Genomic DNA, 46,251 nt, shown 5'->3' with positions numbered 1-46,251 from the left:
GCGCGTACCCCTTGTTCGCCAGCACCATCGTGATCGCCGCCGTCAGCGTCGTCTTGCCGTGGTCCACGTGCCCGATCGTGCCCACGTTCACGTGCGGCTTCGTCCGTTCGAATTTCGCCTTGGCCATCTCGGCAGACTCCTGTGTTCTGTACGGTGGTTGCGATCACCGCCCGCGTCCCGCGGGCAATTGGATTCTCGTTGCTTCGGGAGCGACGCCCCGCGGGGCGCTACCCGACGTACCTGCCTGCCCAACCCGCCCGAAACACCGCCGGCCTACCCGACCCAGCGCCGGTGCTTCGGGTGGAGCCCACGATCGGAATCGAACCGATGACCTTCTCCTTACCATGGAGATGCTCTACCGACTGAGCTACGTGGGCGCGTGACAACCGCGTCCCTCCACACGGACGGCACGGCGAGGTGTTGAATCGCGGCAGGCAGAAGTACCGACCAGTAGGGAGGGTGTGCTCGCGCGGGGTGTCCTCGGCGAGAAGACACACCACCCCGATACGACCTCCGGCTCGCGGAAGTCGTCGGGGCGTTGCACGAACTGCGTAATCTAGTGAGCCTCGCGCCGGGGTGTCAACGCCAAACTTCGAAAAAAGCGGGGGTTGCGCCGTCGGGTCCGGTCGCAGGGGCGCCGCCGGGCTCCCGCCTGGGCGCCGATCCGGCCTTCCCGCGGCTGACGCAAGGAATGCGTCAGATTTTCAGTCCTGAAAGACCGGACGACTCAGGAACCATGCGCGCGCGGGCCGGCGCGAACCCTGCTCGGGGCGGGGAAAGTTGGAGCGGGAAACGGGATTCGAACCCGCGACCCTCGGCTTGGAAGGCCGATGCTCTAGCCGCTGAGCTATTCCCGCTCAACTCATTCGCGGGCTTCGATATGGTGGAGGGGGAAGGATTCGAACCTTCGAAGGCATAAGCCGGCAGATTTACAGTCTGCTCCCTTTGGCCGCTCGGGCACCCCTCCGCATCACCACATGCGTCCGCCCGGGCGGATCCAGCCCGCGGCGGGCCCAACTGCTCTCGGCCTGCCGGCGGCCGCGCGACCCCGGATCAGGGCCGACAGGCAAGACAGAGCTGGCGAAGGGACTCGAACCCCCAACCACCTCATTACAAATGAGATGCTCTACCGATTGAGCTACGCCAGCACGCGCCCGGAAGCGAGGAAAAGCGCACGGGAAGATAGTCAGCGCTTCGGGGCAGTGTCAAGGACCGCAAGACCCACGCGGCGTCCCCCCTCGCTCACAAGCCGGGCACAACCCAGGGGTGAAGGCGAGGTCCGGAATTCGAAGAGGCAGCCGGTGGGCGAGACTCGCTCGCCTCCGACTGCCTCTTCCCGATGGAACAGGGAGCGACCGGGAATAACTCCTCCGTTCCAACGGCTTCGTTGACCGGGCGTATTCGTTTTTTTTGTTGCCGCTACGAACTTCTACTCACCACTGTGCTTCGCCAACCATTTCCTGGGCGACCATCCCCCTTCTTGGACGTTCCGGCCATTCGCCGCGCGTTCGCGCGGGCTTCCGGTCCGGATGACCGATTTGGGTACGAGCCCGGGCGCTCCGGCGCCCTCGCGACTACAGCTGAAACCGGTGGGGCCTGGTTGACCGCGCGGGCTGGAGGTGCTGACCCCACGCGGTCCGCCAAGCCTGGAACCCCACTCCCCCAGCGAGGTCCCTGCAACTGCCGAAGCAACTCTGCAAGCGAAGGGATGCTGCTTGAATCCCCGTATCCGCGTATCTCCTTCAGCACCTCGCGTGCCACTCAGGGAGTACGCGGACAGGAAGGGGGCCGTGTCCGCCGAAGTCCTTGCGTCGCATCGGCCTTTGGACACGCCACTGGCCAGACCTGTCGAACGCGAATGGCGCCGCGTCCATGGGCTGTCACCTGCTCCGAGGTGACAGCGCCGCACGATCGCGCGCACCGGGGCCGCGATTGACGCTACCAGAACAGGTGTTACCGCCTGGGTAACACTTCATGGCCCGGGTAACACGTCGTGCGGCTCCGGCATCGCCGCAAACTCAACAGGACCCGCCCGAGGAGGGCGGGTCCTGCGTGCGTGCGGGCCCAGGGGGGCGTCGGCGCTAGAGCTCGATTCGAAGTCGCTTGATCCGCGCGTACAGGGTCTTGCGGCTGACTCCCAGAAGGCCGGCGAGACGGCTCTTGTTGCCGTGAGCCTGCTTCCAGGCCGCGAGGATCGCTTCTCGTTCGGCGCTCGCGCGCTCGACGGTGCGCTCGCTTCTTGCGATGACCTGCGCATCGTCGGCGAGGAACGGAAGCACGTCTGAGGCGGTCACTCGTGCATCGGTCGCGCACAGGGCCGCGATACGCTTCATCACGTTCTCGAGCTCGCGCACGTTGCCCGGCCAGCCGAACGAAGCGAGCACCCCCTCGGCATCCGGCGCGAGGTGAGGCGCGCCGATTCCGCCGTAGAAGGACAGGAAGTGGCGGGCGAGCGGCAGGACATCCTCGGCACGCTCGCGCAGCGCCGGGAGTCGGATCTCGATCTCGTTCAGGCGGAACAACAGGTCCCGCCGGAAGTGCTTCTCGCCATCGTTGCCACGCAGCTCGCGATTCGTCGCGGCAATGATGCGCACTTCCGCACGGCGCGCCTGCGTCTCGCCGAGGCGCAGGTACTCGCCGCTTTCGAGGAAGCGAAGCAGCGTCACCTGGACGTCGTGCGGCAGCTCGCCGACCTCGTCCAGGAACAAGGTGCCGCCGTTGGCCGCCTCGACCAGCCCCACGCCCTCGGCGTGAGCGCCGGTGAACGCGCCCTTGCGGTGCCCGAAGAGCTGCGAGAGTGCGAGGTCGGCGCGCAGGGCGCCGCAGTTGACCGCCAGGAACGGCCTGCCCGCGCGTTGCGAAAGGGAATGGATGGTGCGCGCGACGAGTTCCTTGCCGGTTCCCGTCTCGCCGGTGATGAGCACCGACAGGTCGGTCACGGCGGCGCGCCGCGCCAGAGCCTCGACCTGGCGCATGGCATGGGAGCAGGCGACCAGACCCGGGGCCCTGTGCCGGCGGCCCAGGACCGTGTCCACGCGCGCGGCCGCGGCGGCCGACGGGCCATGCGACGCAGGCTCGATCAGCCTTTGCAGCTCGTCCTCGGCCTGCGCGAGCCAGTACGCGCTTCCGACCTCGGCGAACAGAGCGCAGGCGCGGAACAGGTGGACGCGCCGGGAGCGGGAGTCCGCCGAATGCCGGCCAAGGAGAAGGCAGGTACGGGCCAGTTCGAAGCGCTCGCGGCAGTCCTGGAGCAGGCTCTTCGCCGACTCGAGGTGCGAGCACGCATCCGCGACCCGGCCGCGTGCGAGCGCGATTTCGCCCGCCACGCGATGGGTCGCGGCGTATTCGAAGCGATCGTCGGTCAGGCGCGCCAGCCGGCGCGACCGGCCGCAGGCTTCGTCGGCCTCATCGAGCCGGCCGAGAACACGCAGGGCCTCGGCGCGGCGACGTTCGAGCTCGACCACCAGGTCACCCTCGGGGGCCGTACGCGCCGCGAGCGCGAGCGCCTCCTGGTAACGCGCGAGCGCCCGCTCGGGACGGTCGCGGTCGTAGTCCAGTTCGCCCAGGAACTCGAGGGCCAGCACCTCCTCGCGCCGGGCGCTCAATCGCCGCGCGCGCTCGAGCGCCGCCAGCAGGTGCGACTCGGCGTCCGGAAAGCGGCGCTGCAGCCGCGCGACGTTGCCGAGCCCGATGGCGACCCGCGCGAGCCGCAGGTCCTCGCCGATCCGCAGCAGGACCTGCTCGCACTCACGGTAGGTGTCGGCGGCGCGCTGCCAGTCGCCCATCTTCTGCTGGACGATGCCCAGATTCATGAGCGGATTGGCGGTGTCGGCGAAGTGACCGCTGCGCTCGTAGACCTCGAGCGCCGAGCGGAAGTGCGCGATCGCGCCGTCCCACTCGCAGAGATTCTTGTGGATCAGTCCGAGATTGTTGCGCGCACGCGCGGCGCTCAACTCGTCCCCGAGCCGACGGTAGAGCGCGATGGCCTGCTCCGTGTGGTCGCGGGCGATCGCCAGCTCGCCGGCGCGATACGCCGCGACTCCGAGCCAGGTGAGCGCGTTGGCCGAGAGCGCGAGGTCGGCGATCGAGTCGGCGAGCTTCAATCCGCGTTCCGCGGAAGCCCGCGCATCCTCGATCCGCCCGAGGTCGAGGCACGCCCGGGCACAGAGCAGGTGCAAACGCGAGCAAAGCGCCGGGGAATCGTAGGAAGCCTCGTCGGCCAGCAACTCGCGGCACTGCGCGAGGGCCGCGGGGCTGTCCCCGCGCGCGAGGCGGCAGGCGACGGCCCTGCTTTCGAGGGCCGCTCGGCGCGTGCGCGACAGAGTCCGAGCCGCCGGCAGGGAAAGCAGGCAGTCAATGGTCTCCAGCGCGGGCAGGTAGTGATCCGCCTGGATATAGAGGTCGGCGAGCAACTCGAGATCGGCCAGGCTCGGCTCCGCGCCGGGCGCGGAGCCGACCGCCAGCCGTTCTTCGAGGTGCGCGATATCGTTCCGGTCAACCATCGGCACACCGAACTCCGGACGTACGACGAGTGCCGGGCTGTTCGTGACCCTCGTTCCGCCCGGTTCAGAAGCGGAGGTAGAAGGTCTTGAGCACGCCCAGCGCGATGCGAATCCTCAACTTCCAGGCGGGGGCCAGGCCCGACTCCGCGGCGTCACCCACGCCGGAGGAGCCGATGGTCCCGTAGTACGTGCCGCCTCCCAACTGGAGGTTGGCCTTGCCGGACCCGGACGGAGAATCGGGATCACCCGTTCCCTGCGGGTCTGGAGGGCCGCTGCCATCGCTCGGGTTGTTGCCGATGACGCCGTCGCTGCCCCTGTCGGCAAGTCCGACGGCGGGCACGAGGACAACACCCGCGACGCTCAGCACGATCGCCAGGATGAGGATCCACCACCGATTCGACTTGAATCGACGCATCAAACCAGTCCTCTGTTCCCGATCTGCTTGCTGGAATGCGACCTGCGAAAGAACACCCGAGCCTGCAGAGGGTCGGGACGCGCGGAGTTGGATACGGGGTGAACTCCCACGCGAAACCGACGGCCTGCAATCGCCCGGGTCTGAAAGAAGGCTAGCGCCGGGCAATTGGCGCAGGCAAGCGAAATGTTCGGCGGCCGTCAGGCCTTTCGGGCCGCCGGGTGCTCCGGGGCCCGAAGCTCGGGCCCGGACTACTTCCGCTTCAGCTTCTGGCCCTGGGGCCCGTCCTCGACGAGCGCCCCCAGGCCCGCCAGCCGGTCACGCAGCTCGTCGGACAGCTTCCAGTCCCTGGCTTTCCGGGCCGAGGCCCGGGCCTCGAGCAACTCGAGAATCTCGGCCGACCACTCGGGGCCCGCCGGCTCCTTCCAGAAGAGCCCGAGGATTCCGCCCAGCTCGCGGAGCTTTCGGGCCGCCTGGATCGCGTCCGACCCCACCCCTTCGTCGAGGGCGCGGTTGACGGCCCGGGCGAGGTCGAACAGGTGTCCGAGCGCCTGGGCGGTGTTGAAATCGTCCTCCATGGCGGCATGGAACAGCCGTTCGGCTTCCGCGACCGCCTGCCCGAGTTCCCCGCCGGGAGCCGGACCCTCCGCGACCCGCCAGGCGCCCGCCCGCTCGAGCGGCGTGCGCAGGCGCTGGTAGGCCACGGCCGCCTCGGCGAGTCGCTCGAGGCTGAACTCGATCGGGCTCCGGTAGTGGGTCGAGAGCAGGTAGAAGCGCGTGACCTCGGGATCCGACCGGGAGGCGATGTCCTCGATGAAGAAGAAGTTGCCCTCGCTCTTCGACATCTTGGCGCCCGACAGGTTCACCAGGCCGTTCTCGGTCCAGAAGTTGGCCATGGGCTTGCCCGTGCACGCCTCGCTCTGGGCGATTTCGTTCTCGTGGTGCGGAAAGATCAGGTCCTGCCCGCCGCCGTGCAGGTCAATGGTTTCGCCGAGGTGCTTGCGGACCATCGCCGAGCACTCGATGTGCCACCCGGGCCTGCCGGGCCCCCACGGGCTTTCCCATGCGGGCTCGCCGGGTTTGGCGCCCTTCCAGAGCGCGAAGTCCAGCGGGTCGCGCTTCGCCTCGCCCGGCTCGATGCGATAGCCCTCGCGAAGGTCGTCCACCCGGCGGCCCGAGAGCTTGCCGTAGTCGGACTTGCGGCGGACGTCGAAGTAGACGTCCCCTCCGGCGGCGTAGGCGTAGCCTTTCTCGATCAGCGTCGCGATCATCGCCTGCATCTCGCCGATGTGCTGCGTCGCGCGCGGATAGACGGTCGCCCGCTTGATGTTGTGCAGGTCGGCGTACTTGAGGTAGGCCTCGATGTTGCGCTCGCTCACGACCGCGTACTCGAGGCCTTCGGCGTTCGCCTTCTCGATGATCTTGTCGTCCACGTCGGTGAAGTTGTAGGCGTAGTCCACCTCGTAACCGAGGTGCTCGAAGTACCGGCGCATGATTTCGGCCGAGAGCGAGGCGCGAATGTGCCCGACGTGCGGCTTGTTCTGCACCGTCATGCCGCAGACGTACATGCGCACCCGCCCCGGCGTCACCGGGACGAACTCGCGCTTGTCGCGTTTCAGCGTGTCGTAGACGCGAAGCGGCACCGCGATTCTCCTTGGGCTGGGGGAATCATCCCTGGCCAACGGGCGCGGGCCCGGCGGAGGGAAGTTGCGCGGCCAGTTTGAGCTGGGGGTCGCCCGCCGCGCGCAGGCCCGCTTCGTGCAGCCGGGCGAGGGCGATGCGCCGGCCTTCGCGCGCGACGGTCGCCGCCGCGGCTCCGGGCAGCGCCCGTCCGGCGAGGCGCACGAAGGCGCCGTCCACGCCGAGCCGCTCGATGCCCACGACCTTCACCGGCTCGAGCAGGTGCGGCGCGAGCGTCGGGTCGGCGTTCAACTCGTCGGCGATGGCCGTGGCCACCTCGAGCACCCGCCCCAGGTCCTGGTTGACCGCGAGCGGCAGGTCCACGAGCGCCAGGTGCCAGCCCCGGCTGCTGTTCACGACGATCTTCATCTCGCCGTTCGGCACGAACAGCAACCGGCCCTGCCAGTCCCGCAGCCGCGTCGAGCGCAGCGTCACGGCTTCGACGGTGGCGGCCTGGCCGTTCACCTCGACCGTGTCGCCGACCGAGTACTGGTCGTCCACCAGGATGAACACTCCGGCGATGACATCCCTCACCATGGTCTGCGCGCCGAACGCGAGCGCGGCGCCGAGAACGCTGGCGCCGACGAGCAGCGGCCGCAGGTCCCAGCCCAGCACTTCGAGCAGGTGGAAGAACACGCCCAGCCCGACGATCGTGGTGACGAGGTGGCGTCCCGACTGCGCCAGCGTGTGCGCGCGCTGCACGGCGTGGTCGTTGCCGTGCGTCGAGCGCAGGATCCAGCGCTCGCTCCGGCGCACGATCAGGAAGCCGAGCCGCTGCAGCAGCCAGCCCGCCGCCAGCGTGACCGCGACCGCCACGATGACGCGCACGACGAGGCTCGTCTCGGCCGGCAGCCAGGAAGTGGTCAGATCTCGAAGCATGGGTTCCGAAATGGACGCGCGGGCCGCGCGGGAACGGCGATCCCGAGCGGCCCGCGCCGGCTCAGCAGAGGCCTTCGACCGTCTTTCGGTCGAGGCGCTTCACGATCGCCACCAGCAACCGGACCGTCATGTCGAAGTCGCGGCGGTCAATGATGCTGTTGTGGCTGTGGATGTAGCGTGCGGCGATGCCCATGGCGAGGCTGGGTACGCCCTCGCCCGAAAGGTGGAAACGTCCCGCGTCGGTGCCGCCGCGCTCGACGCTCTCGAACTGCAACGGAATGCGCAGCTTCGCGGCGGTCTCGATGACCAGGTCGCGCAGCTTGCGGTTCGGGATCACCGACGCGTCGTAGATCACGACCAGCGGGCCGCCGCCGAGCTTCTCGTCGCCTTCGGTGCCCGGCGTGTCGTGCGCGATGCCGGAGTCGAGCGCGATGGCCACGTCCGGCTTCACCTTGAACGCGGAGGTCTGCGCCCCGCGCAACCCGACCTCCTCCTGCACCGTGGCGACCGCGAACAGGGTGTTCGGGTGCTTCTGGCCCTTGAGCGCCAGCGCCACTTCGGCGGCGAGCGCGCAGCCGAGCCGGTTGTCCCACGCCTTGGCGAGCAGCAGGTTCGGGTTCGCCATCACCTGGAACGACGAGTCGGGCAGGATCGGGTCCCCGGGCCGGATGTCGAGCTTCTTCTTCACGTCCCAGTCGCCGGTCGCGCCGACGTCAATGAACATGTCCTTCAGCTCCAGCACCTTCTTGCGATCCTCGTCGCGCAGCTCGTGCGGCGGCTTGCAGCCGACGACGCCCAGCACCGGGCCCTTGCGCGTCTGGATCACCAGTCGCTGGCCCAGCACCACGTGGCCCCACCAGCCGCCGAGCCCGAGAAAGCGGACGTAGCCTTCCTTGGTCACCGACTTGACGAGGAAGCCGACTTCGTCGAGGTGGCCGCCCAGCATCACCCGCGGACCCTTCGGGTCGCCGACCTTCTCGCAGATGAAACTGCCGAGCCGGTCCTTCGAGATCGCGCCCACGCCCTTCAGCGCCCGGCTCATGACCTCGAAGACGTCGCCTTCGAATCCCGGCGCGCCGTTCGCTTCGACCAGGTCCTTCAGGAACTGCTGGGTGCGGTCCATTCGATTCCCCGTGGGTGGAACGGTCAGCCTCGCTGTTCGACGTGCCGGGCGCGTGCGTCGGCGAGCGCCAGGTCGAGAACGCGGGCCACCAGTTGATCGTAGGACATGCCCTTCGCCGCCGCGGCCATCGGCACGAGGCTGGTCGGGGTCATGCCCGGGAGCGTGTTCACCTCGAGCACGTAGGGTTCGTCGTCTTCGGTGAGCCGGATGTCCACGCGCGAGACGCCGCTGCAGTCGAGCGACTGCGCCGCTTCGAGCCCGAGCTCGCGGACGTGCCGGGCCAGTTCGATGGACAACTTCGCGGGGCAGGTGTAGACGCTCGCGCCCCGGGTGTACTTGGCCGCGTAGTCGTAGAAGCCGCTGTGCGGCTCGATCTCGACCACCGGGTAGGCCATCTCGCCGATGATCGTCACGGTCAGCTCGCGGCCCTCGATGTACTGCTCGACCAGGACTTGGGTGTCGTACTCGGCGGCCTTCTGGATCGCGGGCTGCAGCTCGGACGGGTGCCGCACGATCGTCAGGCCGTAGGTCGAGCCTTCGCTGTTCGGCTTGACAACCAGCGGGTAGCCGCCGAGCAGCTTGACGTCGAGCGCCCGGCCCGAGACACCGGCTTCGATGAGCATCCAGTGCGGAGTCGGGATCGCCTCGCGCTCGAAGACGCGCTTGGACATCGCCTTGTCCATCGCGATGGCGCTCGCCAGCACGCCCGAGCCCGTGTAGACCTTGTCGGCCAGCTCGAGCGCGGCCTGCACGGTGCCGTCCTCACCGTACCGCCCGTGCAGCGCGAGGTAGACGACGTCGGCATCGCGCACCGGCCCCGTCTGCAGCGCGTCGAGCATCGCCGCCCGTGGCAGCGAGCGGACGGCGTCGAGCGTGCGGGCCGCTTCCTCCTCCTGTCCGGCCGGCAGCACGGCGCCGTCGGCGGCGTCCACCGACGTGACCTCGTGCCCGAGGTTGCGCAGCGCCTGCGCGCAGCCGCGCCCGGTGCGCAGCGAGATCTCCCGCTCGGACGACCTTCCGCCCATCAGGACGGCGATTCTCATGGCTTCCTCCGAAGCGTCACGCGGGACCTTCCGCGCGACGGGCCGCGTCGTGCAGCCTCTCGATGCAGCGATCCTTGCCCAGCAACTCGGCGAGCAGCGGCAGCTCGGGGCCGTGCGTCCGGCCCGAAAGCGCGGCGCGCACCGGCATGAAGAGGTCACGGCCCTTGCGCCCCTGCCGCTTCCCGGACACTTGGACGGCGGATTTAAAGGCTTCCCCGCTCCATTCGGCAAGTCCGGCGGCCTCCCGCGCGAGGTCACCACAGAGTGCCGGCGCGCCCGGCGCGGCCAGGGCGGCTTCGGCCTCGGCCTCGAAGCGCAGGGCTCCCCCCGTCAGGACCTCGAGCTCGCCCGGCAGGTCCGCCAGGGTCGAAACGTTGCCCCGCACCCCCTCGAGCAGCCTTTCCACCGTGACCGCCGGCAGATCCGCCGTCAGCCGGCCGGCCGCCGCGCGCCAGTCGGCGTCCGGCTCCGTTCCCGGTCCGGGCCCCGCGGCGAGCCAGGCCGCGAGCTGCGCGCCGCTCGCGTGATGCAGGAAATGGCGGTTCACCCACGCCAGCTTGGCGGCGTCGAACACCGAGCCACTCTGGCCGAGCCGTTCGAGCGTGAAGGCGGCCAGCAGCTCCTCGCGCGACAGGATCTCGCGGTCGTCGCCCGGGTGAAAGCCGAGCAGGGCGAGATAGCTGAGCAGCGCCTCCGGCACGTAGCCCGCGCGCCGCCAGTCGCCGACGGCGACCGCCGCTTCGCCCGCGCGCTTGCTCATCTTGGTGCGGTCCCGGTTCAGGATGAGGGCGAGGTGCGCGAAGCGCGGCGGCGTCCCGCCGAGCGCCTCGTAGAGCATGAGCTGTCGCGGGGTGTTCGCCAGGTGCTCCTCGGCGCGCAGCACGTGGCTGATGCGCATGGCCGCGTCGTCCACCACGCAGGCGAAGTTGTAGGTCGGAAGCCCGCTCGAGCGGAGCAGCACGAAGTCGCCCACCATGCCGGCCGGGAACGTGACCGTGCCGCGCACCGCGTCCTCGAGCGTCCAGTCGCGATCCGGAACCCGGAAGCGCACGCTGGCCGGCTCGCCGGCCGCGGCGCGGCTCGCCGACTCGCCGGCCGCGAGCGAGCGGCAGCGCCCGTCGTAGTGCGGCGGCCGCCCGGCGGCGAGCGCCTCGTTGCGTCGCCGTTCCAGGTCCTCGTCGGTGCAGAAGCAGCGGTAGGCCCGCCTGGACGCCAGCAGCCGGTCGGCCTGCTCACGGTAAAGCGCCAGCCGCTCGCTCTGGCGGTACGGGCCGTACGGGCCGCCCCCGTCGGGCCCTTCGTCCCACGCCAGTCCCAGCCAGCGCAGGTCGTCGAGCACGCCGCGCTCGCTCTCGCCGCTCGAGCGTTCGGCGTCGGTGTCCTCGACGCGGATCACGAACCGGCCGCCGTGCTGGCGGGCGAACAGCCAGTTGAAGTACGCGGTGCGCGCCCCTCCGACGTGCAGCCAGCCGGTGGGGCTCGGCGCGAAGCGCACGCGAACGGCGGTCGGCATGGGTTCGGCGCTCACGTTGTTCCGTCTCGGTCCCGGGTGTGGAATCGAAGTCAGCGGGGCCGGCGCGCGGCGCGCCGGCGGCCGGGCATCATTGCAGGGGCGAAGCGTCCGGGCAACGCGGCCGGAGCCTCCCCGCGATCAGCGCTCGACGAGCGCCACCGCCATGGCCGCGAGCCCCTCGCCGCGGCCGAGGGCGCCGAGCTGCTCGTGGGTCGTGGCCTTGACCGAGACGAGATCGGCGGCGATGCCCAGCGCCCGCGCCACGTTCGCGCACATCACCGCGCGGTGCGGCGCGATCTTCGGGGCCTCGGCGACCACCATCGCATCCACGTTCACGATCCGCGCGCCGGCGCCGGCGAGCAGCGCGCGGATGCGCTCGAGCAGATCGAGGCTCGAGGCGTCCTTCCATTTCGGGTCGCCGGGCGGAAAGTGCGTTCCCAGGTCGCCGAGCCCGGCGGCGCCGAGCAGCGCGTCGCCGATCGCGTGCAGGAGCACGTCGGCGTCGCTGTGCCCCTCGAGCCCCCACTCGGACTCGAGACGCACCCCGCCCAGCACCAGCGCCCGCCCGCGGGCGACGCGGTGCACGTCGTAGCCGAAACCCACACGCGCCGTCATCGTCCCGCCTCCTCGTGCGCCGTGCCGCGCCCCGCGAGCCAGCGCTCGGCGAGCGCCAGATCCCCGGGGGTCGTGACCTTGAAGTTGAGCGCATCGCCCGCCGCGACGCGCACCGGGTGCCCGAGCGCTTCGACCAGCGCCGCGTCGTCGGTCGCCGCCGACGTCGCCGCGGCGTGCGCCGCCGCCAGCCAGTCGCGGCGAAAGACCTGCGGCGTCTGCGCGCACCACAGCCCCGCGCGGGCGGGCGTCCCGTGAATCACGCCGTCGTCCACGCGTTTGAGCGTGTCGGCGAGCGGCACCGCGGCGATCGCCGCGCCGTGCTGGCGGGCCGCCTCGATCGTGCGGGCGACCACCGCTTCGCTCACGAGCGCGCGCGCCGAGTCGTGAACGGCGACGAGATCGCAGTCCGCGGGCAGCGCGGCGAGACCGCGCGCCACCGAATGCTGGCGCTCCTCGCCGCCTTCGACCCACGCGACCACCTTGGGTGCCGCGAGCCCGGAAGCCGAAAGCAGATCGCGCAGCGTGCGCACCGGGCCCACGACGACGATCGCCTCCACGCCCGCGCAGCGGCCGAGCGTTTCCAGGCTCCAGGTGAACAGCGGCCGGCCGGCGAGCGGCACCGCGGCCTTGGCCACGCCGGCCGCGAGCCGTTCGCCGCGACCCGCGCAGAGCAGGAGGGCGACGACGCTCACGTCACGTCCGCCACGCGCCCGCCGGCCATCCGCCGCAGCTCGTCGGGCGTCAGCGGGAAGAGCGAGTTCGGATGTCCGGCCGCGGCCCACAGCGCCTCGTGCGCCAGCAGGCGCTCGTCCATGACGACTTCGAGCGCCTGCGCGTGACCGAGCGGCGGGATGCCGCCGATCGCGAAGCCGGTGACCGCGCGCACGAACCTCGGGTCGCCCATCTCGACCCCGCCGCCCAGGAGCGTCGCGAGCTTGGCGACGTCCACGCGGCTGGCGCCGCTGGCGAGCACGAGCACGCCTCCGCCTTCGCCCGCGTGGCCCGTCCGCCTGAAGACGAGGCTCTTGACGATCTGACCGACCTCGCAGCCGACGGCGTCCGCCGCGGCCTGCGCGGTTCGGACGGGCTCGCGCAGCTCGATCACGCGGTTGCCGAAGCCGCCGGCCACGAGCGCGTCCTGCACGCGCCGCGCCGCCTCGCTGAGCGCACCGCCCGGAGCCGGCGCGTTCACGAGCGACCTTCCGGCCCGGCGCCCGCGGCGCGCTCCGCTTCGGCGGCGCGCGGTGGCGCGACGCGTTCTCCGAGCATCGCCTCGAAGGCCTCGCGCACCGTGCCGAGCGGCACGAGCTGCAGGCCGCTGCCCTCGGCGTCGGCCGCCTGCGCCTTCGGAAAGCCGGCGCGCACGAAGCCGAGCTGCGCCGCCTCGCGCAGGCGCGCGTCGAGCCGCGCGACGCGCCGCAGCTCGCCCGAGAGGCTCACCTCGCCCAGCGCCAGCGTGCGGTCCAGCAGCGGCCGGCTGCGATAGCTCGACGCGATCGCCAGCGCGACGCCCAGGTCGGTGCCCGGGTCGTCGAGCTTGAGGCCGCCCGTCACCGTCACGAACACGTCGTGCCGCCCGAGCCGCAGGCCGACGCGGCGCTCGAGCACCGCGAGCAGCACCGCGAGCCGGCGCGGGTCGAAGCCGCTCGTCACCCGCTGCGGCGTGCCGTAGAACGACGTCGAGACCAGCGCCTGCACCTCGACGAGCAGCGGCCTCGAACCCTCGAGGCTCGCGACCACGGCCGTGCCCGGCTCGGCGCGCGCGCCGTCGGACAGGAACGCCTGGCTCGGATTCGCGACCTCGCGCAGGCCGGACTCGAGCATTTCGAAGACGCCCAGTTCGTTCGTCGAGCCGAAGCGGTTCTTCGCCGCGCGCAGCACGCGGTAGTGCTGGTAGCGCTCGCCCTCCAGGTAGAGCACCGCGTCCACCATGTGCTCGAGCACGCGCGGCCCCGCGACCGCGCCGTCCTTGGTCACGTGCCCGACCAGGAAGACCGGCGTGCGCGAGCCCTTCGCGAAGTGCAGCATCGCCAGGCCGCATTCCCGCACCTGCGTCACCGTGCCCGGCCCGCCTTCGAGGTCGGCGCGCGAGAGCGTCTGGATGGAATCCACCACCATCGCCTCGGGCAGCACGGAGGCCGCCGCCTCGAGCACCGCTTCGAGGTCGGTCTCGCACAGCAGGAGCAGCGATTCGGGCAGCTCGCCGAGGCGGGCCGCGCGCAGGCGGATCTGCTGCTCGCTCTCCTCGCCCGTCACGTACAGGACGCGCCGGCCCTCGCGCGCGAGCGCCATGGCGAGTTGCAGCATCAGCGTGCTCTTGCCGATCCCGGGATCGCCGCCGACCAGCACGAGCGAGCCCGGCACGAGGCCTCCGCCCAGCACGCGGTCCAGCTCGCGAAGCCCGGTGCGCGCGCGCTCGGCCGACTCGACCTCGACCTGCGCGAGCGGCCGCGCGCCCCGCGAGCGGCCTTCGCCGGCGGGCACCCAGCGCGCCGCCCCGCGCGGGACGGCCGCGCTCCTGGGCGCGCCGGCGACGGGCGCCTCGGCGGCCGTGTTCCACTCACCGCACTGCGGGCAGTGCCCGAACCAGCGCGGCTGCTCGTTGCCGCAGGCCGTGCAGTAGAAGTTCGTCTTCGGAGACTTCGCAGGTTTCACGGCGCGCGTCATGGTCGTCACTCCCGCCGGGGGCGGTCCGAACTCGCACGGCACACCCGGCCGGGCCGGGCTAGAAGATGCTGAGGTTCACGTACTTCCTGGGGTTCTTCTTCATGTCCTCGATGAGCTCGCGCAGCGACTGCACGGTCGCGCGCGTGTCGTCGTAGAGCTTGCGATCGTTGAGCAGCAGCGCCGCCGTGCCGTCGCCGCCGTTCGCCTTGTCCGCCACCTGCTTCGTCACCGCCAGCACCGAATCCAGGCGCGTCGTGAGCCGTTCGAAGTTGCGGGTGCCGCGCTCCAGCGACGCGATCGTCTCGCGCAGATGCGCCTCCTGGTCCGTGGTCAGCGCCTTCGCGGTTCTCGAGACGTCGCGCGCGTTGCGCAGCGTTTCGTTGACGATCGCGCGGTTCTCGCGCGTCGCCTTGAGCAGCTCGTCCGAAGTCTGACGCAGGTTCGCGATCGTCCGGTCCACCTCGCCGTTGCGATCCAGGCGCGTCGCGAGGCGGTCGAGCGCCACGATCACGCGGTTCATCGCGTCGAAGGACGGCCCCGCACTGGCCATGAACTCGCCCAGCCCCGGTTCGAAGACGCCGGGAATGGTGTCGCGGGCCGTGTAGCGCTCGCCGGTCGGATGCAGGTCCACGGCAATCACCTTTTCGCCCATCAGCCCGACGTTGCGAATGGAGACGCGGCTGTCGTGCGTGAGCTCCAGATCCTTGTCGAGCGCCAGGTGCACGACCACGTGGTCGCCGGCCAGATCAATGGACGAAACCGACCCCTTGCGGATGCCGTTCACCTGCACTTCGTCGCTCGGGCCCAGCCCGCCCGTCTGCGGGAAGCTCACGGTCCACAGGCGCACCTGCCGCCCGATCTTGAACTCGCGCAGCCAGGTCACGCCCCAGATGAGCACGACCAGCGCGACGACGACGGTCACGCCGACCTGGATCTCGGTGGTTCTCTTCACGCGCCTCCCCCCGCCGTCACAGCGACTCCTCGAGCCCCTCGCTCGAACCCTCGATGAACCTGTGCACGAATGGATCGTCCGAGGATCGCAGCTCCTCGGGCGTGCCGGCGAACACCACGTGTCCGTCGTTCAGCATCGCCATCCGGTCGCCCACATGGTAGGCGCTCCGCAGGTCGTGCGTCACGACGACGCTGGTGACCCCGATTCGCTTCTGCAGCGAGCGGATGAGCCGGTTGATGACGTCCGACATGATCGGGTCGAGCCCGGTCGTCGGCTCGTCGTACAGAATGTACGCCGGGTCCATGGCCAGCGCGCGCGCCAGCCCCACGCGCTTGCGCATGCCGCCCGAGAGCGAGGCGGGCTTCATCGCTTCGACCCCCTGCAGGCCGACCCATTCGAGCCGCTCGGCGACCCGGCGCCGCACCTCGCCGTCGCCGAGGCGGGTGTGCTCGCGCAGCGGCAGTCCGACGTTCTCGCCGACGGTCAGCGAATCGAACAGCGCCGCGCCCTGGAAGAGCATGCCGAACCGCTTGCGCACCCGGTTGAGCTCGGCCTCGCCCAGCCCGACGATGGACTCGCCGTCCACCTCGATGTCGCCGGCGTCCGGCTGCATCAGCCCGATGATGTGCTTGAGCAGGACGCTCTTTCCGGTGCCGCTGCGGCCCATGATCACGACCGTCTGCCCGTCGGGGATGTCGAGGTCCACGCGGGTCAGCACCTGCCGGGTGCCCAGACGCTTCGCCAGGCCGCGAATACGAATCATGACGCGAAGACGAACCGGAAGAGGACGGTCGCGAGCACGTAGTCGCTGATCAGCACGAGCACGCAGGTGGCCACCACGGCGCGCGTCGTGGCCTGGCCGACGCCCTCGGCGCCGCCCTCGGTGCGAAAGCCGTAGTAGCAGCCCATCCAGCCGATGATCGCGCCGAAGCAGACGGACTTCACCATGCCCGACCACAGGTCCTTCATGTGGAAGAACTGCTTGAGGCCGAGGATGTACGTGTGCGAGCTGACGCCGAGGCTCATGACCGAGACGAGGTAGCCGCCGAAGATCGCGATCGCGTCCGACAGCACGACCAGCACCGGCACCATGACGACCGCCGCCACCACCCGCGGCACGACGAGGTAGCGCATCGGGTTGATCGCCATCGCCTCGAGCGCGTCGATCTGCTCGGTCACGCGCATCGTTCCCAGTTCCGCGGCGATGGAGGCGCCGACGCGGCCGCCGACGATGAGCGCCGTCAGCACGGGGCCGAGTTCGATGATCACCGAGCGCAGGATGACCGAGCCGATGTACTTGAGCGGCACGACGGTCGAGAACTGATAGGCCGCCTGCACCGCCGCCACCGCGCCGGTGAAGAGCGAGACCACGACGACGAGCAGCAGCGACTGCACTCCAATGGCGTGCATTTCGTCCACCAGCAGCCGCGGCGCCCGCAGGCCGCGCGGCAGGGCGCGGAACGTGTCCCCGACGAACAGCGCCAGCCGGCCGACCTGAGCGAACCGGTCACCGATGCGCCGCCAGAGGAAGAAATGCCCGCGGCTCGCCAGGCCCCTCATCGGCTCAGTATCCCGGCTCCGTCTCGCCCGACATCACGGGGCTGTACGGCACGAACTTGGTGCACTGGCGAATGAAGGTCAGGTCCACGTCGTCGGTCGGACCATTGCGCTGCTTGGCGATGATGAGCTGTGCCTTGCCGGGCTCGGCCGTGTCCGGCTTGTACACGACCTCGCGATACACGAACAGCACGACATCGGCGTCCTGCTCCAGCGATCCCGACTCGCGCAGATCCGAAAGCTGCGGGCGTCCGTGGCCGCCGCGCGTCTCGACCGCGCGGGAGAGCTGCGAGAGAGCGATGATCGGAACGTTCAGCTCCTTCGCGAGCGCCTTGAGCCCGCGGCTGATCTGCGCGATCTCCTGGACGCGATTCTCGACCGGGGAACTCGGGCGCATGAGTTGAAGGTAGTCCACGACCACCAGGCCGAGCTTGTTCTCGGCCTTGAGGCGGCGACACTTCGCGCGCACCTCGAGCACCGACAGCGCCGGCGAGTCGTCGATGTTGATCGGCGCCTTCTTCAGGATTCCCGCCCCGGCGGTGAGTCTCGGCCAGTCCTCGGGCTGCAGGGATCCGGTGCGCAACCGCGACAGCGACAGTTCGCCCTGCGAGCACAGCAGCCTCAGCGCCAGCTGTTCCTTGCTCATTTCGAGCGAGAACACCGCCACCGGCACGCCGAAGCGGACCGCGGCGTTCTCGGCCATGTTCATGGCGGCCGCCGTCTTTCCCATCGAAGGTCTGCCGGCGAGGATGATCAGGTCGCCGGGCTGCCAGCCGCTCGTGAGCTTGTCGAGATCGTCCCAGCCGCTCGAAACGCCCGTGACCTGCGACTTGCGCTTGAAGAGAGCCTCGATCTGCGTCATCGAGGGCATCATCAGGTCGCCGATGCTGGTGAAGCCCTGGCGAATGCGCTGGTCCGTGATCTCGAAGATGCGGGCCTCGGCCTGATCGAGCAGCGACGCGGTCTCGTCCTGCCCCGAGTAGCACTGCTGCTGGATCTCACCGGTCGCGCGGATCAGCCTGCGCAGGATCGCCTTCTCGTGCACGATCCGGATGTGGTGTTCGATGTTCGCCGTGGTGGTCGCGTACTCCATGACCTGCGCCAGCGCCGCCGCACCGCCCGCGGCTTCGAAATCGCCGCGCTTGCGCAGTTCCTCCGCGACCGTGATGAGGTCGGCGGCTTCCTGGCGTTCGTAGAGCGCGATCAGGGCGGCGAAGATCTTCGCGTGCGAGGTCCGGTAGAACGCGCTCGAGTCGATGTTCTCGACCGCCCTGCCGATGGCGCCGGGGTCGAGCATCATGGCCGCGAGGATGGAGCGTTCGGCTTCGAGCGCCTGCGGAGGCGTCAGCCCCGGCGGGCCCGCGCCGGCATTGCCCGGCGTGTTGTCGGTCATGGCGATTCCCTTCCCGGACGCCTGCCACGGCGCCCGCATGCCGGGTGCGCCCGGACGATGCGCAACTCGCTCGAGCTGGAGCGATGAGGTTCCTTCAGTCGGTCAGATATTCCTGCGCGAGCCGCTGCAGGTCCTTCCAGGCCTCCGCCTTGGGTCCGTCGGGGCGGGGGTTCCGCAGCAGGTAGGCGGGATGATACGTCACGATGAGCTTGGCGCCGCGCCAGCGGTACGTGCGGCCGCGCATGCTGCCGACCGAGCCCTTGATGCCGCACAGCAGCTCGGCCGCGAACTTGCCGAGGCAGCAGATGATGCGCGGCCGCAGCGCCTCGAGCTGGCGAATCACGTACGGCGAGCAGGCCTCGATCTCACCGGGCAGCGGGTTGCGGTTCTCGGGCGGCCGGCACTTGAGCACGTTGCAGATGTACACCGTCGTGCGGTCGAGTTTCACGCCCGGGATCAGCCGGCGCTCGTCCATCGCCGCGATCATCCGCGTGAGCAGCTGACCGGCCCGGCCGACGAACGGTTCGCCCTGCTCGTCCTCGTCGGCGCCCGGCGCCTCGCCCACGAACACGATGCCGCTGCCCGCCGAGCCCACGCCGGGAACGGCCTGGATGCGCGTGCGGCACAGGCCGCATTTTTCGCATGCGCGCGCCTCGTTCGCGATCGTGCCGAGGACCGGAAGCGATTCCGCGAGGACCGCGGCGCGGCCCTCGCCGAGCGCCGACGGGTTCAGGTCGTCGGCGAAGGATGGCAGGGCGGCAGCGGCGGGTGTGCCTGTCGCGGCGGGACCGGGCTCCGGGCGTGTCACGGGCGCGATCGGCTCCGGCGGATCGAGCGTGAATGCCGGCGTGTCGGCCGCCGCGGTCCTCGCGGGTGGGGGCGATTCGAACGCGGTCGAGCCGGCGACGGCCTGGGCAGGCACCGGCGCGACCTCGGCGGCTCGACCGGTCTCCAACACCGACCGCTCCCCCGCACCCCTCGCACGCGCGCGGACGACGCCGGCCGCGAGAAGCTCCCCGCCGCCGCGTGCGCGCTCGCGCTCGAGCAGCCGGCGCGCCGCGCGGGCGATGCCGGCGGCTTCCTCGTGCGGCCGGCGCCCGCTCATCGCTTCGCCTTTCGGACGGCGCGCCGCGGCGCGGCCGCGGCGGTCGGTGAGGGCTTCGCGGCGGAACGCGTCTTCTTCGTCGAGACCGGGCCCGCCGCGCGCAGCGCCTCGACCCGGTCGAGCAGCGCCTCGGCGAGTTCGCGCTTGGACGACTTCGGCAGCGCCGTCGCCCCACGCGCGTCCACCAGCGTCGCGCGGTTCGTGTCCCCGCCGAGCCCGTCGGCCGGGGAGTTCAGCACGATCAGGTCCACTCCCTTGGCCCTCAGCTTGGCGCGCGCGTTCGCGACGCCGTCGTTGGTCTCGAGCGCGAAGCCGACGAACACCTGTCCCGCGCGTCGCGCGCCCGCGAGCGTCGCCAGGATGTCGGCGTTCGGCGCCAGCTCGATCGTCAGCGGGCCCGGGCCGCGCTTGAGCTTCCTCGCCGACGGCCGGGCGGGCCGATAGTCGGCGACCGCGGCCGCCATCAGCACGACGTCGGCGCCCTCCGAGGCCGCGCGCATCGCGCGCAGCATCTGCTCGGCGGTCGTCACCGGCACCAGCGTCACGCCGTAGGGCGCATCCACGCTCACCGGCCCCGCGACCACCGTCACGTCCGCGCCGCGGTCGCGGGCGGCCTCGGCGAGCGCGAAGCCCATTCGCCCGCTCGAGCGGTTGGTCAGCACGCGCACCGGATCGAGCGGCTCCTCCGTGCGCCCCGCGCCGACCAGCACGCGCACGCCCTTGAGGCTCGCGGAACGCGTCACCGAGGCTTCGACCGCGGCCACGATGTCGGCGTCTTCGGCCAGCCTGCCGGGCCCGGCGAGGCCGGAGGCGAGAGGGCCCGAGGCCGGCCCGACGATGCGGGCCCCGCGCGCGCGCAGGGCGCGGACATTGGCCTGCGTCGCGGCCGCACGCCACATCTGCAGGTCCATCGCGGGCGCGAGCACGAGCGGCGCGGGGCAGGCGAGCGCGACGGTGGTGAGCGCGTCGGGCGCGACGCCGTGCACGAGGCGCGCGAGGAGGTCGGCGGTGGCCGGTGCGATCACGAGGCAGTCCGCCACTTCGGCCACGTCCACGTGCTCGATTCTGCCCCCGACCCTGGCTCGCGACTCCAGCGGCAGATCGAAGCGGGGCTGCTGGTCACCCCACAGCCCGGTCACCACCGGGTTGCCCGACAACGCCTGCAGGGTCAGCGGCGTCACGAACTCGCACGCCCCGGGCGTCATCACCACGATCACGGTCGCGCCGCGCTCGCGCAGCCGGCGCACCAGCTCGCACGCCTTGTAGGCCGCGATGCCTCCGGAGATGCCGACGACGACGACGCGATCCCGGAGCACGGCGCTACTCGGCGGGCAGCTCGAGCGGCTGCTCGGCCGCCATGATGACCGAGAGGTCCTCGTAGTAGAACGGCACCTCGTCGCGGATCACGCGCCCGAGCGCGACGGCGGTGACCTTGCCGGGCAGCGTCTCGCCGCTGCGGCGGATCCAGTCGTTCAGGCGGCGCGCCTCCCGGGCGGCGACGATGGCCAGCTCGTACTTGCTCTTGCCCGGCGGCGGAACGAGTGACGAAAGCTTCATGGGTTTCTCCCTGCTGCCAGCGGCGGGTGGAACGGGACGCGGAGCGCGCTCACCCGCCGGGGCGCGCGCCGCGAAGCTTCAGGTGCGTCGCGACAACCGTCGCACGCGGGTGCGCTCGGCGTCGAGAATGGCGATCAGTTGCGTGACGGCGCGCTCGCGGTCGTCATTGACCACCAGGTAGTCGTAGTGGACGTACTGCGCGAGCTCGCCCGGGGCGTTGCCCATGCGGTGCTCGATCACGGTGGCCGGTTCGGTGCCGCGGCCCGCGAGTCGCTCGCGCAGCGCCTCGAGCGACGGCGGCGCGACGAACACGCTCACCGCGTCGGGGCGCTTCGCGCGCACGCTGGCGCCGCCCTGCACGTCAATGTCGAGCACCACGACACGGCCGGCGCGGACCTGCGCGTCCACGTCCTGCAGCGGCGTGCCGTAGAGGTCGGCGTGGACGTGCGCCCATTCCAGGAAGTAGCCCTGCTCGACCTGTTTTTCGAACTGCTCGCGCGAGACGAACCGGTAGTGCACGCCGTCGAGCTCTCCGTCGCGCTTCGGCCGCGTCGTGGACGAGACCGCGAACACGCACTCGGGGCGCGCCTGCAGCAGCCGCTCGACCAGCGTGCCCTTGCCCGCGCCCGAGGGACCCGTCACCACGAGCAGGAAGCCGCCCGGCACGAGGCCGAACGGCATGGCCGGCGAGGTCGGTTGCGCGGCGGCGGTCACCGTCACTCCACGTTCTGCACCTGCTCGCGCAGGCGCTCCGTTTCTTCCTTGATGACGATCACCGCGTGCGCGATCTCGACGTCGTTGGCCTTCGAGCCGATCGTGTTCGCTTCGCGGTTCATTTCCTGCAGCAGGAAGTTGAGCTTGCGACCGGCCAGTTCGGGACCCTCGATCAGGGAGCGGAACTGGTCGAGGTGCGCCGCGAGCCGCACGCACTCCTCGGTGCAATCGAGCCGGTCGGCGAGCATCGCGACTTCCTGCGCGATCCGGATCGGGTCCAGCTCGACGTCGTCGAGCAGGGGCTTGATGCGCGAGATCATCCGCTCCTTGGCCTCGAGGGGCCGCAGCGGCGCGCGCGCGGCCACCTTCTCGAGCTCGGTGCGGATGATCGTGAGCCGCTTCTCGAGGTCGGCCGCGAGCGCCGAGCCCTCGCGCGCCTTCATCCCGTTCATGCTGTCGCAGACCTTCTCGACCAGCGCCTTGACCAGCGTCCAGGTTTCCTCGTCCGAAAACGTCGAGTGCTCCCAGGTGAACAGATCCGGCAGCGTCGAGATCGTGTTGAGGTCGATCTCGCCCCCGAGGTTGTAGCGGTCGCGAAGCTGCTTCATGAGCCCGACGTAGCGGTCGGCGACGCCCTCGTTGAGCTTGAGCACCTCACCCTGCTCGCCCGCGCCCGCCCAGGTGATCGTGAGGTTGAACTTGCCCCGAGAAAATCGGTCCTGGATGAGCTGGCGGATCTGATCCTCGAACAGCAGCGCCACCTTGGGCGCCCGCACCGAGACCTCGCAGAAGCGGTGGTTGACCGAGCGGATCTCGGCCGAAAGGCGCTGTCCGGAGCGCTCGATTTCGGCCATGCCGTAGCCGGTCATGCTGCGGATCATGCGGGGAACCTCCGGTGGGATGGCGGGGACGGCGGAAGGTACGGGAGCGGGCTTCGCGAAGTCAAAGAGGCCCGCGCCAATCGCGGCTGTTTCGCGTTTTCGGAGGCTGGAGCGCGCGCTGCGATTTCCACCGGAATCGCACCGGCTGATGTGGAGAATCCGGCGGAACGCGGCGATGCGGGAAGATCACCGGAGCTGCGCTCGCTCCGCGCTGCGCGCGCGTGCTGGAGCCGTCCGGCGGACGACCCCGCGGCACCACTCTCCAGCCAGAAACACGGAAACCCGCCGCGCGGGGGAAGCGTGGCGGGCCCGTGAGCCCTGGAATCTCGGGACGGCCTCAGATCAAGGCATGAGACCCAGGCGCTTCATCTTGGTGATCAGCGAGGTCCGGCGCAGGTTGAGGATGTCGGCGGCCTTCGTCTTGTTGCCGTTCGCGTCGCGCAGGGCCTGCTCGATGCTCGCCTTGAGCTGCGCGTCCATCTCCTCGGTCACGCTGCCCGGCGTGTCGTCCGTCGCATCGAGCGGCACGTCGCGGGGCGTCAGCGGGCCGTCGTTCGGCGCCGCGATCACCATCTTCTGGATCACCGCACGCAACTGGCGGACGTTGCCCGGCCAGCCGAAGTCCAGCAGTCGCGCCCGCGCCGCCTCCGAAAGAGTCACCTCGCGGTGCGCCTGACGGTTGAACCCGGCCAGGTAGTGCTCGAGCAGCAACTCCACGTCGTCCCCCCGCTGGCGCAGCGGCGGCAGCGTGTACACCGCGTGCGCCAGCCGGTAGTACAGGTCGCTGCGGAAGCCGCTCCCCTTCTGCATGGACTCGCGCGTGCGGTTCGTCGCCGCGACCACGCGCGCGTTGACGTGCAGGTCGCGCGTGCCGCCAACGCGCCGCAACTCACCGGTCTCGAGGTAGCGCAGCAGCTTCGCCTGCAGGTCCACCGACATCTCCCCGATCTCGTCGAGGAAGATCGTCCCCTCGTGCGCCGCCTCGAACAGTCCCACCTTGTCGGCCAGCGCGTTCGTGAACGCGCCCTTCATGTGCCCGAAGAACTCCGACTCGAGCATGGACTCCGGCACCGCGCTCGCGTTGACCGCCAGGAACTCGCCGACCCGCCCCGACAGCCGATGCACGCCCTGAGCCACCAGTTCCTTGCCCGTGCCCGACTCGCCCAGCACCAGCACCGGCAGGTCGCTCACCGCCACGCGCGCCACGTCCTCGAGCATCTCCAGGATGCTCTCGCTGCGCGTCACCATGCCGAACGTGTCCAGCGCCCACTGCGCGCGCCGCACCCGCTCCGCGTTGAGCTTCGGCCGCCGTGCCGGCCGGGCCTTCCGCTCGCTCGGCACGTACGGTTCGTGCTCGCTGCGCATGCGTTGCTCGTGCGCCTCCAGCTTCGCCTGCGCCTCGCCGAGCCGCGACGCCGCGCCCAGACGCTCGAAGTGCTCCACCGCCGTGCGATACGCCTCCAGCGCGTGCGACGCGTTGCCGAATCCCGGCGCCGTCTCGTCGGCGAGCCAGTCGCCGTACGCCATCCACAGCTTGCCCCACTCGTACGGCGTCTCGATCTCGTCGAAGGTGGCGAAGCCCGCGGCAAAGTGCTTCTTCGCCTCGGCCGGCTGCCCCAGCTTCGCGCACGCCAGCGCGAGCACGCGGTAGGTGGCCGCTTCGTCGTAGCGCTCCTGGATCTCCCGGCACAGCTCGAGCGCGGCGGCCGCCTCGGACTTCGCCTCGGCGGGCCTGCCCATCAGCAGGTGACACTCGGCGATGCGGCGGCGAAGCTCCGCAACCACGTCGCCGCGCGGCACCAGCGCCAGCGCCTGCGCCAGCGCCTCGCGGTAGAGCGCCAGCGCCGGCTCGGCCTTGCCCTGCTCGAGGTCCACGTCGCCGAGGTACTCGAGCACGAGCATCTTCGAGCGGGCATCGTCGGCCGGGCGAAGCGAGGCGCGGACCTCGCTCAGGATGGCCCGGGCCTTGTCGTGCTCACCGAGATGGATGCGGATCAGGGCTTCGAGCATCGCGCCGTACTTCTTCTGAAGCCAGGTGCCGACTTCTTCCGCCTCGGCAACGCTCGCCTGCAGCGTCGCAAGCGCTTCGGCGAGCTTGCCGCGCTTCCATTGCGTGATCGCGAGCGAGCGGCGGGTATAGCTCGACTGGTAGAGGTTGCCGAGAGACCTGAAGCCGTCGAGCGCGCTTAGTGCGCTGTCCTCCGCTGGCGCCCACCGGCAGGCTTGCCGCTCGATACTCGCGATGGTTTGACTGGCCATAGATTCCCAGAAGGCGCTATTGCATCGCCTCCCTGAAACCCATGCCTCAAGGGCCATGTCTCGTGCTTCCTGCCGCCGGCCGAGCGAACTAAGGACCCCGCTAAGGTGAAAGACACAGGCTGCATGAGCCTCGCTATCCGGACGTTGCAGCAGCTCAAGTCGCAACTCCCTAAGGGCCTCTGCAGCCTCTCGCGCTCGGCCAGAGCGCCAGACGGCGGCAAGCCCATAGATTCGAAGCAACGCCCGCTCCGAAACTGGCAGGTTCGAAAACTGTTCCAATGCCTCATCGGCGAAAACGCGGCACTCGACAATGTTGTCGGTCGTGAACAGCGCCCGTGCCTTGAGCGCCGCTATTCTCGGACCCCAATCGCCTTCAAGCTTGTGCTCGAGATTGCTCAGGCGATTCGCGACCTCGAGCGCCTCTGCCCCGCGACCGTTCTCGAGCAGTGTTTGCGCGCATTCGTAAGCCGCGGCCGCAACCTCCAAGGACGGAGCCTCGAACGCACCGTCCTTGAGCAGTTCGCTCAGCGCTGCGGCCTGTGCAAGCAAATGCTTCACGGATTCCGACCTCGGTCTGCTTGAGCAGCTGGCGCGCCCGCGAAGGGCTTGCTGATTCGCGCTGGCTCTATCGGCATCGCGTGCTGGATTCGCATGGACGCGACGAGGATCTGCCTCCAGTAGGCCAAGTACTCCCAAAGAATCGAGCTCCCGCCGACGCCCGGATCCGGATCCCCGTACTGCAGCGGTGGGCCGTCGGGTGTATCGGTTGGGCGGTCGCTGCGGCGGGCGTGTGCGGCGCTCGGTGCCAGGACTCCGATCACGAGCGTCGCCATCAGCACGAGCGCCAGCCAGCTTCGCGTCTTGCTCATCACTTCGCTCCCCCCTCGGCTCGCCGGCGCATTCGGGGGCACCCTGTCCCGTTCAGGGATGCTGGCCGGTGACCAGGAAAAAACGCCCGACGACGACCGTTCTCGAGCAGTGTTTGCGCGCATTCGCAAGCCGCAACCTCCGAAGGCGGAGCCTCGAACGCACCGTCCTTGAGCAGTTCGCTCAGTGCAGCGGCCTGTGTGAGCAAATGCTTCACGGATTCCGACCTCGGTCTGCTTGAGCAGCTGGCGCGCCCGCGTAGGGCTTGCTGACTCGCGCTGGTTCTATCGGCATCGCGTGCTGGATTCGCATGGACGCGACGAGGATCTGCCTCCAGTAGGCCAAGTACTCCCAAATCATCGGGCTCCCACCACCACCCGGCTCCGGATCCCCGTACTGCAGCGGTGGGCCGTCGGGTGTGTCGGTTGGGCGGTCGCTGCGGCGGGCGTGTGCGGCGCTCGGTGCCAGGACTCCGATCGCGAGCGTCGCCATCAGCACGAGCGCCAGCCAGCTTCGCGTCTTGCTCATCACTTCGTTCCCCCCTCGGCTCGCCGGCGCATTCGGGGGCACCCTGTCCCGTTCAGGGATGCTGGCCGGTGAGCAGGAAAAAACGCCCGACGACTACGTTGGCCGCGGGCGGCAGGTCCGACTTCGCCTGTTCGGCTCGGATGCTGGGGGAGTCGGGGCATGTTGTTTCCTGACCGAATCGGTCGAACTGCGGGACACGGGAAAGTTAGAAGGCATGCCGAACGTGCGTCAACGAAATTCCAAGTCGGATATCAAACTTCTTCCCAACCTGCCTGCAGCCAGGCGGGGTCCTGGAAGGAGTAACCACTAGGGGTCATAGCCAGGAGCCGCCTTCGGCGCAGCCGGGTGCCCCGCCACCCCGTTGCCCGTAAAGGGCTTTCGGCCTCCCAGCGGCAACGTTTGAACGGGTTCGGGTCAGCGCACCCCCTCACCCTCTCCCCCCTTCTTCTTGAAAAGCTCATTCAGCCTCGCCCGGGCCTCAGCGGCCCGGTCTCGGCTCGCCCCGGCGCCACTCGGGCCATCCCCGTCGACGAACGCGGCCCGCGAAAAGTAGAAGAACTCGCAGAAGTTCCGCCGCGTCTTGTCCCGGACGGGATCGGCGTCCGGCTCGGTGCACTGATTGCCGTGGCGCACATCCCAGTGGCGGCAGTTGCGGCAGCATCGCAGGTCGGTCCCGCATTTCACGCACTCACTGTCGCGTGGGACCGGCTCATCAAACGGCACGGGCGCGCCGCAGGTCTGGCAGACGAGCCGCGACATGGATCCTCCGGATTCGAGAGCATGGCGTTCGTCACCCCGGTCCTCTGCCGGAGGAGATGGGCGACCGCGCTGGGTGATCACGAGACCCTTCGCGGTGCGAAAGGCAGCAACTTCACGCCCGCTTCGCCCCGTGGTTCAGCGATGTCTAGTCCGTCCGTGCGAGTTTGGTCGTCGCGACCCGGCCGCCCGATCGGATCTGCACGAAGTAGAGCGTCGCGCCCGGCGTCGGTGGCCGCCACGCCACGGACTGCGCTTCGCCGCTCGCCGCGCCGTCGAACAGCAGCGCCACGAGACGGCCGCTCAGATCGAAGACGCGCAGCCCGGCGCGTACGCCTGCTGGGGCACGGAACGAGATCGTGCTGCTTGTCCGCAGCGGGTTGGGCGCAGCGCTGACGGCGAGTGAGGCCGTCGGCGCGACCGCCGGCACGCCGACCGGGCTCAGGTACGGGAACGTTTCCAGTCTGATGTTGCCGTTCGACTCGGTTCCGAAGTCCGCGGCCTCGGTCATGCAGCCGATGATGCAGACCGCCTGGGACATCGCGACCGGCGCCTTGAGCACATACGAGGACGCAAGCGAATACGTCTCCCCGTTCACCGTGATCTGACCGCCCGTGAAACCCGACGTGAGCGTGTCGAGCGTGTCGGACTTCTCGACCGTTCCGCCCGTCGAAGTCGTCGCGATCGTGTCGCAGAACGTGGCCGTCGAGGTGCCGTTGACAGGCTGAATCGAGCCCGGCAGTCCCCCCAGCCGCCACGCCTTCGCTTGTCCATTGTCCGTGCGCCGGATCCAGAACGGCGTGCCGGTCAGCCCGCGAACGTAAATCTCCACCGTCAGCTGGTTCGTGAGCACGTGGTAGAGGCCCGTGCGCGCCTGCATGTACATGTGCGAATCGAAGTCAGCGGTGAAGAGTCCGTCCGTTCCCGCGTACGAGCACGAGATCCCGAGCGTACCCCCCGCTTCCGACGTGTCGTGCGCCGCCGCGCCCGAGAGCGACGTGCCGTCGTCGGTGAAGTCCTCCCACGGCACGATGTCGGTCGAGAACGCGTAGTACTGAAACTTCTGCACGCAGTGGACGGAATAGCAGATGTCGCCCGGCGCGGCGATCTGCGCCTGCGCCGCCGTACCGGCGAGCAGCATCAGGCTGCTCAGGCCAGCAAGCAGCTTCGACAGGTGCAGGATGAGCTGGCGCATTGTGCGACCTCCGATCGAGGAAGCGCCCTGGCCGGCGGCGTTGGACCCGGGGTCCGTCCAGTCGCCGGGAAGTTCCGGCCCGAGAGCATAGTCCAGCCGTGCGCGAGTACCAGTCCGGAACGTCGGTCGGCCTCCCTTCGTTTGCGCCTTCGCTCCGGCGCCGCCTAACCTGCGGCGTCATGGCTCCCGAGCATGAAACACGGCACTCAGGTGAGGCGGGCGAGGACGCCGGCGATCGCACGGATGCCGTGTGCCGGGCGCTCAAGCGCTACGCAGGCAGACTCGAGCGCAAGCTCGAGGGCCTGCGCGTGGATCTGGCCGAAGCCGACCGGGCCGGCGAGTATCGACGCTTCGGCGAAACCCTGCTGGCGTACGCACGCCAGGTGCCCGCGCGCGCAAGGAACGTGACGCTCGCCGACGTCGCCGACGCCTCGCGTACGCTCGAGATTCCGCTCGACCCGAACGTCGGCGCGCCCGCCAACGCCGCGCGCTACTTCAAGCGCGCCGCCAAGGCCGAGCGCGGGCAGCGCGAGGTGCCGCCGCGCATCGAAGCCGTGACGCGCGAGGCCGGCGAGCTGCGCGCGCTGCTGGCGGCGCACGCCGAGGCGCCCGAGGGCGACACGCGCGACGCCGCGATGCTCGAGCTCGAGCGCACGCTGTTCCGGCTCGGCACCACCGTGCGCGAGCAGATCAAGGCGCCGCAGCCGCTGCCGCGCCGGGCGCTCGGGCTGGCGGCCGACACGCCGCGGCCCGCCGCCAAGTCGCCGACAACGCCCGCCGTACGACGCGGCACGCCCGAGCAACCCGGCGGCAAGCTCGTGCCGTGGCGCTTCCGCACCAGGGAGGGCTGGGACGTGCTCATCGGCCGCAGCAGCGAGGGCAACGACCACCTGACCGTTCACATGGCGCGACCCGAGGACTACTGGTTTCACGCGCACGGCTGCCCCGGATCGCATGTCGTGTTGCGGCGCGGAAAGGGACCGAACGAGCCCAGCAAGGCCACGCTCGAGGAGGTCGCGAGCTGGGCGGCGTTTCATTCCAAGGCACGCACCGCCGGCAAGGTGAGCGTGCACTGGACGCTGAAGAAGTACGTTCGCAAGCCCCGTGGCGCCAAGGCGGGGCTCGTTTACATCGAGCGCGAGAAGGCGCTCATGGTGCGGCCCGTGGAGCCTCCCAGGGAGCGGATGGCCGACGCCCCCGTCGAGGACGCGCGGCCGGGAGAATAATCGTGAGAACGTTTGTGCGGGGGCTCGTGCGTGTCGCGGCGGCCGGCATCATGGTCGCCTCGGGATTCGCGCCGGCTGGCGCTCAGGCGCCGGCGGTGAGCGTCGCGCCAGCAGCCAAACGGCCGACCGGCGTCCACTACCTGTATCTGATCCGCCACGGCATGTACGACAACGACAGCACCGTGACCGACGACGCGAAGGGAAATCGCCTGAACGCCCTCGGCCACGAGCAGGCGGCGCTCGTCGGCAGGCGCATCGCCGAACTGCCCGTGAAAGTGCGGTCGTTCGTGGCCAGCCCCTACCTGCGCGCGCTCGAGACCGCGCAGGACATGGGCCGCGAGATGAAGAGGATGCCTGTCGTGGACACGCTGCTCCACGAGTGCACGCCGCGGTTCGAGTCGCGCCCCAACTACAGTCGCATCGCGAGCGACGCCGAGATGCTCGCGTGCGAGGCGAACCTCGAGGCCGCCTTCACGAAATACTTCGTCCCGACGCCCGAAACCGACACGTACGACGTGCTCGTCGCCCATGGCAACGTGATCCGCTGGCTTCTCTGCAAGTCGCTGGGCCTGGATCCGCTCCTGTGGCGTCGCTTCACGATCGGAAACTGCTCGATCACAGCGTTCGCCGTGTCGCCGGACGGCATGATCCGGCTGGCCACCTACAGCGACACGGGCCACATCCCGGTGGACAAACAGACATGGACCGGCAAGGGTGCGGGGTGGATGGTGCCGGTGAAAGCGGTGAAGGCGGGCAGCCGGTAGAGTCCGCCCCGTCCTGTTCCTCCCCGCGGTCGCCCCGATTCTGAGGCGCGGCCGTTGCTGGTTGAACTGATTCGAGTCCACCTGTTCCACTCGGCGCGGCCACGGACTCCAGGGCTGCCCGATACGAGCCGAAGGACATCTCCATGCGCGGGTCACGCTTCGATGACGCCGAGGTCCGGCGTCGGGCGTTTCGATTCCTCGATGAGCTCAAGCGTGAGCACGGTCGCAGTCTGCCCCGGGAGCGGCTCGCGGAAGGCTTCTCGCTCGATGGAGTTCGGGTGCCACTTCTTGGCCCGCAGGGGATCTTCAAGCCGGCGGTCCTCGATCGCATCCCGATCAGCATCACCACCACGCCGATCAAGGAGGGCAGGGACCGACCCTATGACGACGAACTGCGCGAGGACGGGTTCATTGGGTATCGCTATCGCAACCCTGGCAGGAGCCACGAGGTCCACCCCGACAATCTCGGCCTGCGGCTTGCGATGGCGAACAAGACAATGCTCATCTACTTCTTCGGCCTGGTGCCCGGGTGGTACACGGCTGATTATCCCGTCTTCATCATCGGAGACGATCCTGTTCTCCGGAGCTTCACGGTCGCCGTGGACGATTACGCGCTGCTTCCCGCCGAGGAGTCAGGGACGGTGCGGGAGGATGCCCTGACCGCGAGGCGGCAGTACATCACCCGCACGACGCAGCAGAGAATGCATCAGGATGGTTTTCGGGAGAGAGTGCTCCGGGCATATGAGTCTTGCTGCGCGGTCTGTCGTTTGAAACACGAACGACTCCTGGATGCCGCGCACATCCTCCCTGACAAGCATCCGCTCGGCGAGCCGTGGGTGCACAACGGGCTCGCGCTCTGCAAGATTCATCATGCCGCCTACGACCAGAACATCCTGGGCATCAGCCGGGATTACAAGGTCGCGATTCGGGCCGACATCCTTCTCGAGCACGACGGACCGATGCTGACGCATGGGCTTCAGGAACTGGACGGTCGGACGCTCATGAACGTGCCGCGCGCCCGCGCCATGCAACCCAAGCGGGAGTTTCTCGACATCCGTTACGAGGAATTCCGCGCGTCCGGGTAGGGCCCGCTTCAGCCATCCCGCCCCTACCCACCCCGCTTCCGCTCATCCCCCACGCGCACCGTCCAGCCGAGGCGGTCCGTGTGCTCCAGCAGCGGCACGGCGTATTTACGCGAGGCCCCGGTCAGGTCGCGGAACGAGGCCACGGTCAGCGTCGGGTGCGTCTGGAACCACGCGGACAGCGTGGTCCGCAGGCGCTCCAGCTGGGCGGCGGTGTAGGTCAGCTCCTGCGAGACGCGCACGAGGCGGCCGAGGAAGAACCCGAGCGCGACGACTTCGGACCCCGCCGCACCCAGCTTCGCCTGCCATGCGGCGGCCTCCGGCACGAGGTAGCCGGTCGCTTCCAGCTCCGACTCGACGCGCTCCAGCAACGCGAGCGTCGCGGCGGGCGGCTCCCACGGCAGGCCGCCGGTGCGCACGCGCTCGCCGCGCTGCTCCAGCTCGCCGGCGGCGACCAGCGCTTCGAACGCCGCGTCGAAGAGCGCGCTGTCCGTCGCGGCCCTCAGCCCGCTCTTCAGCTCGCCCTTCATGATCCCGTAGCGAGCGGGATGCTTCTCGACGAACAGGCGCACGGCTTCGAGGATCGCGGCCCGGGCGGCGCCCCAGCGCTCGCCTCCCACCCAGCGCAGCCCGGACGCGACCGCCTCGCCGCGCAAGGCCAGCCGGGCGAGCGCCTCGTGCACGACGGTCACGGGCTCGCCCACCTCCTGCGCGAGCGCGTCCACGCTGGCGGGATGCGCATGCGCGCCGAGCTTGGCGAGCACTCGCGCTTCCACGCTGCCGCGCTCGTGCACTTCGATCTGCTCGAGGCCGGCGGCGGCGCGGCGGCGCTTCTGCGCGACGGGTTCGATCACGGCGCCGCCACCGATGGTTCGCGGCGGCGAGTAGCTGCGGATCACGAATCGGTCGCCGCGTGCGGCCACGGCGCTGCGCTCGAGGCGCAGTTGGGCGATGGCGCTGCCGCCGGGGGCGAGGCTGTTGCCCTCGAGCAGCACGAGCCGTCCGATGATCTCGCTCGCCCCGAGGTGAAACCGAACGCGGGTGTCGGCTTTGAGGTCGCGCGGAGCTTCGGGGAGAAGCTCGAAGCGCACGTCCAGCACGCGCGACTCGCGCATCGAGTCGGGCGTCACGAGCCAGTCGCCACGCGCGACCTGGTCGCGGCTCACGCCGTGCAGCGCCACCGCGGTGCGTTGGCCGGCCACGGCCCGCTCGACCGTGTGGCCGTGCACCTGCACGCGGCGAGCGCGCACGTTGTGGCCCTCGGGCAGCAGGTCGAGCGCGTCGCCGGTGGCGATCGCACCGCGCCACAGCGTTCCGGTCACGACGGTGCCGAATCCTTCCATGGTGAAGACACGATCCACGGGCAGTCGCGCCGGCTCGCCCGCCGAGCGCGCGGCGATGCCGGCGAGTTGGGCGTCGAGCGCGGCGAGCAGCTCGTGTTCTCCGGCGCCGGTCGTGGCGCTGAACTCGACGACGGGCGCGTCGGCGAGCGCGCTGCCCGCGAGCAGCGCGCGCACGTCGCGCGTGACGAGCGAGGTCCAGTCGGCGTCCACGAGGTCGCGCTTGGTGAGCACGACGATCCCGCGTTGGACGCCGAGCAGGCGGACGATCGCGAGGTGCTCGCGGGTCTGCGGCATGACGCCCTCGTCGGCCGCGACCACGAGCAGCACGAGGTCCATGCCGCCGGCGCCGGCGAGCATGTTCTTCACGAACCGCTCGTGCCCGGGCACATCCACGAGGCCGACGTGCACCCCGGCGGGCGTCACGAACGGCGCGAACCCCAGGTCAATGCTGATGCCGCGTTGCTTTTCCTCGGGCAGGCGGTCCGTGTCCACGCCGGTCAGGCGGCGGACGAGCGAAGTCTTGCCGTGGTCAATGTGCCCGGCGGTTCCGACGATGGCCGGACGGTCCAGGGTCGCTGGGGTCAAGCGCTGGCTGGTCACGGCGGCGCGGGGGCGCCGGTCGCGCTCCTTGCGTTGGGTCAGTATCAACTCGGGGGGTTGTACGGCGGCCGATCGCAGTCTAGACGATGGAACACGTTACAACTATGGCTCACAACGGCTTCCCGAAGGGCCGAAGGACTCGAAAGGTTGGGTGCGCAGCCCGGACCTTCCAGCGTCCCGGATGCCGGGCCTCGCGCGGATCGGGGCCGCGGCCCGCGCGCGCCGCGGCGCCGCGGCGTTCGCTACGGTTCCGCCGGCGGTTCGACGTCGCGGTGGACGAGCCGGTAGAGCACCGGCAGCACGAGCAGGGTGAGCAGCGTGGACGACAGAATGCCGCCGATCACGACGGTGGCGAGCGGGCGCTGGACTTCGGCGCCCGTGCCGGTCGCGAGCGCCATGGGCACGAATCCGAGCGAGGCGACGAGCGCGGTCATGAGCACGGGCCGCAGGCGCGCGGTGCAGCCGCCGCGGAGCGCCTCCCCCACCGTCAGGCCCTGCTCGCGCAGCTTGCGCACGAACGACAGCATGACGAGACCGTTGAGCACGGCCACGCCCGAGAGCGCGATGAACCCCACGCTGGCGGTGATCGAGAACGGCAGTCCACGCGCGGCCAGCGCGAGCACGCCGCCGGAGACCGCGAGCGGCACGCCCGAGAACACCAGCAGCGCGTCCTTCGGCGAGCCCAGCGCGGCGAACAGCAGCAGGAAGATGAGCAGCAGCGACAGCGGCACCGCCACGGCGAGCCGTGCACGCGCCGAGAGGATGTTTTCGAACTCCCCACCCCAGCCGAGCCAGTCGCCGGGCGCGAGGCGCACCTCGCGCGCCACCCGCTCCTGAGCCTCGGCCACGAAGCTCCCGAGGTCGCGCCCGCGCACGTTGCACTGCACGACGACGCGGCGCTTGCCGTCCTCCCGGCTCACCTGATTGGGGCCCTCCGTGAGCCGCACGGCCGCGACCGCGCCGAGCGGCACGAACTCGGTGCGGGCGTCCTCGTGCGCCGCGGGCAGCGCGGTGGGCAGCAGCCGGCGCGGGCGCGCTTCGACCGGCACCGGGAGGTCGGCGAGCGCCCGGGGATCCTGGCGGACGTGCTCGGGCAGGCGCACGACGATCGGGAAGCGCCGGTCGCCCACGAGCACCTCGCCCGCCTCGGTCCCCGCCAGCGCCGTGCGCACGACCCCCTGGATGTCGGCGACGTTGAGCCCGTAGCGCGCGGCGGTCGCGCGATCGATGTCCACGTCGAGGGTCGGCAGCCCGCTCACCTGCTCGACGCGCACGTCGGCGGCGCCGCGGATCGAGCGCAGCACGGCGGCGATCCTCTCGGCGCTCTCGCGCATGCCGTCGAGGTCGTCGCCGAACACCTTGATCGCGACGTCCCCGCGCACGCCGGCGACGAGCTCGTTGAAACGCATCTCGATCGGTTGCGTGAACTCGTACGCCTGTCCCGGGTGTTCGGCGAGCGCGGACTCCATCTGTTCGACCAGTTTCGCGCGCGGCTTGCGCGGGTCGGGCCAGTCGCGCCGATCCTTGAGGATCACGAACATGTCCGAGATGTTGGGCGGCATCGGGTCGCTGGCCACTTCGTCGGTGCCGAGGCGGGAGAACACGTTGGCCACCTCGGGGAATCCGCGCAGCGTCCGTTCGAGGTCGTGGTCCATCGCCACCGACTGGGCGAGGCTCGTGCTCGGAATGCGCAGCGCCTGGATGGTCATGTCGCGCTCGTCCAGCGTGGGCACGAACTCGGTGCCGAGCCGTGTGGCGACGAACGCGGTCCCCGCGACGAACGCCAGAACTGCGAGTACGACGATGCGCCTCCGCGCGAGCGCCCAGTCGAGCGCGGGGCGATAGGCACGCAGCAGCGGGCCGGCGAGCGGCCCCTCGGACTCGGCCACCCGTCCGCGCAGGAGCAGCGCGACCAGCGCGGGCACGACCGTGAACGCGAACAACAGCGAGCCTGCCAGGGCGAGCAGCACGACCAGCGCCATGGGCCGGAACATGCGCCCCTCGATGCCCGACAGCGTCAGGATCGGCAGGTACACCGCCATGATGATGGCGACGCCGAACAGCGTCGGGCGCGCGACCTCGTACGCTCCCGCGAACGCGGTGTGCAGCCGCTCGTGCACGTCGAGAGGGCGGCCCAGTTCGTGCTGGCGGCCGGCGAAGCGGCGCATCATGTTCTCGACCATGACGACGGCGCCGTCCACGATGATGCCGAAATCAATCGCGCCCAGGCTCAGCAGGTTGGCGCTGATCTTTCCGTGCACCATGCCGGTCGCGGCGAACAACATCGAGAGCGGAATGACGAGCGCGACGATGATCGCGGCCGGAAAGTTGCCGAGCAGCGCGAACAGCACCGCGACGACCAGCGCGGCGCCCTCCAGCAGATTCGCGCGCACCGTTTCGAGCGTCGCGTCCACGAGCTTGGTGCGCGAGTAGACGGGCCGGGCGATCACCCCTTCCGGGAGCGAGCGCTGGACTTCTGAGAGGCGCTTCGCCACTCGCTCGGCGACCGTGCGGCTGTTCTCCCCGACCAGCATGAACGCCGTGCCGAGCACGACCTCCTCGCCGTTCTCGGTCGCCGCGCCGGAGCGAACCTCCTGCCCGTCGCCCACGCCGGCCAGATCGTGCACGTGCAGCGGCACGCCGTCGCGCGTCGCCACCACGATCTCGCCGATCTCGGCGGGGTCGTGGATCCGGCCGCTGGTGCGGACCACGTACTGCTCGCCCCGGTGTGCGAGCGTGCCGCCACCGGCGCTCTGGTTGTTGGCCTCGAGCGCGAGCAGAACGTCGTGAAAGGTGAGCCCGTAGGCCTGCAGTCGGCGTGGGTCCGGGGTGACGTGATACTGGCGGCGGTAACCGCCGATCGAGTTGATCTCGGTGATGCCGGGCACGCCGCGAAGCTGCGGCTTGACGATCCAGTCCTGCACCTCGCGCAGGTCCGTCAGCGTCCAGGCCCCGCCGTCGGGCCGCCGCGCGCCGGGCTTCGCCTCGACGGTCCACATGAAGACCTCGCCGAGGCCGGTCGCGATCGGGCCCATGACCGGGTCGCCGAGGCCGGGCCCCAGCGCCTCGCGGGCCTGCTGCAGCCGTTCGCTCACGAGCTGGCGCGCGAAATACAGGTTCGTGCCGTCGCGGAAGACGACCGTGACCTGCGAGAGGCCGTAGCGCGACAGCGAGCGCACCTGCTCGACATCGGGAATGCCCGCCATGGCGCTCTCGATGGGCACCGTGACCTGCTTCTCGACTTCGACCGGCGAGAGCGCCTCGACCACGGTGTTGATCTGCACCTGCACGTTGGTGATGTCGGGCACCGCGTCGATCGGCACGCGGCTCAGGTCGTAGGCGCCGACCGCCGCGAGCGCCAGCGTCGCGAGCACCACCAGCCAGCGCTGGCGGATCGAGAAACGCAGCACGCCCGCGAGCGGGCCGCGCGGAACGTCGGCGCCGGCTGAAGGCCCGGAGGCGGTGTCGTGCCCGGCGAGCGGAGCTTCGGGACGCGGTTCAGTGCTCATGGCCAGCCTCGCCCTTGGAGAGCTCGGAGCGCAGCACAAACGCGTTGGCGACGACGACGCTGTCCCCGGCCGCGAGCCCGGTGAGGATCTCCGTCAGCCTGCCGTCCGAGCGGCCGGTGGTCACGGGCCGGACCTCGAAGCGCAGACCCTCGGCGACGAACACGGCCGGTCCGTCGGGCATGCGCACGAGCGCCTCGTCGGGCACGGCGACCGCGGCGCGCGCACGGTCCACCGCGACGCGCGCGGTCACGAACAGTCCGGGCGTCCACGCGCCGTGCGGGTTGTCGAGCACCACGCGGGCGCTGGAGACGCGCGTGTCCTGTTCGAGCAGCGGCCCGACGTAGCGGATGGTCCCGCGCGCCGACAGATCCGGACGGTTCTGCGCGACGATCGTCGCCTCGAGACCGGCGCGGATGCGGCCCACCCACTGCGGATAGATGGCGAAATCGGCCCACACGGTCGAGAGGTCGGCCAGCGTCATCAGGCTCGACTCGTGGCTGACCGCCGAACCGGTCACCGCCGGGCGGGCGAGCACCGTGCCGGTCATGGAAGAGATCACTTCGTAGTCGGTGAGGCTCTCGTTGCTCTGCACGACCGCGACGACCTCGCCCGCCCGCACCGCGTCGCCGACGCGCTTGCGCAGCTCGCGCACGACGCCGGGAAAACGCGGCCGGATCTCGAGCACCCGCTCGGCGTTCAGGTGGATCTCGCCGGGCGCTTCGACGAGCGTGGCGATGGTCGCGGGGCCCGCCGCGGCCACGCGCAGATGAGCGTTGCGCGCCGCGGCGGCGGTCAGCTCGACGACGCCTTCGGCGCCGTGTTCGTCGTGGCCGTGCTCGTCGGTGTGTTCCCCGGCAGGTCCGTCCGCGTGACCGCCGGCGGCCGGCGCCTCGTGCGCATCACCTCCGGCGCCCGGGCGGCCACCACAGCCGGTCACGACCAGGAGCCCAATGAGCAGCGCCGCGGCCAGAACCCGTGCGGCGGGCGGCCGCGCGACATCGGACGAAACACTCGTGCGGACGTTCATCGTGAGTCCTCCATCGCTCCGTCCGGCGGCGCCGAACCGGTGAGGCGTTCCAGTTCCGCGTGCGCGCGCCACACGTCGGCGGCGGCTTCGATGACGGCGATGCGCGACTCGAGCGCCGCGCGGCGGGCTTCGGCGAGGTCCACGTAGCCGAACCTTCCCGCGCGGTAACCCGAACGCAGCAGTTCCAGCGCCTCCTCGGCGCGCGGCGCGGCGATGCGCGAGAGCTCGCGCCAGGCCGCGAGCGCTCCCTGCAGGTTCGCGGCGGCGTTGCCCGCCTCCGTGCGCAGCGTGCGCGCGGCCGCGTCACGCTCGAGCGCGGCCCGCGTGGCGCGCGCGCGGGCCGCGGCGGCCTCGCCCGCGCCCACCTCGCCAAAGGGCAGCGAAAGCCCCGCGACCAGTCCGGTCGCGCCGTCCTCCCGGAAGCGCCTCGCGCCGACACCACGGTCGAGGTCGGGCATGCGGCGGGCGCGCGCCGAGCGCGCGTCCGCCTCGGCCGCACGCTGGGCGGCCTCGGCCGAAGCCAGCACCGGGTGGGTCGCCGGCACGTCCGCCGGCGGCGTATCGGCCGTCTCGGGCGAGGCGAGCGCCAGCGAATCGAAGGCCGGGACTTCGTCCCGCCAGCGCGCTGCCAGCGCACGCCGCGCCGACTCGAGCGCCGCGCCGGCGCGGGCCAGCTCGGCCCGGGCCCGCGCCGCCTCGCTCTCGGACCGAGCCACCTCGAGCGACGGAGCGGCTCCCGCGCGCAGGCGCTCGCGGGCGACTTCCACGGAGGCGGCCGCATCGGCGGCCGCCTCGGCGAGCGCCAGCCAGCGCTCCTGCGCGGCCCACGCCCGTGCGAAGTCCGAGGTCACTTCGGCGCGCAGCCCGCGCGCCCGTTCGGCGAGCGTCGCCCGGGCGACATCGCCGCCGGCGATGGCCGCGGCGCGCCGCGCGGCGCGGTCGCCGCCGAGCTCGAGCTTCCAGCCGAGCTCGGCGGTGGTCTCCAGCGAGTTCCCGGCTCCCGTTCCGCCGAAGTTCTCGGCCTGCGCCGAGAATGTCAGGGGCGGCCGGCGGGATGCTTCACGCGTCAGCGCTTCGGCGGCGGTGACGTCGAGGCGTGCGGCGGCGATGGACGCATGACGCGCGAGCGCCGCGCTCACGGCCTCATCGAGCGTCAGGACCCGCGGCGGCTGGCCCGCCGCGACGGAGGCGGCGCACAGGGCGAACGCGCAGGCCAGAGCGGCCGCTGCGAACGGCGGACGAGGGCGGGCGCACGGGCGCGCCAGGGGCGATGCGGACACGGGAACTCCTCCTGCGGAACGAAGCCGGAGCCAGCGGCGCGCTCGCGCCGCGGCAGGTCACGGGGTTCGGACTGGACCGCGGAGGACGATCAGAGGCGCAGGCGGTTGCCGGCCTGGACCCGCGAGAACGGATCCGGCGGCAATGCCGTCGCGCTGGAGCGCGCGGACTGGCCCGCGGGCGCGGGCGTGAAGGCGAACGCCGACGTCACCGGAGCCGGAGCGGCCACCAGGTGCGCGGCCTGCCCGAAGTCGCGGACGCGGCCGGCCGAAAGCTCGGTGCCGACCTGCGCGTCCTGGCAGGGACCGCAGCCGCCGTCGCCGTCGCAGTGCTCCTGCGTGGTGGCCGGGTGCGCATCGGCGTGCACCGGCAGGTCGCCGGCCTCGCAGGTCGCTTCGAGCGCCAGGTGCCCGCCCTCGCTCGCGCACAGCATCAGGCTGCCCTGCGGGAAGCACAGGGCCAGCGCGAACAGCGCAAGGGAGGCGCTCAGGCGGCGGGCGAGGGAGAACATGGCCGACAAAGCTATCGGCCGGGCCGCGGCAGCGTCAACGGCCCGAACCGCCGTGGCCGCGAGGATTGACCGCGGCGTGACCGATGGCGCGGCTTCGATCCCCGGGGCGGTGCGGAATCGCGCCGCGGCGGCCGGGCACCCGGTCCACCCTACCCGGCGGCTCCGCGCTCCAGCTCGGCCAGCTTCGCGAACGCGCGGCGGGTCACGTACAGGTGCAAACCCAGCGGCGCGAGTCCTGCCTCCTCGAAGAACCGCCGGTACACGGCGGCCGTACGGTCCTGAAGCTCGGCGCGGTCGCCCTCGATCTGGTCGGAGTTCGTGAAGGCCTCGATGAACGCGACGCCGCCGACGTGCGGCGCCAGCGCCGCGAGTCCGGCGCGCAGCTCGGGCGAGCGAACGTAGTGCAGCACGTCGGCGCATACGACCAGGTCGTACTGGCCTCGCAGCCCGACGAAGCCCATCTCGCCGAGCGAACCGCGGTGCAGGTTGCGGCGGCGGCCGAAGCGTCGGATCGCGTAGTCGCTGGAGTCGAAGCCCGTGTACTCGATGCCCGGGCGCATGCGGGCGAGAATCGGTCGCCACGCGCCCTCGCCGCAGCCCACGTCAAGCACCGTGCGGATCGGCCGCGCGAGGACGTACTCGGCGGCCGCGACCGCGAGGCGAACCTTGCGCGCGACGAACTCGCGCGCGCCGACGCCCAGCTTCGAACGGCGGTACCAGCGATCGAAGTATCGCTGGTCGTACCGCTTGTCGCCGGATTCGGCGCCCGGCTCCGCGCGTCGCCCCGCCGGCGCGGGCCGGCCGCGCCGCGCGCTCCGCCGCTCGCGCACGCGCGACGGCCCGCGCGGCGTCATTCGCGGATGCGCTCGACGCGCGCGCCGAGCGAGGTCAGCTTGGCGTCGAAGTTCTCGTAGCCGCGATCGAGGTGGTAGATGCGGGAGATCTTCGTCTCGCCCTCGGCCACCAGCGCCGCCAGGGCGAGCGCGGCGCTCGCGCGCAGGTCGGTCGCCATGACCGGCGCGCCCGACAATCGCCCGACGCCCTTGACGACCGCGACGTTCCCCTTGAGGTCGATGTCCGCGCCCATGCGTCCCAGCTCGGGCACGTGCGAGAAACGGTCGAGGTAGATGGTGTCGGTGATCACGCTCGTGCCGTCGGCGATGGCCGCGACGGCCATCATCTGCGCCTGCATGTCGGTGGGAAAGCCGGGGAACGGCGCGGTCGTGACGTCGGCCGCGTGCGGCCGCTTCGGTCCGCTGACCGTGACCTCGTCGTGCTCGCGCACGATCGAGCAGCCCGTTTCCTCGAGCTTCCTGAGCGACGCCTCGAAATGATCGGGCACTACGTTCTCGAGCGTGATGGAGCCGCCGGTCATCGCCGCCGCCGCGGCGAAGGTCGCGGCCTCGATGCGGTCGGCGATGATCGCGGTGTCGATGGGCCGCAGCGAGCGGACGCCGTGGATCGTCACCCGGCGCGATCCGAGGCCCTCGATGCGCGCGCCGCAGGCGACGAGCACGTCGCCGAGCACGGTGATGTCGGGCTCGATCGCGACGTTCTCGAGCACGGTCGTGCCCTCGGCGAGCGTCGCGGCCATCATGAGCTGCGCCGTCGCGCCGACGCTGACCACGTCGAAGTTGAAGTTCGCGCCGTGCAGCGCGACGCCCTTGCCGACGATGTAGCCGTGCTCGATGTCGAGCTGCGCGCCCATGGCCTGCAGCCCGGTGAGGTGCAGATTCACCGGTCGCGGCCCCCACGCGCAGCCGCCGGGCAGCGAGACGCGCGCGGCGCCGAAGCGGGCGAGCAGCGGCCCGAGCACGTAGATGCTGGCGCGCATCGTCTTCACCAGCTCGTAGGGCGCCTCGACGCTGCTGACGTTCGTCGTGTCAATGGTGCACGTGCCGCCCGCGAACGAAACCCCGGCGCCGAGCGTCTCGAGCACCCGGCCGAACGTGCGCGTGTCGGCGAGCTGCGGACAGTTGCGCAGCCGGTGCACGCCCGGCGCGAGCAGCGTCGCGGCCATGACGGGCAGCGCGGCGTTCTTGGCGCCGCTGACGGCGACGCGGCCGTGCAGCGGGCGGCCGCCCTGGATGACGAGTGCGTCCATGGTTCCGGTGTCCGAATCGGTGGCCCTGCGCTGCGGGCGCGAAGAGGCGACGTCCATGTGCTGGCCCCTGGGAAGGTCGGCGATCCGAACGCGGCCGTCCCGGGCCTCGCGAATCGCCGTGAAGGGAAGTCGGCGGGATTATCGGCAGCCGGGCGGGCCGGCGCAACCGTCCTGCGAGCGATCGGCTCCGTGGATTCGTGAGGCGCACGCGACGCACGTGGCGGAACGCGCCCGCCCGGAGCTGCCCGTTCTCGAAGGGTTTCGCATCCCGGCCGCCGGCCCCTATGCTCCCCGCCGTCCCACCCGGCCGGATTCCCGAGGAGATCGCATGAGAGTGCCCGCCGCGGGCCGCGAAGTCGTCGCGTCGCTCGCCCTGCTGTTCGCCGTCCATATCTTGACGGCGCCCGCCGCGCTGGCGAAACCCGTGCGGCCGGAGCGCCTGTCCGCCGCCGAGCGGGACTCGCTCGCACGACTCATCGAGCAGGGCCGCGCCGAGGACAACGAAGCGCTTCGCACCAGCCCGACTTCGTACCTCGCGACCGTCCGGCGCGTGGACTACCTGCGCAGGAGCACGCTCGTCGTCGGCAGCGCGGCGGACTGCGACGTTCGCATCGAGGACCCCGGGATGCCGGCGCACGCGCTGCGCGCGACCGTGGTCGGCGACTCGTTCCACGTCGAGGCCCTGGATCCCGTCGGCGTCGTCACCGCCGGCCACGACGCGGTGCGCGACGTGGTCCTGCCGCCCTCGATGCTGCGCGTCGGCCGCTGGTCGGTGCGGCTGTCGCACCAGCGCTACCCGGCCATCATCGTGTTCGACCCGAAGAGCCCCCGCTTCGCGGACTACAAGCCGATGCCGTGGTTCCCGGTGAACTTCGCCTACCGCTTCGTCGCCCCGCTCGTGCCGGACCCGAAGGCCGACACGGTCGTGATCCTCTCGACGCGGGGCAACGAGCGCCGCGCCCTGCGCGTGGGCTGGTTCGACCTGCTCGTCGGCGGCAAGCCGTGCCGCTTCGAAGCGCAGCGCCTGCTCGAGCCGGGCGTGGACGAGAACTCCATCAGCATCTTCTTCCGCGACGCGACGACCGGGCGGGAGTCCTACGGCGTCGGCCGCTACCTCGACCCCGAGCCGCTCGGCGACGGGCGCTGGCTGCTCGACTTCAACCTCGCCTACAACCCGGCGTGCGCGTTCAGCGACCACTACAACTGTCCGATTCCGACCCGCTCGAACACGGTCGCGGTCGCGATTCGCGCCGGAGCGCGAAACCCGCACATGGCGGGGCACTGAAGCGCATGTCCGCCGGCTCCCCCCCGCTGGCCTGCGCGGGCCCGCGCGCCGCGGCTCGCGGGCGGGCCTGGCGGACGTGGCGAAACGCCGGGCTGGCGATGCTCGGCGCCTGGCTGCTGCTCGCGGCCTGGACTCCGCCGGAGGACGCCGCCTGGTCCGTGTGCCTGTTCCGTCGGGTCACGCACGTCGAGTGTCCGACCTGCGGCATGACGCGGGCGCTCTCGCTGCTCGCGCACGGCCGGCCGGCCGCCTCGCTCGCGAAGCATCCGCTCGCCGCGCCGCTGGCGGCCGAAGCCGCCCTGCTGTGGCTGCTCGCGCCGCTCGCGCTGGTCCGCGGCTGGCGTCCGCCGCGGGCCTGGCTGCGCGCGTGGGCCGTCGCGCACGGAGCGGCGCTGCTGATCGTCTGGGGGGCGCGGCTCGTCGCCTGAGGCGCGCGCCCCGGGACGTCAGCCCTCGAGCCCGGCCGCGTGCCGCCGCTTCCACTCGATGCGCACGCGGGCGGCGTGCTGCACCAGCTCCATCATGCCGATCAGGCCCTGGCCCTTCCCCATGGACAGGTCGCGGCCGAAGATGCGGTAGATGACGTCCTGCGGCGCGGCCGCCACCTGCTCGAGCGGCTGACCGGAACAGGTCTCCCGCACGATCACCGCCCACGCCTTCGCCGACAGGCCCTGCGGGTTTTCGACCGCGAAGTGAAAGTCGAGCGTTCCGTCGGGCCGGTCGGTCGCGAACACGTAGGCCTCCGACTCGCAGCGGGGCGCCCGGTTCAGCTCCGGGAAGGGCCGCCTCGCGATCTCCGGAGCGACCTCCTCGAACTGGTCGGCGTAGTCGATCAGCGATTCGGTGCGCAGGCCGCGATCCATGCGCTCGAACTCGGCCGCGAGCGCGGCGAGCGGCGCGGGCATGGCGGGTACGCCGTTCATCCGCGCTGGATCGGCAGGCCGACGGAGTTGCCCCACTCGGTCCAGCTCCCGTCGTAGTTGCGCACGCGCGGGTAGCCGAGCAGGTAGGTGAGCACGAACCAGGTGTGGCTGCTGCGCTCGCCGATGCGGCAGTAGGCGATGACGTCGTCGCCGCTTCCGAGGCCGGCCTCGCCCTCGTAGATCCGCCGCAGGTCGCCCGCCGGCTTGAACGTCCCGTCCTCGGGGTTCGCGGCGCGTGCCCACGGCACGTTCTTCGCGCCGGGAATGTGGCCGCCGCGAAGCACGCCTTCCTGCGGATACTCGGGCATGTGCGTACGTTCCCCGCTGAACTCCTGCGGGCTGCGAACGTCCACGAGCGGCAGCCCCGCCGCCTGATGGCGCAGGACCTGGTCGCGGAACGCGCGGATGTGGGTGTCGTCGCGTTCGGGCGCGGTGTAAGAAGTCGGAGCGATGGCCGGCTTCTCGCGCGTCAGCGTGCGGCCCTCGCGCTCCCACTTGAGCCGGCCGCCGTCCATGACGCGGGCGTGCGTGTGCCCGAAGAGCTGGAAGATCCAGAACGCGTAACACGCCCACCAATTGCTCTTGTCGCCGTAGAAGACCACCGTCGTCTCGCGCGTCACGCCGATGCGCGACATGAGCGACTCGAACGCGCCGCGGTCCAGGTAGTCCCGGCGCACGGGATCGTTCAGGTCGGCGGCCCAGTCCACTTCGACGGCGCCGGGAACGTGGCCGGACGGATAGAGTAGCGGGTCTTCGTTGGACTCGACGACGCGCACGCCGGGATCGGCGAGGTGCGCCGCGACCCAGTCGGTGCTGACCAGCACGTCGGGGTGCGCGTAGCCGCGCTGCGAGATGTCGCTCATGAAGTACGCCTCCGGGGAACCGATGAAGGGCGTGCGACCCGGGGCACGCACGATAGCGCACCTCCCGCCGGCTCGCGACGCCGGACACGCGGTGACGCGCGCCGCGTTGAGTCTCGCTTATCGCTCCTCGTCCCACTGCGCCGGAGCGATGGCGGGGCCGCGCTCGCGCCGCGCGAGCAGCACGCGCGGGCGCCCGGAGAGGTCGTCGAGCAACCGCGCGCCGGACCAGTCGTGCGCGCCCTCGAACCACGCCGCGACCTCGCGCGCGCGATTCTCGGCCAGCTCGAGCGCCAGCAGCCCGCCGGCGACCAGGTGCCGCGGGGCGTCGTCCACGATCTCGCGCAGGTCTTCGAGCCCGCCCCCGCCCGAGTAAAGCGCGGCCGCGGGCTCCCACTCGCGAACGTCCCGCGGCAGTTCGGCGGCTTCGGACTCGGCGATGTACGGCGGGTTCGAGACGACGACCTCGAAGCGTTCGTCCTGCGCGACCGCGCCGAACCAGCGGCCTTCGGCGAAGGCGACCCGAGCCGCGAGCCCGCAAGAGGCGGCGTTCTCGCGCGCCAGCGCGAGCGCACCGTCCGAGGCGTCGGTCGCGGTCACGACGGCCGCCGGCAGTTCATCCGCGATGGCGAGCGCGATCGCCCCCGAGCCCGTGCCGAGATCGAGCACCCGCGGAGCCGGCCAGCGGTCGCGCTCGGCCGCGAGCGCGTCGAGCACCGCCTCGACCAGGCCCTCCGTCTCGGGCCGCGGCACGAGCACGCGGCGATCCACCGCGAGGTCCAGCCGCCGGAACGCCGCACGGCCGGTGATGTACTGCACCGGTTCGCCTCGTTCGCGACGCGCGAGCCAGGCTTCGAGCGTTGCGGCCTGCACTCCGTCCAGCGTCCGCGCGCCGAGCGCGCGCAGTTCACCGCGGCCGGTGCCCAGCAGGCGGCTCAGCAGTTCGGCGGCATCGGAGCGCGGCGACTCGCTGCCGTGCGCCAGGCGCGCCTCGGCCGCACGCAGCGCGGCCGCCACGGTCGGAGGGATCATGCGGTCAGCATAGTCGAACGCGCCGCCCGCGGGGCGCGGCCGGCCCCGCGAAAGGCGCCTGCGTCACGGCACGTCGGGCTCGGCCCAGGCGAGGGCGACCATCATCGCGCACGAGAACGCTCCGACGGCGACCACGATGGGCGTTCCCGGAGCCATGCGGTTGATGGAAACACTCGCTCCGCAGATGACGGCGAAGACCACGCCGGCCTTGGATTCGCCGGTGTCCGGTTCACTCCCGGCGAGCGCCCGGGTCGAGAGCGGGGCCAGAAGCAGCGCGCCGAGGGCGAGCGTCACGAGGGCGCGGCGCGAACGATCGAAACGGGACATGACAGGTTCCTCGAGGGGCGGGTGGATCAGAGCGGCTCGTCCATGAACATCTTCAGACACACCATGAACGCGGCGAACGCCGCGCCCGGATTGGGCGCGAGCGCGAGCCCGCCGGCGCAGGACGAGTACTTGACGAACTGCCTCGGGCCCGCGCCGACCTCCGGTTCGCCGTCGTCAGCGAG

Annotated in this window: 42 protein-coding genes and 4 tRNA genes (1 of these 46 cut by a window edge); 5 read left to right on the top strand and 41 right to left on the bottom strand. The window is 70.9% G+C overall.

The annotated features are described in order from the left end of the window. The 29 genes from tuf to IT347_05040 all read right to left on the bottom strand — a co-directional run. A partial coding sequence (tuf, locus tag IT347_05180; GenBank protein ID MCC6348970.1) for an elongation factor Tu occupies positions 1-127 on the bottom strand: 127 nt, incomplete at its 3' end. Positions 128-301: 174 nt separating this feature from the next. Next, positions 302-377: transfer RNA gene (locus IT347_05175), tRNA-Thr, on the bottom strand. 404 nt (positions 378-781) lie between these two features. Next, positions 782-857 (bottom strand) — tRNA-Gly (locus IT347_05170). A gap of 24 nt (positions 858-881) precedes the next feature. Beyond that, a tRNA-Tyr gene (locus IT347_05165) sits at positions 882-967 on the bottom strand. A gap of 108 nt (positions 968-1,075) precedes the next feature. Continuing rightward, a tRNA-Thr gene (locus IT347_05160) sits at positions 1,076-1,148 on the bottom strand. A 933-nt stretch (positions 1,149-2,081) separates the two neighbouring features. Further along, entirely contained in the window at positions 2,082-4,502 is a 2,421-nt protein-coding gene (locus tag IT347_05155) for a sigma 54-interacting transcriptional regulator (GenBank protein ID MCC6348969.1), read from the bottom strand. Positions 4,503-4,566: 64 nt separating this feature from the next. Continuing rightward, entirely contained in the window at positions 4,567-4,917 is a 351-nt protein-coding gene (locus IT347_05150) for a hypothetical protein (GenBank protein ID MCC6348968.1), read from the bottom strand. Between the two features lie 248 nt (positions 4,918-5,165). Continuing rightward, entirely contained in the window at positions 5,166-6,557 is a 1,392-nt protein-coding gene (locus IT347_05145; GenBank protein MCC6348967.1) for a cysteine--tRNA ligase, read from the bottom strand. A 25-nt stretch (positions 6,558-6,582) separates the two neighbouring features. Then, positions 6,583-7,473 (bottom strand): mechanosensitive ion channel family protein, encoded by an 891-nt coding sequence (locus tag IT347_05140; GenBank protein MCC6348966.1) that lies wholly within the window; start codon positions 7,471-7,473, stop codon positions 6,583-6,585. 61 nt (positions 7,474-7,534) lie between these two features. Next, on the bottom strand, positions 7,535-8,596 hold the full coding sequence (locus tag IT347_05135) for a M42 family metallopeptidase (protein MCC6348965.1): 1,062 nt from the start codon (positions 8,594-8,596) through the stop codon (positions 7,535-7,537). 23 nt (positions 8,597-8,619) lie between these two features. Continuing rightward, the gene (locus IT347_05130; GenBank protein ID MCC6348964.1) at positions 8,620-9,639 is read right to left on the bottom strand and encodes a D-alanine--D-alanine ligase; all 1,020 of its coding nucleotides are present in this window, start codon (positions 9,637-9,639) and stop codon (positions 8,620-8,622) included. Positions 9,640-9,655: 16 nt separating this feature from the next. Beyond that, positions 9,656-11,152: a glutamate--tRNA ligase gene (locus IT347_05125; protein ID MCC6348963.1), complete on the bottom strand. Its 1,497-nt coding sequence runs from the start codon at positions 11,150-11,152 to the stop codon at positions 9,656-9,658. Positions 11,153-11,290: 138 nt separating this feature from the next. Continuing rightward, positions 11,291-11,767, bottom strand: a complete 477-nt coding sequence (locus IT347_05120; GenBank protein MCC6348962.1) for a 2-C-methyl-D-erythritol 2,4-cyclodiphosphate synthase — start codon at positions 11,765-11,767, stop codon at positions 11,291-11,293. Further along, positions 11,764-12,459, bottom strand: a complete 696-nt coding sequence (gene ispD / locus IT347_05115) for a 2-C-methyl-D-erythritol 4-phosphate cytidylyltransferase (protein MCC6348961.1) — start codon at positions 12,457-12,459, stop codon at positions 11,764-11,766. Before ispD ends, IT347_05120 begins: the two co-directional genes overlap by 4 nt. Then, positions 12,456-12,959, bottom strand: coding sequence for a YbaK/EbsC family protein (locus tag IT347_05110; GenBank protein MCC6348960.1), 504 nt, complete (start codon positions 12,957-12,959; stop codon positions 12,456-12,458). Before IT347_05110 ends, ispD begins: the two co-directional genes overlap by 4 nt. Further along, positions 12,956-14,434, bottom strand: a complete 1,479-nt coding sequence (gene radA / locus IT347_05105) for a DNA repair protein RadA (protein MCC6348959.1) — start codon at positions 14,432-14,434, stop codon at positions 12,956-12,958. Before radA ends, IT347_05110 begins: the two co-directional genes overlap by 4 nt. A 58-nt stretch (positions 14,435-14,492) precedes the next feature. Then, positions 14,493-15,386 (bottom strand): MCE family protein, encoded by an 894-nt coding sequence (locus tag IT347_05100; GenBank protein MCC6348958.1) that lies wholly within the window; start codon positions 15,384-15,386, stop codon positions 14,493-14,495. 16 nt (positions 15,387-15,402) lie between these two features. Beyond that, positions 15,403-16,149 (bottom strand): ABC transporter ATP-binding protein, encoded by a 747-nt coding sequence (locus IT347_05095; protein ID MCC6348957.1) that lies wholly within the window; start codon positions 16,147-16,149, stop codon positions 15,403-15,405. Continuing rightward, positions 16,146-16,946 (bottom strand): ABC transporter permease, encoded by an 801-nt coding sequence (locus IT347_05090; protein ID MCC6348956.1) that lies wholly within the window; start codon positions 16,944-16,946, stop codon positions 16,146-16,148. Before IT347_05090 ends, IT347_05095 begins: the two co-directional genes overlap by 4 nt. Positions 16,947-16,950: 4 nt before the next feature. Continuing rightward, positions 16,951-18,336, bottom strand: coding sequence for a replicative DNA helicase (dnaB, locus tag IT347_05085; protein ID MCC6348955.1), 1,386 nt, complete (start codon positions 18,334-18,336; stop codon positions 16,951-16,953). Positions 18,337-18,430: 94 nt separating this feature from the next. Beyond that, positions 18,431-19,441 (bottom strand): uracil-DNA glycosylase, encoded by a 1,011-nt coding sequence (locus IT347_05080; GenBank protein ID MCC6348954.1) that lies wholly within the window; start codon positions 19,439-19,441, stop codon positions 18,431-18,433. Then, positions 19,438-20,757 (bottom strand): bifunctional phosphopantothenoylcysteine decarboxylase/phosphopantothenate--cysteine ligase CoaBC, encoded by a 1,320-nt coding sequence (gene coaBC / locus IT347_05075; protein MCC6348953.1) that lies wholly within the window; start codon positions 20,755-20,757, stop codon positions 19,438-19,440. The genes IT347_05080 and coaBC overlap by 4 nt, the downstream gene beginning before the upstream one ends. Positions 20,758-20,761: 4 nt before the next feature. Continuing rightward, a complete protein-coding gene (locus tag IT347_05070) occupies positions 20,762-20,998 on the bottom strand; it encodes a hypothetical protein (protein MCC6348952.1) in 237 nt (78 codons plus the stop codon). 78 nt (positions 20,999-21,076) lie between these two features. Beyond that, entirely contained in the window at positions 21,077-21,679 is a 603-nt protein-coding gene (gmk, locus tag IT347_05065; GenBank protein MCC6348951.1) for a guanylate kinase, read from the bottom strand. 35 nt (positions 21,680-21,714) lie between these two features. After that, positions 21,715-22,593 carry a YicC family protein gene (locus IT347_05060; protein ID MCC6348950.1) on the bottom strand — a complete coding sequence of 293 codons (879 nt, stop codon included), beginning with the start codon at positions 22,591-22,593 and terminating at the stop codon, positions 21,715-21,717. A gap of 342 nt (positions 22,594-22,935) precedes the next feature. Next, complete coding sequence (locus IT347_05055; protein MCC6348949.1) at positions 22,936-24,852, bottom strand: sigma 54-interacting transcriptional regulator; 1,917 nt, start codon at positions 24,850-24,852, stop codon at positions 22,936-22,938. A gap of 554 nt (positions 24,853-25,406) precedes the next feature. Then, on the bottom strand, positions 25,407-25,721 hold the full coding sequence (locus IT347_05050; GenBank protein MCC6348948.1) for a hypothetical protein: 315 nt from the start codon (positions 25,719-25,721) through the stop codon (positions 25,407-25,409). 940 nt (positions 25,722-26,661) lie between these two features. After that, complete coding sequence (locus IT347_05045) at positions 26,662-27,006, bottom strand: hypothetical protein (protein MCC6348947.1); 345 nt, start codon at positions 27,004-27,006, stop codon at positions 26,662-26,664. 145 nt (positions 27,007-27,151) lie between these two features. Next, the gene (locus IT347_05040; protein ID MCC6348946.1) at positions 27,152-28,198 is read right to left on the bottom strand and encodes a T9SS type A sorting domain-containing protein; all 1,047 of its coding nucleotides are present in this window, start codon (positions 28,196-28,198) and stop codon (positions 27,152-27,154) included. A gap of 179 nt (positions 28,199-28,377) precedes the next feature. Here IT347_05040 and IT347_05035 point away from each other — a divergent pair, with 179 nt between their 5' ends. The 3 genes from IT347_05035 to IT347_05025 all read left to right on the top strand — a co-directional run bounded on the left by IT347_05035 (position 28,378) and on the right by IT347_05025 (position 31,273). After that, a complete protein-coding gene (locus IT347_05035; GenBank protein MCC6348945.1) occupies positions 28,378-29,424 on the top strand; it encodes a DUF814 domain-containing protein in 1,047 nt (348 codons plus the stop codon). A gap of 2 nt (positions 29,425-29,426) precedes the next feature. Beyond that, positions 29,427-30,188, top strand: coding sequence for a histidine phosphatase family protein (locus IT347_05030; protein ID MCC6348944.1), 762 nt, complete (start codon positions 29,427-29,429; stop codon positions 30,186-30,188). A gap of 143 nt (positions 30,189-30,331) precedes the next feature. Then, positions 30,332-31,273, top strand: a complete 942-nt coding sequence (locus IT347_05025; protein MCC6348943.1) for an HNH endonuclease — start codon at positions 30,332-30,334, stop codon at positions 31,271-31,273. Positions 31,274-31,296: 23 nt separating this feature from the next. Here the strand turns inward: IT347_05025 and selB are convergent, their stop codons facing one another. The 7 genes from selB to murA form a co-directional block, all read right to left on the bottom strand. Continuing rightward, entirely contained in the window at positions 31,297-33,198 is a 1,902-nt protein-coding gene (gene selB / locus IT347_05020) for a selenocysteine-specific translation elongation factor (protein MCC6348942.1), read from the bottom strand. Positions 33,199-33,455: 257 nt separating this feature from the next. Continuing rightward, positions 33,456-36,722: a CusA/CzcA family heavy metal efflux RND transporter gene (locus IT347_05015; GenBank protein ID MCC6348941.1), complete on the bottom strand. Its 3,267-nt coding sequence runs from the start codon at positions 36,720-36,722 to the stop codon at positions 33,456-33,458. Beyond that, positions 36,712-37,749: an efflux RND transporter periplasmic adaptor subunit gene (locus IT347_05010; protein MCC6348940.1), complete on the bottom strand. Its 1,038-nt coding sequence runs from the start codon at positions 37,747-37,749 to the stop codon at positions 36,712-36,714. The genes IT347_05015 and IT347_05010 overlap by 11 nt, the downstream gene beginning before the upstream one ends. Beyond that, positions 37,746-39,029 (bottom strand): TolC family protein, encoded by a 1,284-nt coding sequence (locus tag IT347_05005; protein ID MCC6348939.1) that lies wholly within the window; start codon positions 39,027-39,029, stop codon positions 37,746-37,748. The genes IT347_05010 and IT347_05005 overlap by 4 nt, the downstream gene beginning before the upstream one ends. An 89-nt stretch (positions 39,030-39,118) precedes the next feature. Next, entirely contained in the window at positions 39,119-39,538 is a 420-nt protein-coding gene (locus tag IT347_05000) for a hypothetical protein (GenBank protein MCC6348938.1), read from the bottom strand. Positions 39,539-39,687: 149 nt separating this feature from the next. Continuing rightward, a complete protein-coding gene (locus IT347_04995; protein MCC6348937.1) occupies positions 39,688-40,392 on the bottom strand; it encodes a class I SAM-dependent methyltransferase in 705 nt (234 codons plus the stop codon). After that, positions 40,389-41,642 (bottom strand): UDP-N-acetylglucosamine 1-carboxyvinyltransferase, encoded by a 1,254-nt coding sequence (gene murA / locus IT347_04990; GenBank protein ID MCC6348936.1) that lies wholly within the window; start codon positions 41,640-41,642, stop codon positions 40,389-40,391. Before murA ends, IT347_04995 begins: the two co-directional genes overlap by 4 nt. Positions 41,643-41,970: 328 nt before the next feature. Here murA and IT347_04985 point away from each other — a divergent pair, with 328 nt between their 5' ends. Together IT347_04985 and IT347_04980 are read left to right on the top strand one after the other, a co-directional pair. After that, on the top strand, positions 41,971-42,927 hold the full coding sequence (locus IT347_04985; GenBank protein ID MCC6348935.1) for a DUF1684 domain-containing protein: 957 nt from the start codon (positions 41,971-41,973) through the stop codon (positions 42,925-42,927). 5 nt (positions 42,928-42,932) lie between these two features. Further along, positions 42,933-43,355 (top strand): DUF2752 domain-containing protein, encoded by a 423-nt coding sequence (locus IT347_04980; protein ID MCC6348934.1) that lies wholly within the window; start codon positions 42,933-42,935, stop codon positions 43,353-43,355. Between the two features lie 18 nt (positions 43,356-43,373). On the opposite strand, the gene IT347_04975 is transcribed toward IT347_04980, so the two are convergent. The 5 genes from IT347_04975 to IT347_04955 all read right to left on the bottom strand — a co-directional run. After that, entirely contained in the window at positions 43,374-43,850 is a 477-nt protein-coding gene (locus IT347_04975; GenBank protein ID MCC6348933.1) for a SufE family protein, read from the bottom strand. Then, positions 43,847-44,713, bottom strand: coding sequence for a sulfurtransferase (locus IT347_04970; GenBank protein ID MCC6348932.1), 867 nt, complete (start codon positions 44,711-44,713; stop codon positions 43,847-43,849). The genes IT347_04975 and IT347_04970 overlap by 4 nt, the downstream gene beginning before the upstream one ends. A 117-nt stretch (positions 44,714-44,830) precedes the next feature. Next, on the bottom strand, positions 44,831-45,739 hold the full coding sequence (gene prmC / locus IT347_04965; GenBank protein ID MCC6348931.1) for a peptide chain release factor N(5)-glutamine methyltransferase: 909 nt from the start codon (positions 45,737-45,739) through the stop codon (positions 44,831-44,833). Between the two features lie 66 nt (positions 45,740-45,805). Beyond that, complete coding sequence (locus tag IT347_04960; GenBank protein ID MCC6348930.1) at positions 45,806-46,069, bottom strand: hypothetical protein; 264 nt, start codon at positions 46,067-46,069, stop codon at positions 45,806-45,808. A 26-nt stretch (positions 46,070-46,095) separates the two neighbouring features. Then, on the bottom strand, positions 46,096-46,251 hold the 3' portion of the coding sequence (locus tag IT347_04955) for a hypothetical protein (GenBank protein ID MCC6348929.1). The gene runs 78 nt beyond the window's last position; 156 of the gene's 234 nt are visible here — the last part of the coding sequence; its start codon lies off the right edge, out of view; the stop codon is at positions 46,096-46,098.

It is taken from the genome of Candidatus Eisenbacteria bacterium (assembly GCA_020847735.1).
Classification (GTDB): domain Bacteria; phylum Eisenbacteria; class RBG-16-71-46; order RBG-16-71-46; family RBG-16-71-46; genus CAIXRL01.
The sequence above is the reverse complement of the archived record's forward strand: the minus strand, read 5'-3'. Positions and strand labels throughout refer to the sequence as shown.

Excerpts from the sequence above, each read along its gene's own strand:
- IT347_05155 (MCC6348969.1), bottom strand. The coding sequence starts at position 4,502 with ATGGTTGACCGGAACGATATCGCGCACCTCGAAGAACGGCTGGCGGTC.
- IT347_05150 (MCC6348968.1), bottom strand. The coding sequence starts at position 4,917 with ATGCGTCGATTCAAGTCGAATCGGTGGTGGATCCTCATCCTGGCGATC.
- IT347_05140 (MCC6348966.1), bottom strand. The coding sequence starts at position 7,473 with ATGCTTCGAGATCTGACCACTTCCTGGCTGCCGGCCGAGACGAGCCTC.
- IT347_05135 (MCC6348965.1), bottom strand. The coding sequence starts at position 8,596 with ATGGACCGCACCCAGCAGTTCCTGAAGGACCTGGTCGAAGCGAACGGC.
- IT347_05130 (MCC6348964.1), bottom strand. The coding sequence starts at position 9,639 with ATGAGAATCGCCGTCCTGATGGGCGGAAGGTCGTCCGAGCGGGAGATC.
- IT347_05125 (MCC6348963.1), bottom strand. The coding sequence starts at position 11,152 with ATGCCGACCGCCGTTCGCGTGCGCTTCGCGCCGAGCCCCACCGGCTGG.
- IT347_05120 (MCC6348962.1), bottom strand. The coding sequence starts at position 11,767 with ATGACGGCGCGTGTGGGTTTCGGCTACGACGTGCACCGCGTCGCCCGC.
- radA (MCC6348959.1), bottom strand. The coding sequence starts at position 14,434 with ATGACGCGCGCCGTGAAACCTGCGAAGTCTCCGAAGACGAACTTCTAC.
- IT347_05095 (MCC6348957.1), bottom strand. The coding sequence starts at position 16,149 with ATGATTCGTATTCGCGGCCTGGCGAAGCGTCTGGGCACCCGGCAGGTG.
- IT347_05090 (MCC6348956.1), bottom strand. The coding sequence starts at position 16,946 with ATGAGGGGCCTGGCGAGCCGCGGGCATTTCTTCCTCTGGCGGCGCATC.
- dnaB (MCC6348955.1), bottom strand. The coding sequence starts at position 18,336 with ATGACCGACAACACGCCGGGCAATGCCGGCGCGGGCCCGCCGGGGCTG.
- IT347_05080 (MCC6348954.1), bottom strand. The coding sequence starts at position 19,441 with ATGAGCGGGCGCCGGCCGCACGAGGAAGCCGCCGGCATCGCCCGCGCG.
- IT347_05070 (MCC6348952.1), bottom strand. The coding sequence starts at position 20,998 with ATGAAGCTTTCGTCACTCGTTCCGCCGCCGGGCAAGAGCAAGTACGAG.
- gmk (MCC6348951.1), bottom strand. The coding sequence starts at position 21,679 with ATGCCGTTCGGCCTCGTGCCGGGCGGCTTCCTGCTCGTGGTGACGGGT.
- IT347_05060 (MCC6348950.1), bottom strand. The coding sequence starts at position 22,593 with ATGATCCGCAGCATGACCGGCTACGGCATGGCCGAAATCGAGCGCTCC.
- IT347_05055 (MCC6348949.1), bottom strand. The coding sequence starts at position 24,852 with ATGGCCAGTCAAACCATCGCGAGTATCGAGCGGCAAGCCTGCCGGTGG.
- IT347_05050 (MCC6348948.1), bottom strand. The coding sequence starts at position 25,721 with ATGAGCAAGACGCGAAGCTGGCTGGCGCTCGTGCTGATGGCGACGCTC.
- IT347_05045 (MCC6348947.1), bottom strand. The coding sequence starts at position 27,006 with ATGTCGCGGCTCGTCTGCCAGACCTGCGGCGCGCCCGTGCCGTTTGAT.
- IT347_05040 (MCC6348946.1), bottom strand. The coding sequence starts at position 28,198 with ATGCGCCAGCTCATCCTGCACCTGTCGAAGCTGCTTGCTGGCCTGAGC.
- IT347_05035 (MCC6348945.1), top strand. The coding sequence starts at position 28,378 with ATGGCTCCCGAGCATGAAACACGGCACTCAGGTGAGGCGGGCGAGGAC.
- IT347_05025 (MCC6348943.1), top strand. The coding sequence starts at position 30,332 with ATGCGCGGGTCACGCTTCGATGACGCCGAGGTCCGGCGTCGGGCGTTT.
- IT347_05015 (MCC6348941.1), bottom strand. The coding sequence starts at position 36,722 with ATGAGCACTGAACCGCGTCCCGAAGCTCCGCTCGCCGGGCACGACACC.
- IT347_05010 (MCC6348940.1), bottom strand. The coding sequence starts at position 37,749 with ATGAACGTCCGCACGAGTGTTTCGTCCGATGTCGCGCGGCCGCCCGCC.
- IT347_05000 (MCC6348938.1), bottom strand. The coding sequence starts at position 39,538 with ATGTTCTCCCTCGCCCGCCGCCTGAGCGCCTCCCTTGCGCTGTTCGCG.
- IT347_04995 (MCC6348937.1), bottom strand. The coding sequence starts at position 40,392 with ATGACGCCGCGCGGGCCGTCGCGCGTGCGCGAGCGGCGGAGCGCGCGG.
- murA (MCC6348936.1), bottom strand. The coding sequence starts at position 41,642 with ATGGACGCACTCGTCATCCAGGGCGGCCGCCCGCTGCACGGCCGCGTC.
- IT347_04985 (MCC6348935.1), top strand. The coding sequence starts at position 41,971 with ATGAGAGTGCCCGCCGCGGGCCGCGAAGTCGTCGCGTCGCTCGCCCTG.
- IT347_04980 (MCC6348934.1), top strand. The coding sequence starts at position 42,933 with ATGTCCGCCGGCTCCCCCCCGCTGGCCTGCGCGGGCCCGCGCGCCGCG.
- IT347_04975 (MCC6348933.1), bottom strand. The coding sequence starts at position 43,850 with ATGAACGGCGTACCCGCCATGCCCGCGCCGCTCGCCGCGCTCGCGGCC.
- IT347_04970 (MCC6348932.1), bottom strand. The coding sequence starts at position 44,713 with ATGAGCGACATCTCGCAGCGCGGCTACGCGCACCCCGACGTGCTGGTC.
- IT347_04960 (MCC6348930.1), bottom strand. The coding sequence starts at position 46,069 with ATGTCCCGTTTCGATCGTTCGCGCCGCGCCCTCGTGACGCTCGCCCTC.